36 protein-coding genes and 2 pseudogenes are annotated in these 43,592 nt (G+C 53.2%); 26 read left to right on the forward strand and 12 right to left on the reverse strand.

Annotated elements, in window-relative coordinates; translation table 11 throughout:
- Together RX972_RS29645 and RX972_RS24130 are read left to right on the forward strand one after the other, a co-directional pair.
- Positions 1-95 (forward strand): IS3 family transposase (locus tag RX972_RS29645; protein WP_410478260.1); only part of this gene is annotated, 95 nt, incomplete at its 5' end.
- Between the two features lie 379 nt (positions 96-474).
- Entirely contained in the window at positions 475-894 is a 420-nt protein-coding gene (locus RX972_RS24130) for an organic hydroperoxide resistance protein (RefSeq protein ID WP_027900558.1), read from the forward strand.
- Between the two features lie 220 nt (positions 895-1,114).
- Here the strand turns inward: RX972_RS24130 and RX972_RS24135 are convergent, their stop codons facing one another.
- Both RX972_RS24135 and earP read right to left on the reverse strand, forming a co-directional pair.
- Positions 1,115-1,684 (reverse strand): elongation factor P, encoded by a 570-nt coding sequence (locus tag RX972_RS24135; protein WP_027900557.1) that lies wholly within the window; start codon positions 1,682-1,684, stop codon positions 1,115-1,117.
- A gap of 97 nt (positions 1,685-1,781) precedes the next feature.
- Complete coding sequence (gene earP, locus RX972_RS24140) at positions 1,782-2,927, reverse strand: elongation factor P maturation arginine rhamnosyltransferase EarP (RefSeq protein ID WP_316879246.1); 1,146 nt, start codon at positions 2,925-2,927, stop codon at positions 1,782-1,784.
- Positions 2,928-3,045: 118 nt separating this feature from the next.
- Between earP and RX972_RS24145 the strand changes: the two genes are divergently transcribed.
- The 6 genes from RX972_RS24145 (at position 3,046) to dkgB (ending at position 6,889) form a co-directional block, all read left to right on the forward strand.
- Positions 3,046-3,444, forward strand: coding sequence for a hypothetical protein (locus RX972_RS24145; RefSeq protein WP_255881986.1), 399 nt, complete (start codon positions 3,046-3,048; stop codon positions 3,442-3,444).
- A gap of 3 nt (positions 3,445-3,447) precedes the next feature.
- Complete coding sequence (locus tag RX972_RS24150; RefSeq protein WP_316879248.1) at positions 3,448-3,930, forward strand: GreA/GreB family elongation factor; 483 nt, start codon at positions 3,448-3,450, stop codon at positions 3,928-3,930.
- 122 nt (positions 3,931-4,052) lie between these two features.
- Positions 4,053-4,250 (forward strand): hypothetical protein, encoded by a 198-nt coding sequence (locus RX972_RS24155; protein WP_027900553.1) that lies wholly within the window; start codon positions 4,053-4,055, stop codon positions 4,248-4,250.
- Between the two features lie 215 nt (positions 4,251-4,465).
- Positions 4,466-5,011, forward strand: coding sequence for a DUF1003 domain-containing protein (locus RX972_RS24160; protein ID WP_255886831.1), 546 nt, complete (start codon positions 4,466-4,468; stop codon positions 5,009-5,011).
- Between the two features lie 174 nt (positions 5,012-5,185).
- A complete protein-coding gene (locus RX972_RS24165) occupies positions 5,186-5,725 on the forward strand; it encodes a PaaI family thioesterase (protein WP_099267458.1) in 540 nt (179 codons plus the stop codon).
- A 360-nt stretch (positions 5,726-6,085) separates the two neighbouring features.
- On the forward strand, positions 6,086-6,889 hold the full coding sequence (gene dkgB, locus RX972_RS24170) for a 2,5-didehydrogluconate reductase DkgB (protein WP_316879254.1): 804 nt from the start codon (positions 6,086-6,088) through the stop codon (positions 6,887-6,889).
- 145 nt (positions 6,890-7,034) lie between these two features.
- Here dkgB and RX972_RS24175 read toward each other — a convergent pair whose 3' ends face one another.
- Positions 7,035-8,369 carry a lysine N(6)-hydroxylase/L-ornithine N(5)-oxygenase family protein gene (locus RX972_RS24175; protein ID WP_316879256.1) on the reverse strand — a complete coding sequence of 445 codons (1,335 nt, stop codon included), beginning with the start codon at positions 8,367-8,369 and terminating at the stop codon, positions 7,035-7,037.
- Positions 8,370-8,659: 290 nt separating this feature from the next.
- On the reverse strand, positions 8,660-10,534 hold the full coding sequence (locus RX972_RS24180; RefSeq protein WP_316879258.1) for an MFS transporter: 1,875 nt from the start codon (positions 10,532-10,534) through the stop codon (positions 8,660-8,662).
- 699 nt (positions 10,535-11,233) lie between these two features.
- Here RX972_RS24180 and RX972_RS24185 point away from each other — a divergent pair.
- A complete protein-coding gene (locus RX972_RS24185; protein ID WP_316879297.1) occupies positions 11,234-14,707 on the forward strand; it encodes a PAS domain-containing hybrid sensor histidine kinase/response regulator in 3,474 nt (1,157 codons plus the stop codon).
- A gap of 431 nt (positions 14,708-15,138) precedes the next feature.
- Complete coding sequence (locus tag RX972_RS24190) at positions 15,139-15,684, forward strand: RNA polymerase factor sigma-70 (RefSeq protein ID WP_231675024.1); 546 nt, start codon at positions 15,139-15,141, stop codon at positions 15,682-15,684.
- 108 nt (positions 15,685-15,792) lie between these two features.
- Here the strand turns inward: RX972_RS24190 and RX972_RS24195 are convergent.
- A pseudogene (locus RX972_RS24195) lies at positions 15,793-16,380 on the reverse strand (GNAT family N-acetyltransferase); the annotation flags it as partial.
- Positions 16,381-16,756: 376 nt separating this feature from the next.
- Between RX972_RS24195 and RX972_RS24200 the strand changes: the two are divergent.
- The gene (locus RX972_RS24200; RefSeq protein ID WP_316879261.1) at positions 16,757-17,320 is read left to right on the forward strand and encodes a TetR/AcrR family transcriptional regulator; all 564 of its coding nucleotides are present in this window, start codon (positions 16,757-16,759) and stop codon (positions 17,318-17,320) included.
- Here the strand turns inward: RX972_RS24200 and fabF are convergent, their stop codons facing one another.
- Both fabF and RX972_RS24210 read right to left on the reverse strand, forming a co-directional pair.
- The gene (fabF, locus tag RX972_RS24205) at positions 17,321-18,595 is read right to left on the reverse strand and encodes a beta-ketoacyl-ACP synthase II (RefSeq protein ID WP_316879263.1); all 1,275 of its coding nucleotides are present in this window, start codon (positions 18,593-18,595) and stop codon (positions 17,321-17,323) included.
- Positions 18,596-18,854: 259 nt separating this feature from the next.
- Positions 18,855-19,187 carry a helix-hairpin-helix domain-containing protein gene (locus RX972_RS24210; protein WP_316879266.1) on the reverse strand — a complete coding sequence of 111 codons (333 nt, stop codon included), beginning with the start codon at positions 19,185-19,187 and terminating at the stop codon, positions 18,855-18,857.
- 440 nt (positions 19,188-19,627) lie between these two features.
- Here RX972_RS24210 and pseB point away from each other — a divergent pair, with 440 nt between their 5' ends.
- From pseB to pseI, 6 genes are read left to right on the forward strand one after another with little or no spacing between them, the layout of a single operon-like run.
- Positions 19,628-20,629, forward strand: coding sequence for a UDP-N-acetylglucosamine 4,6-dehydratase (inverting) (gene pseB, locus RX972_RS24215; RefSeq protein WP_263268022.1), 1,002 nt, complete (start codon positions 19,628-19,630; stop codon positions 20,627-20,629).
- Between the two features lie 5 nt (positions 20,630-20,634).
- Positions 20,635-21,795, forward strand: a complete 1,161-nt coding sequence (pseC, locus tag RX972_RS24220; RefSeq protein WP_316879267.1) for a UDP-4-amino-4,6-dideoxy-N-acetyl-beta-L-altrosamine transaminase — start codon at positions 20,635-20,637, stop codon at positions 21,793-21,795.
- A complete protein-coding gene (gene pseF, locus RX972_RS24225) occupies positions 21,792-22,493 on the forward strand; it encodes a pseudaminic acid cytidylyltransferase (protein WP_316879269.1) in 702 nt (233 codons plus the stop codon). The genes pseC and pseF overlap by 4 nt, the downstream gene beginning before the upstream one ends.
- A gap of 14 nt (positions 22,494-22,507) precedes the next feature.
- Entirely contained in the window at positions 22,508-23,608 is a 1,101-nt protein-coding gene (pseG, locus tag RX972_RS24230; RefSeq protein ID WP_316879271.1) for a UDP-2,4-diacetamido-2,4,6-trideoxy-beta-L-altropyranose hydrolase, read from the forward strand.
- Positions 23,605-24,162 carry a UDP-4-amino-4,6-dideoxy-N-acetyl-beta-L-altrosamine N-acetyltransferase gene (pseH, locus tag RX972_RS24235; RefSeq protein ID WP_316879273.1) on the forward strand — a complete coding sequence of 186 codons (558 nt, stop codon included), beginning with the start codon at positions 23,605-23,607 and terminating at the stop codon, positions 24,160-24,162. The genes pseG and pseH overlap by 4 nt, the downstream gene beginning before the upstream one ends.
- Positions 24,159-25,214: a pseudaminic acid synthase gene (pseI, locus tag RX972_RS24240; RefSeq protein ID WP_316879275.1), complete on the forward strand. Its 1,056-nt coding sequence runs from the start codon at positions 24,159-24,161 to the stop codon at positions 25,212-25,214. Before pseH ends, pseI begins: the two co-directional genes overlap by 4 nt.
- A gap of 33 nt (positions 25,215-25,247) precedes the next feature.
- Here pseI and RX972_RS24245 read toward each other — a convergent pair whose 3' ends face one another.
- From RX972_RS24245 to RX972_RS24260, 4 genes are all read right to left on the reverse strand, one after another.
- Complete coding sequence (locus RX972_RS24245; protein WP_316879277.1) at positions 25,248-27,242, reverse strand: nucleoside-diphosphate sugar epimerase/dehydratase; 1,995 nt, start codon at positions 27,240-27,242, stop codon at positions 25,248-25,250.
- A gap of 245 nt (positions 27,243-27,487) precedes the next feature.
- Positions 27,488-29,488, reverse strand: coding sequence for a polysaccharide biosynthesis protein (locus RX972_RS24250; protein ID WP_410478259.1), 2,001 nt, complete (start codon positions 29,486-29,488; stop codon positions 27,488-27,490).
- A gap of 84 nt (positions 29,489-29,572) precedes the next feature.
- Positions 29,573-30,601, reverse strand: coding sequence for an MraY family glycosyltransferase (locus tag RX972_RS24255; RefSeq protein ID WP_410478261.1), 1,029 nt, complete (start codon positions 30,599-30,601; stop codon positions 29,573-29,575).
- A 53-nt stretch (positions 30,602-30,654) separates the two neighbouring features.
- The gene (locus RX972_RS24260; RefSeq protein WP_316879280.1) at positions 30,655-31,611 is read right to left on the reverse strand and encodes an NAD-dependent epimerase/dehydratase family protein; all 957 of its coding nucleotides are present in this window, start codon (positions 31,609-31,611) and stop codon (positions 30,655-30,657) included.
- A 309-nt stretch (positions 31,612-31,920) separates the two neighbouring features.
- Between RX972_RS24260 and RX972_RS24265 the strand changes: the two genes are divergently transcribed.
- The 9 genes from RX972_RS24265 (at position 31,921) to RX972_RS24305 (ending at position 43,108) form a co-directional block, all read left to right on the forward strand.
- Complete coding sequence (locus RX972_RS24265; protein WP_316879282.1) at positions 31,921-32,736, forward strand: 2OG-Fe(II) oxygenase; 816 nt, start codon at positions 31,921-31,923, stop codon at positions 32,734-32,736.
- Between the two features lie 571 nt (positions 32,737-33,307).
- Positions 33,308-34,747 (forward strand): UbiA family prenyltransferase, encoded by a 1,440-nt coding sequence (locus RX972_RS24270; RefSeq protein WP_316879284.1) that lies wholly within the window; start codon positions 33,308-33,310, stop codon positions 34,745-34,747.
- Positions 34,744-36,060 (forward strand): FAD-binding oxidoreductase, encoded by a 1,317-nt coding sequence (locus RX972_RS24275; protein ID WP_255877320.1) that lies wholly within the window; start codon positions 34,744-34,746, stop codon positions 36,058-36,060. The genes RX972_RS24270 and RX972_RS24275 overlap by 4 nt, the downstream gene beginning before the upstream one ends.
- Positions 36,057-36,794 carry an SDR family oxidoreductase gene (locus tag RX972_RS24280; protein ID WP_255877321.1) on the forward strand — a complete coding sequence of 246 codons (738 nt, stop codon included), beginning with the start codon at positions 36,057-36,059 and terminating at the stop codon, positions 36,792-36,794. Before RX972_RS24275 ends, RX972_RS24280 begins: the two co-directional genes overlap by 4 nt.
- A complete protein-coding gene (locus tag RX972_RS24285) occupies positions 36,791-38,866 on the forward strand; it encodes a hypothetical protein (protein WP_316879288.1) in 2,076 nt (691 codons plus the stop codon). The genes RX972_RS24280 and RX972_RS24285 overlap by 4 nt, the downstream gene beginning before the upstream one ends.
- Before the next feature lie 21 nt (positions 38,867-38,887).
- A complete protein-coding gene (locus RX972_RS24290; protein WP_255877323.1) occupies positions 38,888-39,826 on the forward strand; it encodes an NAD-dependent epimerase/dehydratase family protein in 939 nt (312 codons plus the stop codon).
- A gap of 1 nt (position 39,827) precedes the next feature.
- Positions 39,828-41,117, forward strand: a complete 1,290-nt coding sequence (locus RX972_RS24295) for an NAD(P)/FAD-dependent oxidoreductase (protein ID WP_255877324.1) — start codon at positions 39,828-39,830, stop codon at positions 41,115-41,117.
- Positions 41,114-41,512: a GtrA family protein gene (locus tag RX972_RS24300; protein ID WP_255877325.1), complete on the forward strand. Its 399-nt coding sequence runs from the start codon at positions 41,114-41,116 to the stop codon at positions 41,510-41,512. Before RX972_RS24295 ends, RX972_RS24300 begins: the two co-directional genes overlap by 4 nt.
- A gap of 492 nt (positions 41,513-42,004) precedes the next feature.
- Complete coding sequence (locus RX972_RS24305; protein WP_316879295.1) at positions 42,005-43,108, forward strand: acyltransferase; 1,104 nt, start codon at positions 42,005-42,007, stop codon at positions 43,106-43,108.
- 165 nt (positions 43,109-43,273) lie between these two features.
- On the opposite strand, the pseudogene RX972_RS24310 reads toward RX972_RS24305, so the two are convergent.
- Positions 43,274-43,521 (reverse strand): annotated as a pseudogene (locus tag RX972_RS24310) (IS66 family transposase); the annotation flags it as partial.
- Positions 43,522-43,592: the final 71 nt, after the last annotated feature.

Consider the following 43,592-nt stretch of genomic DNA (forward strand, 5'->3'; position numbering starts at 1 on the left):
TCACGGACTACATCGTGCGGTTCTACAACGAGGGGCGATTGCACTCGAAACTGGGCTATGTGCCGCCCAATCAATATAAGCGGCAAGCAGCCTGACAATCACCGATTGAGGTGTCCGGAAAAAGTTGACCACTGCACGCCGCGCAGTCTCGCGTCAAAAAATACCATGGTGGGAGCCGAGCTTGCTCGCGATGAGGCTGGACGCGGTTCACTTTAGATCGCGCCCGACCTTATCGCGAGCAAGCTCAGCTCCCACAGAAAAAAGCGTGCTTGCGTCACCACCGCACTGTGCCGGGAGCACAAGCCGATCGCCTATAGATGATTCCATTCCAACAATCCGAAATATTATCTTGCGCGCAAACTATTTGCGCGATACATTTATTTCGTACTCCGTTAGCGCACTCCTTTCCAGCGCAAACAGACAAGTTTTGAAAGACCCGATCACTACGATCTTCCGACCCTAAGAGGTGACACCATGGATACGCTTTACACCGGCATCGCAACTGCAACCGGCGGCCGTGATGGTCGTGCTGTTTCCAGCGACAACATCCTCGACGTGAAACTCGCTACGCCGAAAGAACTGGGCGGCGCAGGTGGTGCAGCCACCAACCCTGAGCAACTGTTCGCTGCCGGTTACTCGGCCTGCTTCATTGGTGCGCTGAAATTCGTCGCGGGCCAGAGCAAGCGCACTATTCCGGCTGACGCCTCGATCACTACCCATGTCGGCATCGGCCAGATTCCTGGCGGTTTCGGTCTGGATATCGACCTGAATATCAATCTGCCAGGCCTGGAACAAGCGGACGCCGAGCAACTGGTTGAAGCGGCTCACCAGGTGTGCCCGTACTCGAACGCTACCCGCGGCAACGTTGATGTGCGCCTGCACGTAACCGTATAACCGCAACGGTTCCAGGTGCTGCGGAATGGCCGAAACCTGTGGGAATTCATTCGCGAAGAGGCCAGTACAGCCGACACGCTTCTGTTTGCTGATACATAGCTTTCGCGAATGAATTCGCTCCCACACAGACTGCACAAGGGCAGCCATGTTCATTCGACAAGCGCCCACAAAAAAGCCCGCATCGCTGCGGGCTTTTTGTTGAACGCGGTAAACGCTGTGCTTATTTAGCACGGCCTTTGTAGGAACCGCCTTCACGTGTATCGATCTCGATGCGGTCACCGATTTCGATGAAATCAGCTACTTGCAGCTCGGTACCGTTGGCCAGCTTGGCAGGCTTCATCACCTTCCCGGAAGTGTCGCCACGAGCCGAACCTTCGGTGTAGTCAACTACGCGCACGATGGTGGTTGGCAGCTCTACGGAAACCAGACGCTCTTCGAAGAAGATCGCTTCGCAAACGTCGGTCATGCCTTCTTCCACGAATGGCAGAACGGCTTCGATGTCTTCAGCGTTCAGCTCGTACATGGTGTAGTCAGTGGTGTCCATGAACGTGTAGGTGTCGCCGCTGATGAAGGACAGGGTCGCTTCTTTGCGGTCGAGGATTACGTCGTCCAGTTTGTCATCAGCGCTGTAAACGATCTCGGTCTTGTAACCGGTCAGCAGGTTTTTCAGCTTGGTTTTCATGATGGCGCTGTTACGACCGGACTTGGTGAATTCAGCTTTCTGAACCAGCCAAGGGTCATTTTCAAGACGAATCACGGTACCGGGTTTGAGTTCTTTACCAGTTTTCATTGCGTATATCCGAATTTGGATGGAATTTGCCGAGGCTCTGTACGAGAAACCGCTTCGCGCGTGTCACGCGAAGGTCTTTTTCGTACAGAGCCTAATCTCAAGGCCGCGTATCATACGAAACTCCACAAAACAGTACCAGCGCCGTCGCAAGATCAGCGAGGGAAGCTTGCTGCACACACCAGCTTTCAGCGTGGTTCGCGATCTCTGACCAGTGCTCAAGCAGCGCCTGCCAGCTTTCAGCGCCCTTCTCTCCCGCATTCCAGGTGCGCCAGAAGCCGCTCAACGCCTTTGCAGCCTCGGGCGAGAGCCCTGCAAGGTAGTGTTCCAGAAAGGCATCGAGCTTGACCCAATGGGCGTCATCGTCCTGTTCATAGATGTGCCAGAGCAGCGGCCGCCCCGCCCACTGCGCCCTTACGAAAGAGTCTTCGCCGCGTACCACGTTGAAATCACAGGACCATAGGAGCCGGTCGTAATCCTCCTGTCTGACGAACGGCAGTACCTGAACCGTCAGCGCTCCGCGGGTTTCCCGTGCCGCGGTTCGAAGCGAGTCGACGCCAAGCCAGCGTTGCAGATCCCCCAGAATACGGCCTTCCGGTACCAGTAAATGGTTTGCCTCGCTATCGGTCGCCAATGCGTCAAGCCAGGCTCCGATACCCGGATTTTCATACGCAAATACCGAAATCAATCGTGCGCCATCGTCAGGAGTGACCCCAAGCCCTTGCAGGAAATGGCTACGCTCTGCCTGGTTCTGTTGAAACGCCTGACGTGTGGCAAGCAAATCATGCTCTCGCAGCAGACCACCGGTAGTCGGAACAAAGCCCGGAAAGAAAAAGAATTTGCGCAGCCCGTTGGATTGCACCGATGGCAGGCCATGGCAGCCACTCACCCAATCTTCGGCGCTGAGGTATTCGAGGTTGATCCATACCGGCCGGGGTGAACATTGTGCGATAGCGTCAACGTAGTCGGGTGGCAGACGGCAGGCGAATGCCTCAACGATTACGTCGGGGATGTCAGTGGCCTCCCATTGTTTCGGCCATTGATGGACGCTGACGCCTTCGCGCCACTGCTGCGCGGCAGAGGCATCAGCGCCAGGGCTAAGGCGTACGAAGGCAGTCAGATCATCGACCCACAGGCGTACCTTCAAACCATGCTCGGCTACCAGTTGCCTGGCCAGACGCCAAGTCACGCCGATGTCGCCGTAGTTGTCGACGACGCTGCAAAAAATGTCCCAAGAGGCTTTCATGTCCGGCTCCCTGAGGCTGGATGATAAAAAACGCCGATTGTCCTTCAGACAACCGGCATGCACCAGCCTCCGCTCATGGCACAATCGCAGCATCTGCAGTCAACGCCGAGATCCCGTCATGCCCACTACCCATCGTCGCGAGCTGAATGTGTCCCTTCACCCACTGAAACTGATCGCCTGTATCGCCATCGGCATCTGGCTTGGTTTTGTCGCAGTGGCTCTGACCGGCATGCTTTTTTACAAAGCCTTGCCTGCGGCCGAAACCCAGGTCATCAACAATGCTGCTGCGCAACTAAGCGCACCGCCGGTCGAAAAACCTGCGCCCGCCACGGAAAAAACCATGTTCGAAAAGTATGAGCAAAGCCTGCGCGAAAGCGAGGCTCGCCAGGCGTGGGAACAGGCTCAGGAACAACAGCAGAAAAACTTCAACGGCCCCAAATGTAACTTCTGGATGCAGCAGGATCGCACCGCGCCCAGCGAGAAAAGCCGCGCCAATGTCATCCAGTTCTGCGGATAAACCATGAACAAGCAAGACGTGTTGCAATCGATCATCGACAAACTGGAGGTGGACCTGGATATCGCCCGGCGCGCTGCTCAGACCGCGTATGAAACCGCGACCCACGAAGAAAACATCGCCGAAAACAAATACGACACGCTGGGGCTCGAAGCCTCGTATCTGGCTGCGGGTCAGGCGCGGCGTGTGGAAGAAATTCGCCAGTCGCTGGTGCTCTACCAAAAGCTGACACTCGCGCCATTCAGTGAGGACAAAGGCATTCAGTCCGGCGACCTGATCACGCTGGAAAATCACCTTGGCGTTGAACAGCATCTGTTTCTGGGGCCTGACGCCGCTGGTCTGAAGATTCAATACGACGCACACACTGTCACAGTCATTACCGCCCGTGCGCCATTAGGCCAGAGCTTGCTGGGTAAACAGACGGGCGATGAACTGGAGATTCGCGTAAATAGCAGCAGCCAAACCTTCGAAGTCACGCAGATAGTGTGACCGGCTATTCATTTACAGGGTTGATCGCTCCAACTTTTTCTGGGTATGGTGGCTTCGTCGCCACATAAAGTGACCGGGACTACATAACCGGAAGCAAGGACTCACTAAGTAGGAGATATTTCATGACTAACGTCATTGCTTTCCCTGACGCCCATGAACGTGATCGCCTCAAGTCAAGTGACCACCCTGGGCTGAGATACCTGAACAAGAAAGAGCGACTGCTGATCGACCAGTTACGTCAGACCAGCCATGCCGGACGTCAGTACGTCTATGACTACGCAGCCATTATGTCGCTGTCCAAGCCGTTGCATCCGGATTGAGTGCCCGCGGTCTCTGAATTTGATGAGAACCCTGTGGGAGCGAATTTATTCGCGATTGGCTGATACAGTCGATACATGCCTGGCACATGCAAGGCCGCCTTCGCGAATAAATTCGCTCCCACTGTTCGTCTATTCAGCCCCGGTTCAGCCCATGACACCCTAACCCGGCGCAAGCGCCTATAGTGGCCGCACGCCCCGGTAAACTGGAATCCGTCATGAATCCCGCTGGATCTGAACACGCCCCCTCTGAACGGCACATAGCAACAGAATCGACCGGCAAGAAACCTGTCGATCATCTGCGTTTCCACAAACACCACGCGCACCTTGCCAGTACCTTTGGCAATGACGGGTTTGCGCTCAAGGCCGAGGCCTTCGCCCGCTTCTTTGGTACGCCTGCGTTCCTCGGCGCACAAACCGTTATCGTTCTACTCTGGGTGGTGTGTAACGCCACTGGCCTGACCCAATTCGATCTGTACCCGTTTATCCTCCTCAATCTGGCGTTCAGCCTTCAGTCAGCCTACGCAGCGCCTCTGATTCTGCTGGCTCAGACCCGCCAGTCAGCGCGTGACAAAGCCAATGCCGACGCTGACGCCCAGCACCGCGAAGATCTGGCAGCACAAATGCTCTCGCTGCTGGAGCAGAACACCCGCCTCACAGAACTGACCAAATCGCTCACCGAGCGTATTGAGACGCTCACCTCTGACATGCATAAGCATTTCGTGAAACGCGACCCGGTCGATTGCGACAAAAAGCCGGGCTGACTGCCCGCTTTTCAAGCGCCCTGTCCATCCTGCTCGAGTGAGAAGCCAGGTAGGCCAAGCCGTCACTTGAGTCGGACATTTTCCAGAGCTGTCGCCACTTAGTATTGCACCCATCATAAAACCAAAGGATTATGACCATAATTAAAACCGCAAAAGCCTTGTGGAGTGCACGTCATGTCGATTCAGACCCGCGATGAAAAACTCAGCCTCTGGCTGGAAGAAGAGCGAGCCATACGAGAAAGCCTGGGCGCAGCGGGCACAATGCGTCTAGCCGATGTGGCCCTGTTGGAGCCCAGGGAGTTCTTCGAAGGCATTGGTCGTGGCGACCTGCCCTGTCCGCCCATTGGCGAGCTCATGGATTTCACTCCGCTGCGCTGGTCGCCGGGAGAGTTCGTTTTTCAGGGGACGCCCGATGAGCGTCATTACAATCCTTTGGGTAGCGTGCATGGCGGGTACGCGGCAACGCTACTGGACTCATGCATGGGTTGCGCGATTCATACCCGTCTGAAAAAAGGTCAGGGCTACACCACGCTGGACTTGCGTATCAGTTACGTAAGGGCACTGAACCACTCAGTCGGACCGGTGCGCGCGGAAGGCAAAGTGATCCATATCGGTCGTTCAACTGCATTGGCCGAGGGTCGGCTGTATGACGTGGATGACCGGCTTTACGCCATTGGCAGTACGACCTGCATGATTCTCAATATGGATACTTGAGTGGGAACGACCTTTTACCGAACAACAATAACCACCTGATTTGCAATACGTTTTCTGTAGGAGTGGCCGGGGTGGCGCTCCACACTGCTCGCGATAGCGTCAGCACAGACGATAAATTCATCAACTGGCAGACCGAATCGCGAGCAAGCTCACTCCTACAGGGGCCGTGTTTACTTCGCGACATCGTATCCTACGACCAAAATCTTGAACCCTCCACGCCTTCTACTGACCAACCTGACAAGCCCATTCGTGACGCACAGGCAAATATCCCTTTCCCGTTGCACTGTTTTTCTCCGCAGTCCGAGCCGGGATACTGGGCTCACGTCTTGTTTGTTGAATCAATTTGAAGGAGCACCACGCATGTCTATTCCAGCATTCGGCCTCGGTACTTTTCGCCTCAAGGATCAGGTTGTCATCGACTCTGTAACCAATGGCCTTGAAGTGGGCTATCGAGTCATCGACACCGCTCAGATCTATGGCAACGAAGCCGAAGTCGGCAAAGCCATCTTCAACAGCGGCGTGCCTCGTGAAGAGTTGTTCATCACCACCAAAATCTGGACCGACAACTTCGCCGCCGACAAGCTGATCCCGAGCCTCAAGGAAAGCCTGGCAAAACTGCAGACTGACCACGTGGATCTGACACTGATTCACTGGCCTTCGCCAGAAGGCAAAGTCTCGGTCAAAGAGTTCATGACGGCTTTGCTGGAGGCCAAAAAGCAAGGCCTGACCAAACAGATCGGCATCTCCAACTTCACGATTGCGTTGATGAAGGAAGCCATTGAAGTGGTCGGTGCAGAGAACATCGCCACCAACCAGATTGAGCTGCACCCGTACCTGCAAAACCGCAAGGTGGCTGATTTCGCCAAACAGCACGGCATTCAGATCACGTCTTACATGACCCTGGCCTACGGTGAAGTGCTGAAGGATCCGGTGATCGAACAGATCGCCAAACGCCACAATGCTTCCACTGCACAAGTGACGCTGGCCTGGGCGATGCAACTGGGTTACGCGGTGATCCCGTCGTCGACCAAACGCAGCAATCTTGAGAGCAACCTCAAGGCTCAGGATTTGAAACTGAGCGATGAGGACATGGCACAGATCGCAGCGCTGGATCGCGGCCACCGCCTGACCAGCCCCGCGAGCCTTGCGCCGAAGTGGGATTGATCAGCGTCTGATTGGAATGCAATACCTGTGGGAGCCGGGCTTGCCCGCGATAAGGTCGACGCGATCTAACAGAGATTCGCAGTGTCCTTATCGCGGGCAAGCCCGGCTCCCACAAGAGATTTCATTTCGATTCAATGAGGTGTGCTTACCCCACCGCCAACAACCGCTCCAGCACTGACTGATCACGCCCCGCCCGCGCCACATTGGCGTACAGCGATTCGGCGATTTCATCGGCGCGGATTGGCAGCACCGATAACAAGGTGTCGCTCAACCCGTGACTGGACTCGCAGAAACCCTGCATGTAGATCGAGGCTTTGCAGCGGCTGTCGCTCTTGATCCGATAATCACGACTCACTTCAAAGTCCCCCAGATACTCACTTAGCGGCTCCAGCAGATGACGGTGCAACTGACGCTCGTAGCCGGTGGCCAGGACCACTGCGTCGTAGTTCTGCACGCTGCTTTCACCATTGGCGAGATTACCCAGCACCACTTCAATACCGTTGGCGGTTGCTTTCGCGTTCTGGACCGAGGTCAGGTTGCGGAATGTATGACGTGCAATGCCCGAGACTTTCTGGCGATAGAACACACCGTAGATGCGCTCGATCAGATCGATGTCCACCACTGAGTAATTGGTGCTGTGGTATTCGCGGATCATCTCTGCGCGCTGCATGCCGTTCTGGCTGAACATGAGATCGGTGAACTCGGGTGAGAACACTTCGTTGACGAAAGGACTGTCGTCAGCAGGCTTGAGGGCCGAACCGCGCAGAATCACGTCCACCTGCACCGACGGGTAACTGTCGTTCAGGTCAATGAAGGCCTCGGCCGCACTCTGCCCGCCGCCAACAATCGCGATGCGCATCGGCTTGCCATTGGCGCAAGCTTGCTGAGCCATGGATTGCAGGTATTTGGAATGGTGAAACACTCGTGCGTCGCCCTTCATCCCGGAGAAAGCCTCAGGAATACGCGGCGTGCCACCAGGGCTGACCACCACCGAACGAGTGGTGCGCACGTGGTTCTGGCCTTGCGTATCACGGGAGATAACGCGCAACGCCTCGACCTGCTGTTTGTGCAGCACCGGCTCGATGGCGGTGACTTCTTCGCCATAGCGGCTCTGTTCGTTGAACTGTGCTGCCACCCAGCGCAGGTAGTCGTTGTACTCCATCCGGCACGGGTAAAAAGTGCCCAGGTTGATGAAGTCCACCAGGCGACCGTGCTGCTTGAGGTAGTTGACGAACGAAAACGGGCTCGTGGGATTACGCAGCGTGACCAGATCCTTGAGGAAGGAAATCTGCAGTTCGCTTTGGGTCACCAGAGTGTTGCCGTGCCAGCGGTAGTCGGCCTGTTTGTCGAGAAACAAAGCATCCAGCGCACCCTCCCGCTCGCCCCGTTCCTTCAGGGCAATTGCCAGTGCCAGATTGGATGGACCAAATCCGATACCGATCAAATCGTGAACCACGGCAGATACAAGAGCCTGTGTCATTCCAGTGTCCTCGGGAGATGTTGCCCGCTCGTCAATCAATGGCCAGCAAGGTGGCCTGTTGCAGTAGGAAACGAGGACAGAGAAACAAAATTTAACGATTGGGCCGAGAACGGGGCGACGAGGCAGAGGGACAGGAAAGCCGGCCCTGCTGTTATGTGATGCATATTCTGTAGGAGCTGCCGAAGGCTGCGAATGCATCAGGCCTGACACACCGCTATCGCAGCCTTCGGCAGCTCCTACAGGAATACGTTTCCATTCAAATAATTGCGCTATTTTGAGCCAGAAGCGGCTTAACGCAACTCCCCGCGCAACAACGCCACCTGTTTGCGTGCCGCTGCCTGGGTCGATGCCTCCCCGGTCAGCGCTGGCCCGGCGACGACGGTCACCCTCGACCACAGGCGGCGGAACAATCTTTTGCCCGGCGCACGGCTGAAAAAGCTGCCCCACAAGCCCTGCAGCGCCATCGGGATGACCGGCACTTGCGTCTGTTCAAGAATGAGCTTCATGCCACTTTTGAACTCATCAATCTCACCGTCGCGAGTCAACTTGCCTTCTGGAAAGATGCATACCAGTTCGCCTTCATTCAGGTATTGGGCGATTTTTTTGAATGCCTGATCGTATATCTGCAAGTCCTCACCACGCCCGGCGATAGGGATAGTCCCGGCGGTGCGGAAAATAAAGTTAAGCACAGGCAAGTTGTAGATCTTGTAGTACATGACGAAACGAATCGGCCGCCGCACTGCGCCGCCGATCAACAGGGCATCAACGAACGACACGTGATTACAAACCAGCAATGCCGCACCTTCGTCTGGAATATGGTCGAGATTCTCGTGCTTGACGCGGTACATGGAATGGCTGAGCAGCCAGATCATGAAGCGCATGGTGAACTCGGGAACAACCTTGAAGATGTACACGTTGACCGCGATGTTCATCAACGAGATGGCCAGGAACAGCTCAGGAATCGACAGCTTGGCCACGCTGAGCAGCAAGATCGACACAATCGCCGACACCACCATGAACAGCGCATTGAGAATGTTGTTGGCAGCAATGACCCGAGAGCGCTCGCGCTCCAGGGTACGGGACTGAATCAGCGCATACAGCGGCACGATGTAGAAGCCACCAAAAATCCCGATGCCGAGAATGTCCAGCAGCACCCACCACGCCTGACTGAAACCAAGGACGCCCAGCCAGTCATTAGCCATCACGTTCTGCGGCATTTGTCCGGAATGCCACCACAGCAACAGGCCGAACACCGTCAGGCCCATGGAGCCAAACGGCACCAGACCGATTTCTACCTTACGTCCGGACAGGCGCTCGCAAAGCATCGAGCCGGTCGCGATACCGATGGAGAAGACGGTCAGGATCAGCGTCACCACGGTTTCGTCGCCGTACAGCCACTCTTTGGCGTAGGACGGGATTTGCGTCAGGTAAATCGCACCGACGAACCAGAACCACGAGTTACCGACAATCGAGCGCGAGACCGCTGGCGTCTGACCCAGTCCCAGACGCAAGGTGGCCCAGGTCTGAGTGAAAATATTCCATTCAATTTTCATCTGCGGCGTAACCGCTGCGGCCCGGGGAATGCTATGGCTGGCGATGTAGCCCAGGCTCGCCGTCAACACCATCACGCTGGCGACAAACATCTCGTAATGAGCGGTGGACATGATGATACCGGCGCAAATGGTCCCGGCCAGAATCGCCAGAAAAGTACCCATTTCCACCAGCCCGTTGCCGCCGACCAGTTCTTCTTCACGCAGGTGTTGCGGCAGGATCGAATACTTCACGGGCCCGAACAGCGCCGAGTGGGTGCCCATGGCAAACAACGCCACCAGCATCAGCCACAAGTGCCCGAACAGAAACCCCACCGATCCCACCAACATGATGCCAATCTCGGCCAGCTTGATCACACGGATCAACTTGTCCTTGGCGTACTTCTCACCAAACTGTCCGGCCAGGGCAGAGAACAGGAAGAACGGCAGGATGAACAGCAACGCACACAGGTTGACCCAGATAGAGCGATCACCGTCGATGTTCAGTTTGTAGAGAATGGCCAGAATCAGCGATTGCTTGAGGATATTGTCGTTGAATGCCCCGAGGGACTGTGTGATGAAAAACGGCAGGAAACGACGCTTTCCAAGCAAATTGAACTGTGACTGATGGCTCATCGTCCGCGATCCTGAATGGCAACGGGCACATTGAAGACGTTACAGGACGTAATGTCGATAGGATGTTTCGGAATGTTGTGGATTTGGAGGTCAATTCAGAATGGCGCAGATCCTGTGGGAGCGTGGCTTGCCCGCGATTCAGGCGCTGTGGTTGCCCAGACAGACCGCATCATCGTTTATCGCGAGAAGCTCGGTTCGTATCCAGACTACCTAATTGAAATACATCCTGTATGAGCTCACGAGCACAGCGAGGCAGCGATGGCAGTTTGTCTGATACACCGCTATCGCGGCCTCGCGGTGCTCGTGCGCTCCTACAGGTCCATCGTTTGGCGTGAGACAGCGCAGTGTGATGAACACAGGGGCTGCTCCTATCAAACATCACTCCAATAATGGATTTGAAACGCGGACCTTGTAGGAGCTAACTTGTTGGCAAAGCGGAATTTCTGACGATGCGGGTCCGACGTCTCGCCAACAAGTTGGCTCCTACAGGGTCATCCGTTTGCTTAGCGACAGCGAGGTGTCAGGGATACCGGGGCTGCTCCCACAGGAATCAACGGCATGTATGGACAGTGCTTGCCCGCCATAAGCGCCCCAAGTGCCCACATCCAGCCACTCTTCCCTTTCACGACTAAAGTAGCTCCTGCTCCCCCGAACCTTCATGCGAGACTAGCCAGCTTGTTCTTGAGGCTCTGAATGTCTATGTCGCTGTCCACCGGGCTGATTGCGGCCGTCGCTCTGGCTTATATGGCCGTCATGTTTGCCATCGCCTTTTACGGTGACCGGCGCAGCACGTCGCTGCCGCCCCGGCTGCGCGCGTGGGTGTATAGCCTGTCGCTGGCGGTGTATTGCACCAGCTGGACGTTCTTCGGCGCAGTTGGTCAGGCCGCCGAGCAGTTATGGTCGTTTCTGCCGATCTACCTCGGGCCTGTGGTGCTGATGCTGCTGGCGCCGTGGGTGCTGCAAAAGATGGTGCTGATCAGCAAACAGGAAAACATCACCTCGATTGCCGACTTCATCGCTGCACGCTATGGCAAGTCGCAATCCCTGGCCGTGGTGGTTGCGCTGATCTGTCTGGTGGGCGTGCTGCCCTATATCGCCCTGCAACTCAAAGGCATCGTGTTGGGGGTGAACATCCTCATTGGTGCAGTCGCGGACGCCACAGGAACCCGGGCCCAGGACACAGCACTCATCGTCTCGCTGGTCCTCGCGCTGTTCACGATTGTCTTTGGCACGCGCAATCTGGACGTCACCGAGCACCATCGCGGCATGGTCATGGCGATTGCCTTCGAAGCGCTGGTCAAGCTGTTTGCCTTCATGGCAGTGGGCGCGTTCGTGACCTATGGCCTTTATGACGGCTTCGACGACCTGTTCAATCAGGCCCTGATCGCGCCACGGCTTGAGGAGTACTGGAAGGAAACCATCAACTGGCCGTCCATGGTGGTGCAAACCGGCGTGGCGATGATGGCGATTGTCTGCTTGCCACGGCAGTTTCACGTCACCGTCGTGGAGAATATCGATCCGCAAGACCTGCGCCTGGCCAAGTGGGTGTTCCCGGCCTATCTGGTCCTCGCGGCGCTTTTCGTAGTGCCCATCGCCCTGGCCGGACAAATGCTCCTGCCAGACTCGGTGCTCCCGGACTCGTTCGTGATTAGCCTGCCGCTGGCGACGACTCATCCGTCACTGGCCTTGCTGGCGTTCATCGGCGGTGCCTCAGCGGCAACAGGCATGGTGATCGTGGCGAGTGTCGCGCTGTCGACGATGATCTCCAACGACATGCTGCTGCCTTGGCTGCTGAGCCGAAAAACGGCTGAGCGCCCGTTTGAGGCGTTCCGTCACTGGATGCTGTCGGTGCGCCGGGTCAGCATCGTGGTCATTCTGCTGCTGGCCTACGTCTGCTATCGACTGCTGGGTTCGACCGCCAGTCTGGCAACCATTGGCCAGATCGCCTTCGCCGCCATTACGCAGTTATCGCCCGCGATGTTTGGTGCACTGTGGTGGAAGCAGGCCAACCGCCGGGGTGTTTTTGCCGGATTGGGGGCCGGGATTTTCCTGTGGTTTTACACCTTGGTACTGCCGATTTCTGCCGAAAGTCTGGGATGGCCGCTGGAAACATTTCCGTTGCTGGCCTGGCTGCACAGCAACCCGTTGGGGTTGCCGATTACGCCGCTGACCCAAGGCGTGGTGCTGTCACTGGCGGGCAACTTCATCCTGTTCGGCTGGGTGTCGGTGATCTCCAAGACCCGGGTTTCCGAGCACTGGCAGGCCGGACGTTTCATCGGTCAGGACGCCAGCGTCAGCACCGGCAACCGGCCGCTGCTGGCCGTGCAGGTCGAGGATTTGCTGAACCTTTCCGCACGTTTCGTGGGTGAAGAACGCGCCCGACAAAGCTTCATCCGCTTTGCCTATCGTCAAGGCAAAGGCTTCAACCCGAACCAGAATGCCAACGGCGACTGGATCGCTCACACCGAGCGCCTGTTGGCCGGTGTGCTGGGCGCCTCATCGACCCGCGCCGTAGTGAAAGCCGCCATCGAAGGTCGCGACATGCAGCTCGAAGACGTGGTGCGCATCGCCGATGAAGCCTCCGAGGTCCTGCAGTTCAACCGCGCCCTGCTCCAAGGAGCCATCGAGAACATCACCCAGGGCATCAGCGTGGTCGATCAATCGCTCAAGCTGGTGGCGTGGAATCACCGCTATCTGGAGCTGTTCAATTATCCCGAGGGGCTGATCAGCATTGGCCGCCCGATTGCCGACATCATTCGCTACAACGCCGAACGCGGGCTGCTGGGTCCCGGCGAGGCGGAAGTTCACGTGGCCCGGCGTCTGCACTGGATGCGTCAGGGCCGTGCCCACACCTCCGAGCGGATGTTCCCCAATGGCCGGGTGATCGAACTGATCGGCAACCCGATGCCTGGCGGTGGTTTCGTGATGAGTTTCACTGACATCACAGCCTTCCGCGATGCCGAACATGCGCTCAAGGGCGCGAATGAAAGCCTTGAGCAACGGGTCGCCGAGCGTACCCACGAGCTATCACAGCTGAACCTTGCCCTGACCGAAGCCAAGGGCACAGCCGAAGCGGCGAACCAGTCGAAAACCCGCTTCCTGGCAGCCGTCAGCCATGACTTGATGCAACCACTGAATGCCGCCCGCCTGTTTTCCGCGGCGCTGTCCCATCAGGACGACGGCATGTCCGCTGAAACCCAGCAACTGGTGCAGCATCTGGACAGTTCGCTGCGTTCGGCCGAAGACCTGATCAGCGATTTGCTGGACATTTCCCGCCTGGAAAATGGCAAGATCACCCCGGACCGTCAGCCTTTTGCACTGAACACGCTGTTTGACACACTGGGCGCCGAGTTCAAGGCGCTGGCCCAGGAACAAGGCCTGGAATTCCGTTTAAGCGGCACCGCGCTGCGGGTCGACAGTGATGCCAAGTTGCTGCGACGCATCCTGCAGAACTTCCTGACCAATGCGTTCCGTTACGGCAAAGGCCCGATACTGCTCGGCGTGCGCCGTCGTGGCACCTACCTGAGTCTGGAGGTCTGGGATCGTGGGCCGGGTATTCCGGAGGACAAGCAGCGGGTGATTTTCGAAGAGTTCAAACGTCTGGACAGTCACCAGACCCGCGCTGAAAAAGGCCTGGGGCTGGGCCTGGCGATTGCTGATGGTCTGTGTCGCGTACTGGGCCACACGTTGCAAGTTCGCTCATGGCCGGGCAAAGGCAGCGTGTTCAGCGTGTGCGTGCCACTGGCTCAGCACCAGACAGCTCCAGCCAGCGTCGTACCCGACGCAAACCGTACCGCGCTGACCGGGACGCAAGTGCTGTGCATTGATAACGAAGACAGCATTCTGATCGGCATGAACAGCCTGCTGACTCGCTGGGGCTGTCAGGTATGGACTGCCCGCAGCCGTGAGGAATGTCAGGCGCTGCTGGATGAAGGCGTACGCCCGCAACTGGCACTGGTGGATTACCACCTGGACAATGGCGAGACCGGCACCGAGCTGATGGCCTGGTTGCGAACGCGCCTGGGCAAACCGGTACCGGGCGTCGTGATCAGCGCCGACGGCCGCCCCGAACTGATCGCTCAAGTGCATGCTGCCGGGCTGGATTACCTGCCCAAGCCGGTCAAGCCTGCGGCGTTGCGGGCGTTGTTGAGTCGGCATGTGATGTTGGGGTGAGGTCTGCGCATAAGGCTGGACGCGTTTCACTTTAGACCGCGCGGACCTTATCGCGGGCAAGCTCTGCTTCCACAGGTCCCACTCGATTTACTTTGCATCTCAGCTTGCAGGCAAACATAGAATCTCCCGCATAGGTCCAATGCTCTTCGAGGCGCATTTAATCTTGAGTTGAAATGCCGTCCCCTGTGGGAGGCTTGCCCGCGATACATAAGACGCAGCTAAAAGACAGACCGCGTCATCGTTTATCGCGGCCAAGCCTCGCCGTTGATGGTCCGCAGAGCAAGCGGTGAGGCAAACGATTATGAGAAAGGAATACCGATATACATATTTCTCATTTGACAATCATTATCATCAAGCCTAATTTGTTGCCCGGTGTGTAGGGGGCTTCCCTACGAAAGCTGCATCTGCCCAATTGCTGCAAGGTGATTTCCATGCCGGAACAACTATCCACAAGTACGTGCGATTCACCGCTTCTCCAGGCGTTTGTCGAAAACCGCCTGATTCTGGTCAAGATTGCCGCCCGCATTACCGGCTGCCGATCACGGGCGGAAGACGTCGTACAGGACGCTTTCTTCCGACTGCAGTCCGCGCCGCAGATCACGTCGTCGATCAAGGCCCAGCTCAGTTACCTGTTTCAGATCGTGCGCAATCTGGCGATCGATCATTACCGCAAACAGGCGCTTGAGCAGAAGTACTCGGGCCCCGAGGAAGAGGGACTCAATGTGGTTATCCACGGCGCGTCTCCTGAAACCTCGCACATGAACTTCACCACCCTGGAAACCATTGCCGACGCCCTGACCGAACTGCCTAGCCGCACTCGCTATGCATTCGAGATGTACCGGCTGCACGGCGTCCCGCAGAAGGACATCGCCAAGGAACTGGGTGTTTCGCCGACACTGGTGAACTTCATGATTCGCGATGCGCTGGTGCATTGCCGCAAGGTTTCCCTGCAAGAGGCTCGCGCTGTACGTCGCTGAACGCTGAACCTGTAGGAGCTGCCGAAGGCTGCGAAAGCGTTTTCACTGACCGCCCCAATCGCAGCCTTCGGCAGCTCCTACAGGGACGGTGCACGACGTAAACCGGCGTTAAGCCCAATCACACCGCTCAAAAAACCGCTGCCGGTCCAGCGTCATCAGCGCTGCCCGCTTATGTGGGAAATCGAATTCCTTCTCCTTCTCGAACCCCTGCCCTTGCATATAGGCAATCATCTTCCCGTTGTCGGCGCGCGGTTCTGACACCAGCCGCTGAGTGCGCTCATCATCGAGAAAAAGGTAATGCACCAGTGCCGAGAGCCAACTGGCGACTTTATGTGGGCCCCGGTGGCTTTCTTCGCCCACGAGCATGTGAATCCCACGGTCGTATTCGCCAGGACTACAGAACGGAGCGATGCGATCTTCCAGCGCCCAATAGGCCTCGAAATAAGCAAAGGGTTCGTCGTCAAAGCAGCCGATCAAGGTCAGTGTATGAGGGTCGGCAGCCTGCTTTTCCAGGTACTCTCGATGCTGCTCCAGCGATCCGCCCTCCTGCCAGAATTGCAGAACGCGAGGATTATTTTGCCAGCGATTGAAGCGCTCAAGGTCCAAATCGACATCCAGAGCGCGCAGAGAAATCGAGGTGCCGAGACGGGCATCAAAACGTCGATAGACTTCGCCGACAGGCTTGGCCGGGCGAATCAACGGCATCGCCGTCGCGGGTAATGACTGAGGCATGCTTTGGGCTCACGAATAAAGGGCTGATTCAATGAGAAAACGTACTCGGGGTGGGAAAATTTAATGCGAGGCTCTCAGCAAGCACCTCAGCTTGAAATGTGGAGTCGTAGCAGGCAACTTTTTGGCGAGAAGGATTACGCGGTGTGTCAGTTGAATCGTCTTCGCGAACAAGTTCGCTCCTACCGTGGGCGTGGTGTTCACGCCGTTCGGGTGCTCGGTGGAACACCACTCCGGTCGCTCCAGAGTGCGCGACCGCTGAGGAAATTTACGCTCCGCGCACGCCTCATCCATGTAAAAATGTCGACCAACATATCAAGGCCAAAAGTATCAGGAGGATTGCATGCGGTACGCGCACGATCACAAAGCCCAGACTCACGAACGCATTCTTCACGAAGCCTCGGCACGCTTTCGTCGCGACGGAATTGGTGCCACCGGGCTGCAGCCACTGATGAAAGCATTGGGGCTGACCCATGGCGGCTTTTACGCGCATTTCAAATCCAAGGATGACCTGGTCGAAAACGCGATGCGCTGTGCGGCGGACGAAGCCAACGAGCGCACCAGACAAGCCTTCGAACAAGAGAATGGCCTGAGCGTCTTTATCGATATGTATTTATCCGAGGGACATCGCAATGCGCCCGAGAAAGGCTGCCCAATGCCGACCATGGCGTCGGAGCTCGGTCAGCGCGGCCAGGCCAGCCCGATCGCCGATGAGCTGATCGAGTCGCGTCTGGCGTTGCTGCAAGAAGCACTCGGCGGGCCGGATGCCGACGCACAAAGCGTGGTAATGCTGTCCGCTCTGGTCGGCGCTTTGATTCTGTCGCGCAGCACTCAGGATCCGGCTCTTTCAGCGCGAATCCTGGACACCACACGTGACTTTCTGAAACAGCAGAACACCGAGTCCTGATCAGTCCTGCCAGCGCTTGAACAACACGCTGGCATTGACGCCACCGAAGCCAAAACCGTTCGACAAGGCGTATTCGATGGCCATGGTCCGCGCTGCGCCGTGGACAATATCGAGACCGGCTGCGGCTTCATCAGGATTGTCGAAATTCAGGGTAGCCGGAGCGATCTGATCGCGAATCGCCAACGCCGTGAAAATCGCCTCGATCCCACCCGCAGCGCCCAACAAATGCCCGGTCGCCGATTTAGTCGACGTCACTGCAATCGAGTGTTGATCGCCAAACAGTGCCTTGATGGCGGCCATCTCTCCTTTGTCACCGACCGGCGTGGAAGTGGCATGAGCATTCAGATGCTGAATGTTCTCCGGGTTGATCCCCGCCTGACGAATCGCCGCCCTCATGGCCCGCTGAGCACCACTGCCATCCTCCGGTCCAGCCGTCAGGTGATAAGCATCCGCACTGGTGCCATAGCCCACCAGCTCTACAATCGGTTTAGCGCCCCGGGCCAAGGCGTGTTCCAGCGATTCAATCACCAGAATCCCGGCGCCCTCGCCCATCACAAAACCGTCGCGATCCCGGTCAAAGGGACGCGAAGCCCGCTCTGGCGTGTCATTGAAGCCACTGGACAAGGCCCGGGCTGCAGCGAAACCTCCCAGGCTGACCCGATCAATCGCCGCCTCCGCCCCACCGCAAATAGCAATGTCCGCTTCACCACAACGGATCATGCGCGCTGCATCGCCAATGGCTTGTACACCCGCAGCACACGCTGTCACCGGAGCGCCCAGCGGTCCTTTGAAACCATGCTGAATGGAAACATGACCCGCCGCCAGATTGACCAGAAACGAGGGGATCGTAAACGGCGACAGACGCCGCGGCCCACGGCTGTCGGTGGTGCGCACCGCATCGGCAATCGCCCCGAAACCACCAATACCCGAGCCAATAATAGTCGCTGTACGCTCTTGGGCTTCTTCGCTATCGGCGACCCAGCCCGCCTGCGTAATCGCCTCTTTGGCAGCAGCGAGGGCAAACACGATAAAGCGATCCATCTTCTTTTGCTCTTTGGCGGGCACCGCGCTGTCGGCATCGAAACCGGCTTGAGGATCGTCAGCCATCAGCGGTACGCGACCACCCACCTTGCCGGGCAGATCGGCAACGACCTCTTCACTGAGCCGAACAATGCCGGAGCGCCCTTCCAGCAAACGCTGCCATACGGCTTCGACGCCAGTGCCCAGAGGCGTTACCAGCCCCATTCCCGTCACGACGATTCGTGGACCCTTCATAGTGATCTGTGCCTCGGTGTTCAAGATTTGACGCCTCTTGCGTGAGTGGTGCTCATTCTGGAATCTCCAATTCGAATACCATCTTTATATTACATGCGTAATTCAAATCATTGTATGTCGATCAGCATTTGATGTGTCAAGAAGGCCAAAAGGATCAGGAGGACTGGCGCTTGTCAGGTTTAGCAGATGGTGGAAATAAAAGCGGGGCTGACAGGAAGGCCGGTCATGGACCGGCCTGATCAGAAGGAGTTAACGAAGGTTACTCGACCGCGAGTCTGTCCCGGTTCTTGTCCAGAAGGGCTTTGCCAATGCCTTTGACTTCAATCAACTCGTCCACCGAGGTGAACTCACCGTTGGCTTCGCGATAGGCAACGATGGCTTCAGCCTTGCCTTTGCCGATGCCCGACAGTTGCTTCTGCAGGGTTTCCGCTTCGGCCGTATTGATGTTGACCCTGGGTGCCATCTGCTCCTGCATGGCAGCTGGGGCCATGGGATTATTCTTTTCCGCAGGCATTGCCGGTGCAGCGGTTACAGCAACCGAAGCACTGGTTAAAAACGCGAATAACAACGAGGAAAGAAAAGCTTTACGCATGTGGAACACTCCGTAACATCATGATTGAGTGCGACATTCCTTGAGTCGCCACTCAAACCTAGTTCAGGGTCTTGAGGTGTCAATTGAGGCAAGGGTGACCAGTTATTACACTTGCAAGCGGTTAAGAGAATTCATTACCCGAACCCCTGTTATCGGGTAACAAGAGGCGACAAACTGCTTCTGATGCAACAACGCGAGACGCATCGGTTTGAAGCGCACCTGTTGGAGCGAGGCACGCCCGCAAAGCACATGACGGGGCGCGATGGGTGATTTATTCAGGCCCAATGGTTGCTCAAAGACTTACGACCGTAGACAGTGCGATATGCTCTACCTCATGACTAAAGTGCTCGATCAAGGCACCTATGACGATTTGACCGCACGTACAGATGCCTTCAAGCGTATGGCCGTACACCTCCAGGACTTCTTTTCAGGATAGATAGATGTTCAACGATAAGACCATTCTCATCACCGGTGGCACGGGGTCGTTCGGCAAGAAATACGTTCAGACTATTTTGAGCCGCTACACGCCCAAGAAGTTGATCATTTTTTCCCGTGATGAGCTCAAACAGTACGAAATGCAGCAGACCTTCAATGCCCCGTGCATGCGCTATTTCATTGGTGACGTACGAGATAAAGAACGCATGGTGCAAGCGATGCGGGGTGTTGATTTCGTTATTCACGCCGCGGCACTCAAGCAGGTGCCTGCCGCAGAATACAACCCGATGGAATGCATCAAGACCAACATTCATGGTGCTGAAAACGTTATCCATGCAGCGCTGGAAAATAACGTAGAGCGGGTGATTGCGCTATCTACCGACAAGGCTGCCAACCCGATCAATCTTTACGGTGCAACCAAGCTCGCGTCCGACAAGCTTTTTGTCGCCGCCAACAATATGTCCGGGGGTCATCGCTGCCAGTTCTCGGTAGTTCGCTACGGCAACGTGGTCGGGTCGCGCGGTTCGGTTGTACCGTTCTTTGAAAAGCTCATCGCTTCCGGTGCTGACTCCTTGCCGATTACCGACGCACGCATGACGCGCTTCTGGATCACGTTGCAACAGGGCGTGGACTTTGTGTTGAAGAACTTTGAACGCATGTATGGCGGTGAGATTTTCGTCCCCAAGATTCCGTCGGTGCGCATTACTGACCTCGCTGAAGCCATGGCGCCGGGCATGCCACAAAAGGTTATCGGGATCCGTCCTGGCGAGAAGCTGCACGAGATTATGTGCCCTTCCGATGACTCGCACCTGACCCTTGAGTTTGAAGATCACTACGTGCTGCGCCCGACCATCACATTCTACAGTCGCACCAACGACTTCACCGTGAACCAGTTGGGTGAAACCGGTGTGCCTGTGCAGCAAGGGTTCGAATACAACTCCGGGACAAATCCGCAGTTTCTCGATGTGGCTCAGGTTGTCGAGTTCAACAAGTCCGCCGAGGCCTGAAGAATATGATCCCCTATGGCCGTCAGGACATTACCCAGGCCGATATCGACGCCGTGGTTGGCGTTTTGCAGTCCGACTTTCTGACCCAAGGGCCAATGGTCCCGAAGTTTGAGGGCATGATTGCCAACTACTGCAACGCGAAGCACGCACTTGCAGTCAACAGTGCGACGTCCGCACTGCACATTGCCTGCCTTGCGTTGGGGCTTGGGCCGGGCGATCTTTTGTGGACCACACCGGTGACATTCGTGGCTTCTGCCAACTGCGGATTGTATTGCGGCGCGCGGGTGGATTTCGTTGATATAGACCCGCGTACCTACAACCTTGATGTCGCAGCACTTGAGCATAAATTGCTGGAGGCTCAACAGAATGGCCAGCTGCCGAAGGTATTGGTTGCGGTGCATCTCTGCGGCCAGCCTTGTGACATGGAGCGTATCCATGCACTGTCGCAGCAATTCGGGTTTCGGGTCATCGAAGATGCATCCCATGCCATTGGCGGCAAGTATCAAGGCCTGCCTATTGGTAACTGCCAATACAGCGCTATCACGGTTTTCAGCTTTCACCCGGTGAAGATCATTACCACCGCAGAAGGCGGGATGGTCACCACCAATGATGCGCAACTGGCGCAGAAAATGGGGCTGCTGCGCAGTCACGGTATTACCCGCGATCCAGAGCAAATGACCCACGATGCCGACGGCCCGTGGTACTACCAGCAGATCGATCTCGGTTTCAATTACCGAATGACCGAGCTGCAAGCGGCGCTGGGCGTAAGCCAGATGGACCGACTTGATGACTACGTTGCACGGCGGCATGAGCTGGCAGCACGTTATCGGGAGTTGCTGGCTCACTTGCCCGTTACGCTCCCGTGGCAGCACCCGGAAGGCTATTCAGGTCTGCACTTGTTCGTCATTCGCTTGCAGCTCGACAAACTGGCCGTTACGCATCGTCAAGTATTCGAATCTCTGCGTGCTCAGGGTATCGGCGTAAACCTGCATTACATCCCCGTACACACGCAGCCGTACTTCGCAGCAATGGGCTTCGCGCCCGACGCCTTTCCAGAAAGCCAGAAATACTATCGCGAAGCCATCAGTATTCCGATGTTCCAGACCATGACCTTCGATCAGCAGGATGAAGTTGTTGCAGCCCTGAACAAGGCGCTCATCCCATGAAACTGGCGGTGATCCCGGCTCGCGGTGGCAGCAAGCGTATTGCCCGTAAAAACATCAAAATGTTCTGCGGCAAACCGATCATCGCCTGGTCGATCGAGGCAGCACTTCAGAGTGGCTGCTTCGATCACGTTGTCGTGTCCACCGATGATGCCGAAATAGCGGAAGTTGCCCGGAACTATGGAGCGACCACGCCGTTCATGCGCCCGGATACGTTGTCGGACGATTACACCGGCACTATCCCGGTGGTGGCCCACGCCGTGCAGTGGCATCTGGATAGCGGCATTGCCGCGACTCATGTGTGCTGCGTCTACGCGACGGCGCCCTTCGTCAGGGCTGAGGATCTGCGGGCAGGTCTGAATGTGCTGGAAGAGACCGGCAGTGATTATGCATTTTCAGTGACCAGCTACCCCTTCCCGATTCAGCGCGCCATACGCCTTGATGAAGCCGATCGCGTCAGCATGTTCAGCCCGGAACATTTCAATACCCGCTCCCAGGAGCTGGAAGAAGCTTTTCACGACGCAGGCCAATTCTATTGGGGCAAGGCGAGTGCCTGGCTGCAGGGCAAAATTATGTTCAGTCAGGATTCTGCAGCTGTGAAGCTGGCCCGCCACCGCGTTCAGGACATCGATACCCTTGAAGACTGGTTGCGCGCGGAATGGATGTTCAAGGCGATGAATGCTGTGGATGGGGCAAAGTGAAGCCGATGAGGGTCATGTTCAGGGTCGATGCCTCCCTTGAAATGGGTAGCGGCCATGTAATGCGCTGCCTGACATTGGCTAATGCCCTCAAGGAAAGAGGCTCCGTTTGTGAGTTTCTATGCCGAGAGCATCCTGGAAACCTGATTGCGCTTATTCGAGATCAAGGGTTTCCTGCCTTTAACCTGGGAGCGCCTTGCTCTGAAGTATCGGCTCATCCCGGCGCCCAGTATCTTCAATGGTTGGGGGCCACTCAGGAGAGTGATGCATCGGCGTGCAAGAGCGCTCTTGGGGATAACCCATATGACTGGTTAATCGTTGATCACTACGGCATCGACTATCGCTGGCAGTCGCTGCTTGAATCTCATTACTCAAGGTTGGCCGTCATCGATGATTTGGCGAATCGCACCCATCGTTGCGATGTTTTGCTGGACCAGACATACGGACGCCCCCAGTCGGACTACGAGGCATTGGTGCCTGGGGAGTGCGAAATACTGACTGGCAGTCAATACGCCCTGCTTCGCCCGGACTTTTCAAGACTGCGAGAAATGTCACTCGATCGGCGTAAAAACAGCGAACTGAAACGTATCCTGATCAGTCTCGGTGGGGTCGACAGCAACAATGTCACGGAGCGGGTTCTGGATGGCTTGTGCGAAAGCCCGCTCCCCAAGGATTCTGAAATCGTTGTCGTGATGGGGACGACTGCTCCGTGGCTGGATGCCGTTCGCAAACGGGCAGCGCGCATGCCCTGGAGCACCGGTGTCCTTGAGAACGTTTCGGATATGGCCAGTCAGATGTGCGCTGCCGATCTGGCCATAGGCGCTGCTGGATCTACGTCCTGGGAACGATGCTGTCTTGGCCTGCCTACGCTGGTGCTGATATTGGCCGATAACCAACGATATGCCGCCTCGTTGCTGTCGTCTGCGGGCGCAGCTCACCTGCTGTCGTCTGAAGAGCAACTTGGCGATCAATTATCGCAGTGCATCGAACGTGCGCTCAGTGATCCTGGCTTTCTGAATAACATGACCACTGTAGCTTCGGGGATTACTGACGGTGCAGGTGCGAGCAAGGTCAGCAGTATTCTGGAGCGACTGACGGGTGTGGAGATAGCGCAGTGAACAGCCTGGGGATGTTGAGAGCGATTCGTCAGGATGAACTCGAACGCGTACTGACGTGGCGTAACGCTGAAAGCGTTCGGCGTAACATGTATTCACGACACCTGATTTCTACCGCTGAACACCTGAAGTGGTGGAACTCGCTTCAGGGGCAATCGGATCGACGTTATTTCATGTATGAGTGCTCGGGCGTTCCATTGGGCGTCGTGGGATTTAGCGATCTTGGAAGGGTTGATGCCGTTGGCACATGGGCGTTTTATGCCGATCCAGAAGCGCCGAAAGGAACGGGCAGCAAAATGGAATTCCTGGCATTGGATATGGCGTTTGGCGAGCTCGCCCTGACCAAGCTCCGATGCGAAGTCCTGGAATTCAATACTGCCGTGCTCAAGCTGCATCAGAAATTTGGATTCAGGATTGAAGACGTCCCGCCTAAGCAGCATCTGTACGAGGGTGAGCAAGTGGGCATCGTGGAGTTCGGTTTGTTGTCAGCGGAGTGGCAGGAAAAGCGTCCGGTTATTCTGGAGAAGTTGGTCAAGGTGTTTGGGGAGAAGTCATGAGTCCATCGATATCCATAGCAGGCCGTACCATTGGTGTGGAGTCTTCTCCCTATATCATTGCCGAGCTGTCCGCCAATCATAACGGCAAGCTGGAAACAGCACTCAAGATCATTGAAGCTGCCAAACTGGCGGGTGCGGATGCCGTCAAGTTACAGACCTATACGGCAGATACCATTACCCTTAATAGCGATGCTGATGAGTTTAAAATTCACGGCGGGTTATGGGACGGCGAAACGCTTCATGGGCTGTATCTTCGCGCTCAGATGCCGTGGGAGTGGCACGCGCCGCTGTTTGAACATGCTCGTAAAGTAGGCATTACGCTATTCAGCTCGCCATTCGATTCAACGGCTGTCGACTTGCTTGAAGATCTCGGCGCGCCTGCCTACAAGATTGCTTCATTTGAAGCTGTAGATCTGCCGCTGATCAAATACGTCGCCAGCACCGGCAAACCCATGATCATCTCCACCGGGATGGCCGATGAGCAAGAGATTGCCGAAGCCATTGAAGCAGCGCGTGCCGGAGGCTGCAAAGAACTCGCCATTCTGCACTGTGTCAGTGGTTATCCTGCGCCTGCGGAAGACTACAACCTGCGTACCCTCCCCGACATGATGAAGCGCTTCGGGTTGGTGACCGGTCTCTCGGACCATACACTCGATAACACCACTGCCATTACCAGTGTTGCCCTGGGCGCATCGATCATTGAGAAGCACTTCACCCTCGACCGCAGTGGCGGTGGTCCAGACGATAGTTTCTCCCTGGAACCTCATGAGCTGATGGCGTTGTGTCGAGACAGCAAGACGGCCTGGGCTGCGTTAGGTCGTGTGGACTATGGTCGTAAAGCCAGCGAGCAAGGCAACGTCAAGTTTCGTCGTTCGCTGTATTTCGTGAAGGATCTCAAGGCCGGTGAGATGATCAGTGCGGATGCTGTGCGTAGCGTAAGGCCTGGCTTTGGGATGGCACCGAAGTATCTGGATCAGGTCATTGGCTCTGTCGCTGGAGTGGACATTGCCATGAATACCCCGGTGCGTGCCGAGCATGTGAAGTTCAAGTAGTCATCGTCTTTGGAGGCCCACCGGAATGCCCTTTCAAAGATTCCGGTGTCGCTGCTGATAACTCCAATCCACGATGTCGCCGTCAGGGGCATACCCGTTCACGGTCTCCATGAGTATTTTCCTGACCCGCGCATAGTCATCTTCCGCAACAGCAATGAGCAATTGGTCCAGATAATCCTTCATCTTCTCCCATGAAAGATAATCTTCATTGGCACTCATGATCATCGGATGCTGCGTGGAGACAACGTTATCGCCAATCAATAACTCTTCGTAAAGTTTCTCTCCGGGGCGCAACCCGGTGAACTCGATAGAAATATCGCCCTGCGGATTCTTCTCGGATCGAATGCTCAGCCCGGACAGGTGCACCATCTTTTCCGCCAGGTCGACGATTTTGACGGGCTCGCCCATGTCCAGCACAAATACATCACCGCCCATGCCCATCGAGCCGGCCTGGATGACCAACTGCGCGGCTTCAGGAATAGTCATGAAGTACCGGGTGATCTTGGGGTGAGTGACCGTAAGCGGTCCGCCGGACTTAATCTGTTTGTGGAATAACGGGATAACGGATCCGGACGAGCCCAGCACATTGCCAAACCGGACCATGATGAAACGGGTTTTGTTGACCTGATGAATATTCGAGGTATCACCAAACATGACCGGTGATAGCTCTCGACTTAACGCTTGAAGGGTCATTTCGGCAAGTCGCTTTGTTCCTCCCATGACGTTGGTAGGACGCACAGCCTTGTCAGTCGAAATCAGCACGAAGTTGGCAACCCCGGCTTGAAGGGACGCTTGAGCCGTATTAACCGTGCCCAGCACATTGTTGATCACACCTTCGGCGATATTGTGTTCAACCATCGGCACATGTTTATACGCAGCCGCATGGTAAACCGTGGTCACGTTCCAGGTTTTAAGGGTGTCGTACAGCTTGGACTGGCTGCGCACTGAACCAAGAATCGGCAGCAGCTTTACCGGCAAGGTCCTGCTTTGAACAAAGGCCTCCAACTCGGAAAAAATGGTGTAGAGATTAAACTCGCTATGATCGAACAGGATAAGAGTAGTGGGTTCCAGTAACACGATCTGGCGGCACAGTTCCGATCCAATCGATCCTCCGGCCCCAGTGACCAGAACCGTCTGCCGCTTGATGCAGCGCTCAAGCAAGTGATCCTGAGCAGGCACCGGGTCACGCCCCAGAAGGTCAGCGATGTCCACTTCCTGAAGATCGTCGACTTTTACTCGCCCCGCCGCCAGATCCATGAACCCTGGAACGCTTCGGACGTGGAGAGGGAAGCCTTCGAGAAATCCTAAAATCTCACGCCGACGCCCACGCGTCGAAGAGGGAATGGCCAGCAGGATTTCCTGAGCCCCGGTCATTTCCATCATTCGCTGAATATGCTGAGGCTTGTAAACCTGAAGCCCGGAAATGATCCGGTTAGTGATGGAACTGTCATCATCGATAAACGCAACAGGACGCATGAGGCGTCCCATTCGTAATGCCGCCACTAATTGATTGCCCGCTGAACCCGCACCGTAGATAGCAACTTTGAGGATGCCATCCTCCCGATTGCTAAAGGGTACATGCTGCGACGCTGCGAACCAGTCGCCAAGGAAGTACTGACGCATGGCAAGACGCAAGCCGCCGATCATGACCAGGCTCAACCACCAGTAGTTGAACATGATGGACCGTGGTACCAACGGCTTGTGATTGCTGTAGACATAAACCAGGCAGCCTAGAATCAATGCAGAAAGGCTGACCGCTTTGATGATAGCGATGAGGGCATCGTTACCGAAGTAGCGCATGACGGCCCGGTAAAGGCCCATTCGAATGAAAAGCGGGATGGCGACAATGGGGGCGCTGATAAACAACCAGGTGTGTGAGTGCAGAGGGTTAATCAAATCGTCGGCGCCAAGCCGCACGAAAAATGCCATCCACAACGCAGCCCACACCAGGACAATATCAGTGGCTACCTGAATGATTCGTTTTTGACGGCGAGGCAGCGCTAACAGGAATGCTCTAAGTTTTTCCATAGTCCCCTTCAGTCCCCTTGATCAGCATCCTGGGTCATCTACGCAACCTGCAGAACATCAGGCGAGGATGAAGTCGTTACGAGTTATCTCAAAAACTATAGAACAACGCCATCAATTATAGAGCCGCGTCGTTAAATTTCATGTTGAGGGCAGACTGTTTGTAGCCGAGGTTCGATAAGCGATCTAAACGTAGCCTAATGCCATGTATATCCATGATCTCATGTATTCCCCCCCCGCGCTCGGTCTTACTGGGGGTCAGCACGCGTCTCAAGGTAATTCCAGTCAACAATGTCACCCTCTGGGGCGTAACCAGTAACCAGGTCGCCTAATACACGCCTCACATCCGGATAGTCGTCTCTTGAAACCGCATCGAGAAGTAACTCCAGTTGCTCCTTGAGCTGGCTCCAGGGCAGGAAATCTTCCTGAGCACTCATGATCATCGGGTGGCGCGTCGAGACGACGTTATCGCCGATCAACAACTCTTCATAGAGTTTCTCACCCGGCCGCAATCCAGTGAACTCGATAGCGATGTCACCGTGAGGGTTGCGCTCGGATCGAATACTGAGCCCGGAAAGATTGATCATTCGCTCGGCGAGTTCAATGATCTTGACCGGGGCGCCCATGTCCAGCACGAAGACTTCCCCTCCCCGCCCCATGGAGCCTGCCTGTATCACCAACTGAGCGGCTTCAGGAATAGTCATGAAATAGCGGGTGATAGCCGGGTGCGTCACGGTCAACGGACCACCGCTCTTGATCTGTTGGTGAAACAGTGGAATGACCGAACCTGATGAGCCAAGCACATTACCGAAGCGCACCATCGTGAATCGTGTCTTGTTGACTTGAGAAACATTGCTGCTGCCACGAAACAGTACCGGCGCAACTTCACGACTGAGGGCCTGGAGAACCATTTCTGCAAGCCGCTTGGTACTGCCCATTACATTGGTCGGACGCACAGCCTTGTCGGTAGAGATCAAAACAAAGTTGGTGACACCGGCCTGCAAGGCAGCCTGTGCCGTATGCAAAGTGCCCATGACATTATTAAGCACGCCTTCGGCAATGTTGTGTTCAACCATCGGGACATGCTTATAAGCCGCAGCGTGGTAAACCGTGTCCACGCCCCAGGTATTCATCACATCGACCATTTTGCCGAAGTAACGAACCGAGCCGAGAATAGGCAATACTTCAACGTCCAGCGAATTCCTCCGAACCTGCTGGTCCAACTCCCCAACAATGCTGTAAAGATTGAACTCGCTGTGATCGAGCAGCAGAAGCTTGGTGGGCTTGAGCATCAGGATCTGGCGACAGAGCTCAGAGCCGATTGAACCGCCGGCTCCCGTGACCATTACGACTTTGCCGGTGATACAGTGCTCCAGCAGATCATCCTGCGCAGGCACAGCATCGCGACCGAGCAAGTCAGCGATATCGACCTCCTGGATGTCATCGACCTTTACCCTGCCGCTGGCCAGATCCGCGAGGGCTGGAACACTGCGTACGTGCAGCGCATAGCCTTCCAGATATTCGAGAATCTCTCGACGCCGAACTCGTGTGGTTGATGGCAAGGCCAGGAGTACTTCTTCAGCGCCTGTCGCGTCGATCATCTGCTGAATATGCCTGGGTTTATAAACCTGCAATCCGGCAATGGTACGCTTGGTGATCGTGTCGTCGTCGTCGATGAAAGCCACAGGTCGCATAGCGCGTCCCATACGCAACGCAGCGACTAGTTGATTGCCAGCTGAACCCGCGCCATAGATCGCAACTTTAGGCAGACCATCATTGCGTGAAGCAAAAGGCACATGCTGGGCGGCCATGAACCAGTCGCCCATGAAGTACTGGCGCATGATCAGACGCAAGCCGCCGACCATCACCAGGCTCAACCACCAGTAATTGAACACGATGGAGCGTGGGACGATTATCTTCTGGTCGCTGTACCAGTACACAAAAAAGCCTACCAGCAACGCCGAAAGGGTTACCGCCTTGCATATGGTAATGAGCGCATCATTGCCGAAAAAGCGCATCACCGCTCGGTACATGCCAAAACGGATGAAGATGGGAATGGTCAGTAAGGGCGTTGCGATGAAAAGCCACAAGTGGGCGGTGAGGGCCGAAAAAGCAACCTCAAGCCCGAGTCGCACAAAAAACGCTAGAGCGAGTGCCGCCCAGATAATGGCGACGTCGGCACCGACCTGCAGCATTCGTTTGTTTTGGCGCGAAAGACCGAGCATTCGCGAGCGCAAAGACATTTTCATCCCTCAACCACACTAATCCATACGCTATTGTACGGACTGTCGTTGGACCGCGCTTAGTTGAAAACGACCTTTGTAGCATTTTTATTACAGACGGTTGGCATCATTGGATTCAAGCCCGCCCGCCCCTAGCACTAGAGCCAGTGCCAACAACGGTACATATGCAATGACCAGCAAGGTTGCACCATCAAATCCCCAGATGCCTGTCGCCATGGCCAGCGGCAGCAGCCAGAACACGTTGATAGCCATCACTCCCAAGGTAACCGGCAAATGCCGACCAAAACGACGTGATGCAAACTGATAAGCATGGGAGCGATGCGCCTCGTACACCTTGTCACCGCGTACAAGTCGGCGAATGAGTGTTGCAGTTGCATCGACGATAAATACGCCCAGCAAAATCAGCCAGCTCCATAACAAGGACGGCTCAGCCCATGCGGCCTGCAGCGAAAGAAGCCCGATGATGACGCCGAGAAAGCCGCTACCGGCATCGCCCATGAAAATGCGAGCGGGTGGGAAATTCCAGAACAGAAAGCCTGCTACGGCAGCAGCCAGCAACAGCGGTAAAACGATCAACGACCCATGGCCTGAAAGAACATAGATCAGACAGGCACCCAGGCACACGCAAATCGCCTCGACACTGGCGATGCCATCGATGCCATCCATGAAGTTATAAAGGTTGAGCATCCAGACCAGATAGAACAGCGTCAGGACATGCCCTATCCAACCGAGGTCGAACGTCGCACCGAACAGACTGAACGGCGGCAGGCCGCCTAACCAGTAAAGCCCCCAGATCGCGGCACTGAAATGCCCAAGCAACCGCCAGCGCGCCGCAATGTGGCCGTGGTCATCGAGGAAACCCAGAATCGCAACGACCAGGCCAGCACCGCTCAGGGCAAGCGGCGCATGCCAGGCCCCGGGGGTTTCAAACTGCATCACCAACAGCGCTAATAAAAAACTCAGGACAATGGCGACACCCCCGCCCCGAGGCGTGGGCAAACTATGGGAGCTTCGCGCGTTGGGAATGTCCATGAGGCTACGTGCCAATGCGTAACGCCGTAATACCCAGGTGAGCCCCGCCGATAACAAAACGATCGCAGGCACCCACCAGAAACTCAAATCCATCAAGCGGCTACATCCTTCGAAAAACGGCCATTCTATACGGTTCGTACTCAGGAGCGGGACTGCAACCATTGCCTGGCACTGTCGCGCAATGCATCGGCCGCACTAATCTCGGGTTGCCACCCCAACACGCTACGCGCCTTACTGGCGTCTACCTGCAACGAACCGCACAGTTGCTGGCCCAGCCCCTTACGGCCAAGCAAAGCAAGACCGCTGCGCAACACCGAGACCGGAACAGGAAGACGCCTTGCGCGATGCCCCATGCCCTGCGCCAGAAACTCAACCAATTGAGTCGTCGAAACATCCTGCCCATCGGCGATCACGAACGTCTCATTGGCAGCCGCTGGATGCGTAAGGCAAAGCTCAAGAAACCCCACCAGATTTTGCAACGCGATCATGCTCCGGGCATTACGAACGCGGCCCAAGGGCAGCGGAAACCTCTTGCCAACAAGTCCTAGCAGACGGGCGAAGTTGCCAGGCGCATGACCCGCGTAGACCAGCGGCGGACGGACTATCACCAATTCCATGGGTTGACCTGCCACCAGATCCCGCAATGCCAGTTCGGCTTCAAGCTTCGACTGGGCATAAGCCTGCTGCGGCTGGGGAGTGGAAAGCTCAGTGAAAGGTTGACCAGGTTGGGTTTCAGGACCGTTGACACCAATGGAACTGATGAATACAAATCGTCGAACCCCCGCTTCCATTGCCTGACGGGCCAAGGCCAACGTGCCTTCGACGTTGACCTTGCGAAACTGCTCAAGCGGATCCGCTTCTTCCTCGCGCAGGACGTGGGCTCTGCCTGCGGTGTGAATCACCACGTCACAATGGGTTAGCGCGGCGGACCAGTTGGTATTGCGATCAATACTGGCGACTTGTATCCAGTTTTCAGCGCCGTTATCAGGGCGACGTGATGTGCCGCGGACACCTAACCCCTTGGACTGGATACGATCAAAAAGGGAGCGACCGATGAAGCCGCTTGCGCCTGTGATTAAATAGGAAGACGATTTCATAGCGGACTCAAAGTCGTAACTGGCAATCATAACGACGAATGATACCGCTACTCAGCAAAAAATGAGGGGTCGAATCGACAGTCGAGAAATCCAGTCACCTTTTAGAGGCTTCTATCTACATTCCACTCCGGTTACCATCGACAACTGGTCACTACGCCGTTTTGAAGCAAACTCCAGCACAGTAAACCAGCGAGTAAGCGAAGGAATCGTCAAAAAAACGGAGCAGCCAAGCCTGTGACTCAGGCAAGTCGGACGCTACGTTCACTTGCGGACATCATTTAAATTTATCAATAGGTACAGGAAGACGGAATGGAAATCGCGGTAATTGCTGAAATCATCGTAGGTCGACTGGAAAGCCTTCGAAAAGAGATACAGCAGCAATGGACGACGCCCGAAGGGACGAAGACCCGCCATTTCGTAGTCGACGAGCTACTGCCTCCGGATACCGTGCGGGCTATCTATGAAGCCTTCCCGCGCAACGCAGAAGGTTTCTTCGATAGAGCATCGTTTCGCGAGAAAAAGAAAACACTAACCGACTTGTCGCAGCTACCGACGATTCTTGCGGCAATTACCTATGCAGTACAACACCCGAATGTCGTATCAAAGGTCGCTGAACTGATAGGTTTTGAACATATCCAACCAGACCCAAGCTTGTACGCTGGGGGGCTTTCAATGATGTTTAAAGGGGACTTTTTAAACCCACACATTGATAACAGCCATGGCGCTGACCGCAACCTTTACAGGCGTCTTAATCTGCTCTACTACGTCACTCCAAATTGGGAGCTTAAAAACGGCGGCAATTTTGAGCTGTGGGACACTGAGGTAAAAAAACCCCATATCATTCCTTCGGTATGCAACCGACTGGTTGTCATGGAGACTAATAAAGACTCCTGGCACTCCGTGAGCCCCATTATTGAAGATGTTATCCGCTGCTGCGTCTCTAACTATTATTTCTCAAAACAATCTCCAGACAACACAAACTACTTTCACGTGACTTCGTTCAGCGGCAGACCAGAAGAAAAAGGACGGCGTGTGTTGGGATTTTTCGACAATAGACTTCGAAATATTCTCTCCAAGACGTTGCGCATAGGACGCAACAAATCACTTGTAAACAAGCGCCCCTAATAGGGCTTCTTACATAGGGTTAGGGTTAAGGCTAAGGTAAGATAAACCCGTATGCCCGAGAGTACGTTTAGACCTCAAAACACTGCCGACCGGCCTAAGACTGCGAGCGCTCATTCAGGTTGGGTAAGACCTCAACTCAATGGGTGTCGAGAAACGACTGCTCGAAAGCGGACGAACATTCTTGGTCCGCTCTCCCCTCGAGGTGGTGCCCGCGCGCTACTACCCATTGAAATCCTCGCCAGAGGACTGATCGATCAGCAAAGGTTGCTGCCTGAAACGGCGCGCAAAATCAACCCAGCGCTCAGGACCACAAACCGAAGAAGGTACCCCCATCCTCTAAGTCGTCGGCCTACCTAAGAACCAGACCCGGGAAGACGAGCCAAATCACGAGGTCACCAACGCGAGTCCTTCACGCTTCGTTCCTGTAGTGTGAGGTGATCATGATAAAGCGCACCTATCGTAAAATAATTGACAGGGATATAATGGCGTCTTTTTTGTGACGCATGCTCTTGACAAGGTTAGGGATTCACAAAAGTCAATCTGTCAAAACGCCCATAAAAGCAGGGAAGAAATGATTTCGAAAAGTGAGCAACATAAACCGCTTGTGATTGACCTTGATGGCACTTTGCTGAAATCTGATATGCTGTATGAGTGTTGTATATTATTTTTGCGCAACAATCCGCTAAAATTCTACCGCCTTTTTATCTGGCTTTTCCAAGGTAAAGCCATGCTTAAGAAGCATCTGGCCGAAGCGGTAGATATTGATGTCGCCGTTTTGCCTTACGACGCAAAGGTATTAGAACTTATAGCGACAGCCAAACGCTCAGGCCATACAATAGTTTTGGCTACGGCAACGCATATATCTCTTGCCAAAGAAATTGCCAACCACCTAAATATTTTCGATGATGTTATAGCGTCAGATGAAACAACCAACCTCAGCGCTCACCGCAAAAGAGATGCACTTATTGCTCGTTACGGGAAGAAGGGCTTTGACTATGCGGGAAACTCTAGCGAGGATATTGTTGTTTGGCAAGCAGCAAGCGCTGCGTATGTTGTAAATGCCCCTTCCAATGTGCTAAAAAAAGCAACAGAAGCAGGAAATATTGCAGAGGTAATAACAACCAACGAATCCACACCCAAGGATTACCTCAAAGGCCTTCGTATCCATCAGTGGTTGAAAAACATACTTATTTTTGTCCCGCTATTGGCGGGCCACGAGTTGACGAACACTCCAATGCTCGCCCAAGCGTGCATTGCATTTTTGTGTTTCGGACTGTGCGCTTCAAGTGTGTATGTACTTAACGACCTACTCGACTTGCAAGACGACCGGCATCACTCGAAGAAAAAGAACCGTGCATTTGCTTCGGGAAAGATACCGATTAAACACGGAATGTTTATATTTCCAACGTTACTATTCATTTCTTTTATTCTCTCAATTTATTGGCTATCACCCGAATTCATCATAAGCCTAGTCATCTATTACATAATTACACTTATGTACTCCTTGTACCTCAAACGCCAAATGACCGTGGATGTGATCACGTTAGCATTTCTGTATACAATACGCATTATTGCCGGCGCCGCAGCCATGGGCTTAAGCCTGACATTCTGGCTGCTGACATTTTCGATGTTTGTGTTCTTGAGCCTGGCTCTGGTGAAGCGATACGCCGAGCTTAATGACGCTAGAGCACGCGGAGAAACAGAGAAAACAAGAGGCCGTGGCTACTACCCAGCTGACCTTGAAATGATCTCTTCACTAGGTGGGTCCGCTGGCTACCTTTCCGTCATGGTATTGGCGCTTTACATACATGATAACGCTACCACTTCGCTGTACTCACATCCGCAAATTATATGGCTTGCCTGTCCAATTCTTCTGTATTGGATAACCCGCATGTGGATGCTCACACACAGGGGGCAAATGCATGAGGATCCAGTTGTTTTTGCAGCGAAAGACAAGATTAGTCTCATTGTCGGCGTGCTGTTCGGTCTTGTCTTCTGGGTGGCAACATGAAAAATGCGACCGCACGATCATGGGGAAGATTTCCAGCATGTGATCAGCGCCTTCACAGTGTCGAATGGCGTGCAGAACTCGAATCAACGAGCATCCGACTGGCTAATACATTTGGAGACACGTTGGTCTTCGGCAACGGAAGGAGCTATGGCGACAGCTGCCTCGCCGTCAGCGACAACGTTCTATACACGCGAGCGCTTGATCGCTTGATATCAGCCGATTGGGCGTCCGGTGTAATTAAAGCAGAAGCAGGTATTACACTAGGTCAGATTCTAGATATCTGCATTCCGAAAGGATGGTTTTTGCCAGTGACCCCAGGCACCAAATTTGTCACGCTAGGCGGCGCGGTAGCTAACGATGTTCATGGTAAGAATCATCATGTCAAAGGTACATTCGGCAGGCATGTGAAAACCCTAGGGCTAATTCGAAGCCGCGAAGGACGAATGATCTGTTCCACCAACATGAACGCTGAATACTTTTCAGCAACGGTTGGAGGGCTAGGCTTGTCAGGCATTATAGAATGGGTCGAAATACAGCTTTCCCCTATTAAAGCCAGCCAAATAAATACGTGCGTCCAACGATTTGACTCCATTGACGACTTTTTTTGTTTATCAAATGAGCTTGATCATTGTAACGAATATAGCGTGGCATGGGTCGACTGCTTGGCAACCGGAGATCGCACGGGCCGTGGCGTTTTTATAGTGGGCAATCACGCAGAGTATGGATCACTGGAAATAGCCGCCTCAAGAAAGATAACAATTCCAGTAACACCCCCATTTTCAGTAGTGAACAGGCTCAGTTTAAATTGCATGAACGAGCTGTACTGGCGACGTCATCCGACGACCCAAAAATCGATAAGGACTTCTTATGATCCTTTTTTCTATCCTCTGGACTCGATCAATTCCTGGAATCGGGCTTACGGTACAAATGGTTTCCAGCAGTATCAATGTGTGATCCCCGAGGATGACGCGCCGTATGTAATACGTCGATTGTTGGAAGTTATTTCCTCTTTCGGGGAAGGTTCATTTTTAGCGGTGCTAAAGCGCTGCGGTGATATCGCGTCACCAGGGCTGCTTTCTTTCCCAATGAAAGGAACGTCACTGGCGCTAGACTTTCCTCAACATAAGAATCTGGCACCGCTATTTGATACGCTTGACTCAATTGTAGCGGAAAGCAACGGCAGGCTTTATCCCGCGAAGGATGCTCATATGAGCGCGAGCCAATTCAAAATAGACTACCCAAATTGGGAAATTGTCGAGCGGCTGCGGGACCCCATACTCAAGTCAAAGTTTTGGAAGCGAGTCACACTGTGAAAAGAATATTAATCGTAGGCGCAACATCAGCCATCGCACGATCATGTGCTCGGGAATGGGCTATCACACCAGCCTCTTTCTTTCTTGTGGCGCGAAAAGATGCCGAGCTTAAGGCGACTGCAGATGACCTGATAGCGCGAGGTAGCAAAGTAGAGACCTTCAACATGGACGTTACCGACGTAGCGTCTCATAAACAGATGCTTGACATGTGCGTAAAGTCAACTGGCCAGATTGATATCGCTCTGATCGCGCACGGCACGTTGCCGGACCAGCAAGAATGCCAAACCAACGTTGACAGGTTGATTAACGAATTTAATATTAATGGACTGTCGACAATAGCCCTGATGACCGTCATCGCGAATCATTTAGAACTTCAAAAACACGGTAGTTTGGCAGTCATCTCGTCAGTTGCTGGAGACCGTGGACGCCCGTCAAATTATCTTTACGGTTCTGCAAAAGCCGCAGTCAGTGTATTCAGCGAAGGCCTACAAGCCAGAATGTATAAGTTAGGCGTTAGCGTAAGCGTTATCAAACCCGGCTTTGTCAATACGCCAATGACCCAACACCTATCCCTGCCTAAACTTTTGCTTGCAGAGCCACAAGAGGTAGCAAAGGCTATCGTGGCAGGCATCGAAAAAAAGAAAAATGTCATCTATACGCCATCGATCTGGCGACTGATCATGTTAATTATTAAAACGATTCCGAATTTTATTTTTAAAAGGATAAATTTGTGATCGCTGAAAAAAACAATAAATTTGAGAAACTATTAGTACTCTTATTAGTACTACTGTCGCTTTTTATAGTCACACTCGCGGCCTATGGAGCAATAGCAAAATATACCACTGTGCCGATTTGGGATATGTGGAACGGCTACTTGGAGTTTTATACCAAAGTTGAATCGGGCCAGTGGGGTGCATTTTGGGCACAGCACAATGAACATCGGGTGTTCTGGTCACACTTGCTATTCTGGCTGGACCTGAAAGTGTTCAACGGAGTGGGCGGCTTTTTAATATATGTAAACTTCCTCCTGATTACTTTCGCAACTTATATATTTTCCAACTGGGCATACAAACGAATAGGCTGTGAAAGCTCAAAAACCTTCAGAATAAGCGTACTCGCTATGTTGACAGGGTGGTTATTTTTCTGGAGCCAGGAAAATAACATTACTTGGGGATTTCAGAGCCAGTTTTTCCTGGCTCAGCTAATACCACTGGCGTCGATGTATGCATGTTATTTAGCCAGTGAGAAACGGTCAGAAAAAAAACCATTTGCAATCGCCTGCTTCTTGGGTGTTGCTTCAGCAGGCACAATGGCGAATGGCGTAGCAATACTACCTATCATGGTAGTCTACGGCATCATGAATAACTTTGGCTTTCGAAGAAATATAGTTCTGGTGGCCCTAACCTTCATAACTTTAACTACTTACTTTACCAACTATCATTCAGTGGTAGGTCACGGTTCAATTGCCGAGTCATTGAAAAACAACCCTTCCGGGTTGTTGTATTATGTACTCATCTATATTGGAAGCCCTTTCCATTACATCGCAGAAGGTCAAAGCCTTCTATTTTCCGCGCTGATGGGCGCCGTGCTGATATTGTGCTCTACGCTTTTTCTCTACACAGGAATCACTGGTAAAAATGATAGAGCGTCAACATTAGCGCTGGTTGGGTTTATCTTATACGTCGGCGCTTCAGCTTTTGGCACCGCAGGAGGACGACTGATCTTCGGTTTGGACTCAGCTTACGCCAGCAGGTACACAACACCGGCAATTATGGCTTGGGCTGCACTCTTTGTGCTGTCCATCCCAATGTTGTCGAGGTTGACGATAACGTTCAGAGCGGGTTTCTATACCGCGGGTATTGCCTTTCTATTGATGTTACTTCCGGGGCAGCTGAAATCACTAAACCCTGTCTATGATCAGGTTTACAATCAAGAAGTGGCTGCGCTGGCATTGGAGCTTCGTGTCGAAGACCAGCTTCAAATTGGTGTGATTTTCCCTTCAGCTGCTTGGGCACTAGATATCGCCAAAGTGCCTTCGGAACAAAATTTATCAGTCTTTAGCGTCCCATTTATCAAAAACATGCATAAGTCGATTGGCAAGCAAGTGGAATTCCCGCAAGCCTCAACATGTCTCGGCCATATCGATCAATCTTCGTCTGTTGACTCAATGGGTTTTTCGAGGATTACAGGTTGGCTCTATGACACCACTGGCCAATGGTTCAATAGAAAAATCACTTTACTTGATCAGCAAAACGTAATTATTGGTTATGCTATAAGTGGCGCCTCTAGACCCGATGTTGCAGCGGCAGTAACTACTGACGCGATTCATTCTGGGTTTAAAGGATACATCAAAACCGAGAAACTCGGCGGTGTCGTTAAAATCGTTGCAGGCAACAACATTTGTTCACTGTTCGCAATTGCGCCGCACGAACCGTTTTCAAACCATAAAGAAATAGATGACGACACGGAGCATCTTGTCAACGCGTCTCAAGTGGCAACAAGAATAGCGGGCACAGATGCATCTCTCGGACGCAACCTAAAACACAAAAGACTTGAAAATGGCGAACAGCTTATTGCGAATCTAAAGCGCGGCCAATTCATACTTTATCGCAGCAGCGCAATGACATCTAACTTGAGTATGAACATACCTGTAACAGGTGGTGAATCTCTTCCGCTGCCATTGGCGCAATCGTGGGTCAAATTAAAATTCGACAACCCTGACTTGCCATCTACCTTCGATTTGAAACTGAATAATAATTCAGACAATCCAGATTATTGGATTGAAATCTTGGTTGGCGACAAATAACAATTGTTTTCAGAGATTTTTATGAAACATAACAAAATAGTTATTCCTGGTGGTGCTGGATTGGTTGGGCAGAATCTAGTAGCACGACTGATCGGCAAAGGCTATACCAATATTGTTGTGCTTGACAAACACCTTCAAAACCTTGAAGTCTTAAGAAAATCTCAACCGACAATCACCGTGGAGTTTGCGGATTTGTCTATCAAGGGAGCTTGGGTCAAGCATTTTGAGGAAACACATACCGTAGTAATGCTGCAGGCGCAGATCGGAGGGCTGTTCTACGACGAGTTCAAAAAAAATAACGTCACCTCTACTGAGATCATTCTGGAACTGATAAAAACGAATAATATTCCAAAACTTATTCACATCAGTTCTTCCGTAGTAGAGTCTAAGTCCGATGATTTCTACACACGCAGCAAGAAAGAACAGGAAAGAATTGTTCTTGAGAGCGGTATTAAATGCCCAATCTTAAGACCTACACTTATGTTCGGGTGGTTCGATCGAAAGCATCTTGGCTGGCTCTCACGATTCATGAAGAAAATGCCCGTCTTTCCAATCCCTGGTGATGGGAAGTACATGCGGCAACCTCTATATGTAGGAGATTTTTGCAATATAATAATCAGCTGCATAGAAGGCGCTGTCGCCAATGAAATCTACAATATCTCCGGACACGAAAAAGTCGACTACGTTGATATTATCCGAGAGATAAAAAAAACAAATCGCTACAAGACGCAAATTATTCACATTCCGTACTCACTTTTTTATGCTCTATTGTGGGTGTGGGAAAAATTTGATAAAAATCCACCTTTCACCACTCAGCAACTGGAAGCATTGAGCGCAAAAGATGAGTTTGAGGTTATCAACTGGCCAAAGATTTTTGGCGTTGAATACACGCCTTTCAGCGATGCTATTGATGAGACCTTTAATCATCCGGTTTATAGCAAGATAGTTTTGGAATTTTAACATGAATAAAAAAGTTGCGGTTCTTGGCGCTGGCCCTATGGGGTTGGCGGTAGCATATGAATTGGTAAAAAACGGTTATCAGCCCGTAGTGTTTGAAGCTGATGATCGAGTCGGCGGGATGACGGCTGCGTTTGATTTCTCTGGTCTGAGCATTGAAAGGTATTACCACTTCCACTGCATTTCTGACTCGGGATTTTTAAAGGTGTTGGACGAGCTCTCTCTTCGCGACAAAATGAACTGGGTACCAACAAAAATGGGGTACTGGTATAACAACGAGTTGCAGTCTTGGGGTAATCCCGTAGCCCTACTCAAATTCCGCGGCCTTGGCATGGTAGCGAAATTCCGATACGGTCTACACGCGTTCCTCTGTACCAAACGTTCTGATTGGCGCCCGCTTGATGGGGTTGACGCGATTACCTGGATAAAAAAATGGGTAGGCGCAGAGGCTTATGAGGTTTTGTGGCGGCGTCTGTTTGATTATAAATTCTATGACTATAAAGATGACCTGTCGGCGGCATGGATATGGAGCCGGATCCGTAGAATAGGAAAATCGAGATACAACTTATTCAAGGAAAAGCTAGGCTACCTTGAAGGCGGATCTGAAACATTGCTTAAGGCGATGGCGCAATACATCACCGAGCATGGCGGGATAATAAAACTGAATGCAAAAGTAGAAAAAGTTCAACTATCTGGGGGCAAGGTGGTCGCCATAGAATCGGGAGGCGAAGTCTATTCATTTGACAGAGTTGTCAGCACCGTTCCACTACCGTTTATTAATAAGATCATTCCAGACTTGCCAAGTCCAGAACGCGAAAAGTTTGCTTCGCTTAAAAATATCGCCGTTGTGTGCATAATTGTAAAACTGAAAAAGCAATTAACCGAAAATTTCTGGCTCAATACAAATGATCCCGAGATGGACATTCCTGGCCTAGTCGAATACAGCAACCTCAGACCTCTCGATGACCATATTGTCTATGTCCCTTTTTATATGCCTGGTGATCATCCAAAATATCTTGAAACTGACGAGCAATTCATTGCAAAAGTAAAAAGATATTTGATTAAAATCAACCCCTTGCTGAACGAAGATGACTTTATTGACGTCAAAGCGAGTAGATATCGCTATGCGCAACCTATCTGCCAACCTCATTATTTACGTGGAATTCCTGAAGCTCGGTTGCCCGTAGGAGGGCTTTGGGTAGCTGATACATCTTACTACTATCCAGAAGATCGAGGCATTTCTGAAAGTATAGATTTCGGGCGAAAACTTGCGTTGGATGTAATATCAGGATGAAGGTATTTTTTTCTAGGCAGTTCCTTACTTTCATTCTGACTGGTGGAACTGCTGCGCTGGTCAATTTTATCTCAAGAATTGCCTTAAATTTTTGGCTGGACTTCATGACAGCAGTGGTATTGGCATACTTGATTGGAATGGCCACGGCTTTTAGCCTTGCGAGAATTTTCGTTTTCCAGAACAGTAGCGCACCTCTAGGTCGCTCCATCGCTATATTCGCTCTGGTCAATGTGGCAGCGATTTGCCAAACCCTGGCTATTAGTGGGGTACTGTTTTACTACATCCTACCCTTTTTCAAGGTGCACCAATTTTCAGCAGAGATCGCCCATGCTGTGGGTATAATTGTACCGGTCTTCAGTAGTTACGTAGGGCATAAGTATTGGTCTTTCAAATAGACGGGCTTATCAGACGGCTAATGCATGCCGAGCTACTTACAAGCTCCTGGTGGAGGCGGGAGATTAGAGCGAAGGTGTTGAGTTGGATGCGCAAGACGGGATGCTCATATCCTGACCGGGCGTGATACTGTGAGCGTTGATGACGAATTACCTTCATCCCTAAGCATCGGTTAGAAAGGTGTCGATTAGGGAGTCAGTTAGACGCTTGCAGCATTAATGATTGGGACCGCGCACATCTTTTACACAGTGAAACTGATGGGCACGGTCTTAACCATGTTACCTGGCCGCCTAGAAACGCGCCCCTTGGGCCGATAGTATCTTGCAGGTTTACTCCAGCAACACGATCACAAAGCAAGCTGGAGTCTTCCCGTGGCTGAAATGAATTTAGCTGTAATCATTTGCAACAACCACCGCATGTAGTGCAATATCTGTATCGAGACATCAAGCTGCGCACTCGTATACGGTAATTTAAATTTAATCAGGACTATTAAGTTGCACAGCACGAATATTAAATATATCCCCCAGGTTGATCACCTCAGAGCAATGGCAGCGCTGTGGATCGTTCTATACCATTCTATCCAACTGATAGGATCAGTGATGGTCGGTGGAAAATGGTTTAGTTCTGATCCTTGGCCCGTTGCATCATCGCCCTTGACCTCTTTACTGATAGAGGGGCACTCGGCGGTTGCATTATTCATGGTGTTGAGCGGCTTTATATTTACGCACGGCACTTATGGAAGAGAGATATGCTACTCAAACTTTATCTTTAACAGAATTCTAAGGATATATCCACTGTACCTTCTGGTTATTCTTTTAAGCATTTCGGCGTCACCGGAGAAATTTTCCGCCTCAGATTTCATCACTACGATCTTACCATTAGCAGATGTAGCCGGGTTGAAAACCAACGCCATTGCAGGGATGTCTTGGGCAGTAGCCGTCGAGTTTCAGTTCTACTTAATTTTTCCCTTCTTGTTAACATCTTTAAATAAATCTCCCGCTAAAACTATATTGGGAGTGATCCTAGTTGCGGTCATATTTCGCGCAATCGCGGTAGGACACGGTGCCAATCCAAGAGACATTTCGTACAGCCACCTAATCGGACGTATAGATCAATTCATGCTCGGAATGGGTGCCGCGGTACTCTTAAGATCAATTTCAGAGAAAAAGAAAACGCTTGCGGTATTGTTAGGAGCGTCTACAGTGATAATCGTAGTTATGCTCTACGTTCTCAACCGCCATGGCGGATGGTACTCCAATTCGCAGTGGAAAATTTTCTATCCAATGGTTGAGGGTACCGCGTACGCTCTGTTTATTGTAAGTTACGTCGGCACCAAAAACATGATACCAAGCTTTATCTCAACTGCAGTAACTAAAATTGGCGAATTTAGTTTTTCTATATACCTTTTACACTTTCCTATTGTTTTGATTTTTGCATCCAAAACAGCACTGCAGTGGCACCCAACAGCTTACCCGCGCATTGACTTAGCGCTAACAATATGTTTGCTGACCATTCCTTGTATACTTTTAGTATCCGCGACGACGTACAACGTCATAGAGCGACCTTTTTTATCACGTCGTAAAAAATATATTAAATGATTAAACACTTTAACGCGATTTGGACTGTAAGCGCTCTATGGACACCATCTATTCATGTACAAGCAAAGCGTTTAGGAGCAATCGGACAAGCAGCGCAACTCCACGGCGGCAAAGCTTCTTAATCTTCAAGCGGCATCGTCAATGATAGCCGTTCTAGTGTGCAGTGTGTTTGCGGCAGCCGCAGACGCATTTCAGCTCTTGTTCGGGAAGTTCGTGGACGATCTCGATGCGCGGCAGATCGGCGGGCGGAGGCTTGCGCTTGCCGCGGCACTTGATTGGTGCGACGACTTCTAAATCTGAGGCTTCATCACAGGACCGACAACGCTTTCTACTTCATTGAAGAGGGCCAGTTGCGGCGTTTCCGCATCAGCTATTTGCTCGGACTTAGGTTCGAACAGGCGTTGAAGCGTAAGCGCTCCATAAACCCCACATTCAAAGCGCATAACTGATCCCGGATGCTGTGCTCCCGATTCCCTCAGGAGCC

It is taken from the genome of Pseudomonas syringae group sp. J309-1, from assembly GCF_032582135.1.
GTDB lineage: Bacteria > Pseudomonadota > Gammaproteobacteria > Pseudomonadales > Pseudomonadaceae > Aquipseudomonas > Aquipseudomonas quasicaspiana.

Coding starts and splice junctions, on each gene's coding strand:
- RX972_RS24130 (WP_027900558.1), top strand. CDS start 475: ATGGATACGCTTTACACCGGCATCGCAACTGCAACCGGCGGCCGTGAT.
- RX972_RS24135 (WP_027900557.1), bottom strand. CDS start 1,684: ATGAAAACTGGTAAAGAACTCAAACCCGGTACCGTGATTCGTCTTGAA.
- earP (WP_316879246.1), bottom strand. CDS start 2,927: ATGAAAGCCTCTTGGGACATTTTTTGCAGCGTCGTCGACAACTACGGC.
- RX972_RS24145 (WP_255881986.1), top strand. CDS start 3,046: ATGCCCACTACCCATCGTCGCGAGCTGAATGTGTCCCTTCACCCACTG.
- RX972_RS24150 (WP_316879248.1), top strand. CDS start 3,448: ATGAACAAGCAAGACGTGTTGCAATCGATCATCGACAAACTGGAGGTG.
- RX972_RS24155 (WP_027900553.1), top strand. CDS start 4,053: ATGACTAACGTCATTGCTTTCCCTGACGCCCATGAACGTGATCGCCTC.
- RX972_RS24160 (WP_255886831.1), top strand. CDS start 4,466: ATGAATCCCGCTGGATCTGAACACGCCCCCTCTGAACGGCACATAGCA.
- RX972_RS24165 (WP_099267458.1), top strand. CDS start 5,186: ATGTCGATTCAGACCCGCGATGAAAAACTCAGCCTCTGGCTGGAAGAA.
- dkgB (WP_316879254.1), top strand. CDS start 6,086: ATGTCTATTCCAGCATTCGGCCTCGGTACTTTTCGCCTCAAGGATCAG.
- RX972_RS24175 (WP_316879256.1), bottom strand. CDS start 8,369: ATGACACAGGCTCTTGTATCTGCCGTGGTTCACGATTTGATCGGTATC.
- RX972_RS24180 (WP_316879258.1), bottom strand. CDS start 10,534: ATGAGCCATCAGTCACAGTTCAATTTGCTTGGAAAGCGTCGTTTCCTG.
- RX972_RS24185 (WP_316879297.1), top strand. CDS start 11,234: ATGTCGCTGTCCACCGGGCTGATTGCGGCCGTCGCTCTGGCTTATATG.
- RX972_RS24190 (WP_231675024.1), top strand. CDS start 15,139: ATGCCGGAACAACTATCCACAAGTACGTGCGATTCACCGCTTCTCCAG.
- RX972_RS24200 (WP_316879261.1), top strand. CDS start 16,757: ATGCGGTACGCGCACGATCACAAAGCCCAGACTCACGAACGCATTCTT.
- fabF (WP_316879263.1), bottom strand. CDS start 18,595: ATGAAGGGTCCACGAATCGTCGTGACGGGAATGGGGCTGGTAACGCCT.
- RX972_RS24210 (WP_316879266.1), bottom strand. CDS start 19,187: ATGCGTAAAGCTTTTCTTTCCTCGTTGTTATTCGCGTTTTTAACCAGT.
- pseB (WP_263268022.1), top strand. CDS start 19,628: ATGTTCAACGATAAGACCATTCTCATCACCGGTGGCACGGGGTCGTTC.
- pseC (WP_316879267.1), top strand. CDS start 20,635: ATGATCCCCTATGGCCGTCAGGACATTACCCAGGCCGATATCGACGCC.
- pseF (WP_316879269.1), top strand. CDS start 21,792: ATGAAACTGGCGGTGATCCCGGCTCGCGGTGGCAGCAAGCGTATTGCC.
- pseG (WP_316879271.1), top strand. CDS start 22,508: ATGTTCAGGGTCGATGCCTCCCTTGAAATGGGTAGCGGCCATGTAATG.
- pseI (WP_316879275.1), top strand. CDS start 24,159: ATGAGTCCATCGATATCCATAGCAGGCCGTACCATTGGTGTGGAGTCT.
- RX972_RS24245 (WP_316879277.1), bottom strand. CDS start 27,242: ATGGAAAAACTTAGAGCATTCCTGTTAGCGCTGCCTCGCCGTCAAAAA.
- RX972_RS24250 (WP_410478259.1), bottom strand. CDS start 29,488: ATGAAAATGTCTTTGCGCTCGCGAATGCTCGGTCTTTCGCGCCAAAAC.
- RX972_RS24260 (WP_316879280.1), bottom strand. CDS start 31,611: ATGAAATCGTCTTCCTATTTAATCACAGGCGCAAGCGGCTTCATCGGT.
- RX972_RS24265 (WP_316879282.1), top strand. CDS start 31,921: ATGGAAATCGCGGTAATTGCTGAAATCATCGTAGGTCGACTGGAAAGC.
- RX972_RS24270 (WP_316879284.1), top strand. CDS start 33,308: ATGATTTCGAAAAGTGAGCAACATAAACCGCTTGTGATTGACCTTGAT.
- RX972_RS24275 (WP_255877320.1), top strand. CDS start 34,744: ATGAAAAATGCGACCGCACGATCATGGGGAAGATTTCCAGCATGTGAT.
- RX972_RS24290 (WP_255877323.1), top strand. CDS start 38,888: ATGAAACATAACAAAATAGTTATTCCTGGTGGTGCTGGATTGGTTGGG.
- RX972_RS24295 (WP_255877324.1), top strand. CDS start 39,828: ATGAATAAAAAAGTTGCGGTTCTTGGCGCTGGCCCTATGGGGTTGGCG.
- RX972_RS24300 (WP_255877325.1), top strand. CDS start 41,114: ATGAAGGTATTTTTTTCTAGGCAGTTCCTTACTTTCATTCTGACTGGT.